The sequence below is a fragment of the Bradyrhizobium sp. Ses1 genome (assembly GCF_059512365.1).
The window spans coordinates 1-49,781 of record NZ_JCAMOQ010000061.1 but is presented as its reverse complement, the minus strand read 5'-3'; the positions used below and the strand labels follow the sequence as shown (position 1 = coordinate 49,781).

40 protein-coding genes and 6 pseudogenes are annotated in these 49,781 nt (G+C 58.7%); 26 read left to right on the top strand and 20 right to left on the bottom strand.

The features are described 5' to 3' along the window. Positions 1 to 2,390 (bottom strand): ATP-binding protein (locus AC5ZG5_RS39955; RefSeq protein ID WP_496165515.1); only part of this gene is annotated, 2,390 nt, incomplete at its 3' end. A 380-nt stretch (positions 2,391 to 2,770) separates the two neighbouring features. On the opposite strand from AC5ZG5_RS39955, the pseudogene AC5ZG5_RS39950 reads away from it, so the two are divergent. From AC5ZG5_RS39950 to AC5ZG5_RS39940, 3 genes and pseudogenes are all read left to right on the top strand, one after another. Further along, positions 2,771 to 3,322: pseudogene (locus AC5ZG5_RS39950) on the top strand (L,D-transpeptidase); the annotation flags it as partial. 376 nt (positions 3,323 to 3,698) lie between these two features. Continuing rightward, on the top strand, positions 3,699 to 5,516 hold the full coding sequence (locus AC5ZG5_RS39945; protein WP_456647103.1) for a hypothetical protein: 1,818 nt from the start codon (positions 3,699 to 3,701) through the stop codon (positions 5,514 to 5,516). Between the two features lie 424 nt (positions 5,517 to 5,940). Continuing rightward, complete coding sequence (locus AC5ZG5_RS39940) at positions 5,941 to 8,313, top strand: hybrid sensor histidine kinase/response regulator (protein ID WP_456647104.1); 2,373 nt, start codon at positions 5,941 to 5,943, stop codon at positions 8,311 to 8,313. Positions 8,314 to 8,622: 309 nt separating this feature from the next. Here the strand turns inward: AC5ZG5_RS39940 and AC5ZG5_RS39935 are convergent, their stop codons facing one another. The 5 genes from AC5ZG5_RS39935 to AC5ZG5_RS39915 form a co-directional block, all read right to left on the bottom strand. Next, positions 8,623 to 9,435 carry a Crp/Fnr family transcriptional regulator gene (locus AC5ZG5_RS39935; protein WP_028166632.1) on the bottom strand — a complete coding sequence of 271 codons (813 nt, stop codon included), beginning with the start codon at positions 9,433 to 9,435 and terminating at the stop codon, positions 8,623 to 8,625. 1,315 nt (positions 9,436 to 10,750) lie between these two features. Continuing rightward, complete coding sequence (locus AC5ZG5_RS39930) at positions 10,751 to 11,671, bottom strand: OmpA family protein (RefSeq protein ID WP_456646346.1); 921 nt, start codon at positions 11,669 to 11,671, stop codon at positions 10,751 to 10,753. 34 nt (positions 11,672 to 11,705) lie between these two features. After that, a complete protein-coding gene (locus AC5ZG5_RS39925; protein WP_130226105.1) occupies positions 11,706 to 12,305 on the bottom strand; it encodes a DUF4384 domain-containing protein in 600 nt (199 codons plus the stop codon). 20 nt (positions 12,306 to 12,325) lie between these two features. Then, the gene (locus tag AC5ZG5_RS39920) at positions 12,326 to 13,807 is read right to left on the bottom strand and encodes a trypsin-like serine protease (protein ID WP_456646347.1); all 1,482 of its coding nucleotides are present in this window, start codon (positions 13,805 to 13,807) and stop codon (positions 12,326 to 12,328) included. A 77-nt stretch (positions 13,808 to 13,884) separates the two neighbouring features. Continuing rightward, positions 13,885 to 14,376, bottom strand: a complete 492-nt coding sequence (locus tag AC5ZG5_RS39915; protein ID WP_456646348.1) for a hypothetical protein — start codon at positions 14,374 to 14,376, stop codon at positions 13,885 to 13,887. A gap of 134 nt (positions 14,377 to 14,510) precedes the next feature. On the opposite strand from AC5ZG5_RS39915, the gene AC5ZG5_RS39910 reads away from it, so the two are divergent. From AC5ZG5_RS39910 to AC5ZG5_RS39875, 8 genes are all read left to right on the top strand, one after another. After that, positions 14,511 to 15,137 (top strand): hypothetical protein, encoded by a 627-nt coding sequence (locus AC5ZG5_RS39910; protein ID WP_130226108.1) that lies wholly within the window; start codon positions 14,511 to 14,513, stop codon positions 15,135 to 15,137. Beyond that, positions 15,134 to 15,487, top strand: coding sequence for a hypothetical protein (locus AC5ZG5_RS39905; RefSeq protein ID WP_130226109.1), 354 nt, complete (start codon positions 15,134 to 15,136; stop codon positions 15,485 to 15,487). The genes AC5ZG5_RS39910 and AC5ZG5_RS39905 overlap by 4 nt, the downstream gene beginning before the upstream one ends. A 13-nt stretch (positions 15,488 to 15,500) precedes the next feature. Next, positions 15,501 to 16,559, top strand: a complete 1,059-nt coding sequence (locus AC5ZG5_RS39900) for a caspase family protein (protein WP_130226110.1) — start codon at positions 15,501 to 15,503, stop codon at positions 16,557 to 16,559. Positions 16,560 to 17,047: 488 nt separating this feature from the next. After that, positions 17,048 to 17,461: a hypothetical protein gene (locus AC5ZG5_RS39895; RefSeq protein ID WP_456646349.1), complete on the top strand. Its 414-nt coding sequence runs from the start codon at positions 17,048 to 17,050 to the stop codon at positions 17,459 to 17,461. 1,253 nt (positions 17,462 to 18,714) lie between these two features. Beyond that, positions 18,715 to 19,206, top strand: coding sequence for a hypothetical protein (locus AC5ZG5_RS39890; protein ID WP_456646350.1), 492 nt, complete (start codon positions 18,715 to 18,717; stop codon positions 19,204 to 19,206). A 342-nt stretch (positions 19,207 to 19,548) separates the two neighbouring features. After that, positions 19,549 to 19,749: a hypothetical protein gene (locus AC5ZG5_RS39885; protein ID WP_349645078.1), complete on the top strand. Its 201-nt coding sequence runs from the start codon at positions 19,549 to 19,551 to the stop codon at positions 19,747 to 19,749. A 187-nt stretch (positions 19,750 to 19,936) separates the two neighbouring features. Continuing rightward, entirely contained in the window at positions 19,937 to 20,923 is a 987-nt protein-coding gene (locus AC5ZG5_RS39880; RefSeq protein ID WP_456646351.1) for a helix-turn-helix domain-containing protein, read from the top strand. A gap of 165 nt (positions 20,924 to 21,088) precedes the next feature. Continuing rightward, complete coding sequence (locus AC5ZG5_RS39875; RefSeq protein ID WP_456646352.1) at positions 21,089 to 21,388, top strand: arylamine N-acetyltransferase; 300 nt, start codon at positions 21,089 to 21,091, stop codon at positions 21,386 to 21,388. A 49-nt stretch (positions 21,389 to 21,437) separates the two neighbouring features. On the opposite strand, the gene AC5ZG5_RS39870 is transcribed toward AC5ZG5_RS39875, so the two are convergent. Continuing rightward, positions 21,438 to 21,671, bottom strand: coding sequence for a hypothetical protein (locus tag AC5ZG5_RS39870; RefSeq protein ID WP_130226117.1), 234 nt, complete (start codon positions 21,669 to 21,671; stop codon positions 21,438 to 21,440). An 870-nt stretch (positions 21,672 to 22,541) separates the two neighbouring features. On the opposite strand from AC5ZG5_RS39870, the gene AC5ZG5_RS39865 reads away from it, so the two are divergent. After that, the gene (locus tag AC5ZG5_RS39865) at positions 22,542 to 23,954 is read left to right on the top strand and encodes an amidase (RefSeq protein ID WP_456646353.1); all 1,413 of its coding nucleotides are present in this window, start codon (positions 22,542 to 22,544) and stop codon (positions 23,952 to 23,954) included. A 67-nt stretch (positions 23,955 to 24,021) separates the two neighbouring features. Then, positions 24,022 to 24,159: pseudogene (locus tag AC5ZG5_RS39860) on the top strand (cytochrome P450); the annotation flags it as partial. A 365-nt stretch (positions 24,160 to 24,524) separates the two neighbouring features. Here the strand turns inward: AC5ZG5_RS39860 and AC5ZG5_RS39855 are convergent. The 3 genes from AC5ZG5_RS39855 to AC5ZG5_RS39845 form a co-directional block, all read right to left on the bottom strand. Continuing rightward, positions 24,525 to 25,958 (bottom strand): sensor histidine kinase, encoded by a 1,434-nt coding sequence (locus AC5ZG5_RS39855; protein WP_456646354.1) that lies wholly within the window; start codon positions 25,956 to 25,958, stop codon positions 24,525 to 24,527. 392 nt (positions 25,959 to 26,350) lie between these two features. After that, the gene (locus tag AC5ZG5_RS39850) at positions 26,351 to 26,908 is read right to left on the bottom strand and encodes a YybH family protein (protein ID WP_080664228.1); all 558 of its coding nucleotides are present in this window, start codon (positions 26,906 to 26,908) and stop codon (positions 26,351 to 26,353) included. Between the two features lie 568 nt (positions 26,909 to 27,476). Continuing rightward, positions 27,477 to 27,863 carry a GYD domain-containing protein gene (locus AC5ZG5_RS39845; RefSeq protein WP_456646355.1) on the bottom strand — a complete coding sequence of 129 codons (387 nt, stop codon included), beginning with the start codon at positions 27,861 to 27,863 and terminating at the stop codon, positions 27,477 to 27,479. A gap of 277 nt (positions 27,864 to 28,140) precedes the next feature. Here AC5ZG5_RS39845 and AC5ZG5_RS39840 point away from each other — a divergent pair, with 277 nt between their 5' ends. Beyond that, on the top strand, positions 28,141 to 28,443 hold the full coding sequence (locus AC5ZG5_RS39840; protein WP_130225954.1) for a hypothetical protein: 303 nt from the start codon (positions 28,141 to 28,143) through the stop codon (positions 28,441 to 28,443). Between the two features lie 468 nt (positions 28,444 to 28,911). After that, positions 28,912 to 30,252, top strand: coding sequence for an MFS transporter (locus AC5ZG5_RS39835; protein WP_456646356.1), 1,341 nt, complete (start codon positions 28,912 to 28,914; stop codon positions 30,250 to 30,252). A gap of 893 nt (positions 30,253 to 31,145) precedes the next feature. Here AC5ZG5_RS39835 and AC5ZG5_RS39830 read toward each other — a convergent pair. From AC5ZG5_RS39830 to AC5ZG5_RS39810, 5 genes are all read right to left on the bottom strand, one after another. After that, positions 31,146 to 33,029, bottom strand: a complete 1,884-nt coding sequence (locus tag AC5ZG5_RS39830; protein ID WP_456646368.1) for a TRAP transporter large permease — start codon at positions 33,027 to 33,029, stop codon at positions 31,146 to 31,148. Positions 33,030 to 33,034: 5 nt separating this feature from the next. Further along, entirely contained in the window at positions 33,035 to 34,060 is a 1,026-nt protein-coding gene (locus AC5ZG5_RS39825; RefSeq protein WP_130226744.1) for a TRAP transporter substrate-binding protein, read from the bottom strand. A gap of 169 nt (positions 34,061 to 34,229) precedes the next feature. Then, a complete protein-coding gene (locus AC5ZG5_RS39820; RefSeq protein ID WP_130226743.1) occupies positions 34,230 to 35,240 on the bottom strand; it encodes a transketolase family protein in 1,011 nt (336 codons plus the stop codon). After that, on the bottom strand, positions 35,237 to 36,082 hold the full coding sequence (locus AC5ZG5_RS39815; protein ID WP_456646357.1) for a transketolase: 846 nt from the start codon (positions 36,080 to 36,082) through the stop codon (positions 35,237 to 35,239). Before AC5ZG5_RS39815 ends, AC5ZG5_RS39820 begins: the two co-directional genes overlap by 4 nt. A 20-nt stretch (positions 36,083 to 36,102) precedes the next feature. Continuing rightward, positions 36,103 to 36,852, bottom strand: coding sequence for an SDR family NAD(P)-dependent oxidoreductase (locus AC5ZG5_RS39810; RefSeq protein ID WP_456646358.1), 750 nt, complete (start codon positions 36,850 to 36,852; stop codon positions 36,103 to 36,105). Between the two features lie 139 nt (positions 36,853 to 36,991). On the opposite strand from AC5ZG5_RS39810, the gene AC5ZG5_RS39805 reads away from it, so the two are divergent. Beyond that, entirely contained in the window at positions 36,992 to 37,879 is an 888-nt protein-coding gene (locus AC5ZG5_RS39805; protein ID WP_456646369.1) for a LysR substrate-binding domain-containing protein, read from the top strand. Between the two features lie 606 nt (positions 37,880 to 38,485). Here AC5ZG5_RS39805 and AC5ZG5_RS39800 read toward each other — a convergent pair. Continuing rightward, positions 38,486 to 39,237, bottom strand: a pseudogene (locus AC5ZG5_RS39800) (IS5 family transposase). 181 nt (positions 39,238 to 39,418) lie between these two features. Next, positions 39,419 to 40,309 carry a LysR family transcriptional regulator gene (locus tag AC5ZG5_RS39795; protein WP_456646360.1) on the bottom strand — a complete coding sequence of 297 codons (891 nt, stop codon included), beginning with the start codon at positions 40,307 to 40,309 and terminating at the stop codon, positions 39,419 to 39,421. Between the two features lie 101 nt (positions 40,310 to 40,410). Here AC5ZG5_RS39795 and AC5ZG5_RS39790 point away from each other — a divergent pair, with 101 nt between their 5' ends. From AC5ZG5_RS39790 to phnA, 6 genes and pseudogenes are all read left to right on the top strand, one after another. Then, positions 40,411 to 41,280: an SDR family oxidoreductase gene (locus AC5ZG5_RS39790; RefSeq protein WP_130226739.1), complete on the top strand. Its 870-nt coding sequence runs from the start codon at positions 40,411 to 40,413 to the stop codon at positions 41,278 to 41,280. A 43-nt stretch (positions 41,281 to 41,323) separates the two neighbouring features. After that, a complete protein-coding gene (locus AC5ZG5_RS39785; protein ID WP_456646361.1) occupies positions 41,324 to 41,797 on the top strand; it encodes an SRPBCC family protein in 474 nt (157 codons plus the stop codon). Positions 41,798 to 41,859: 62 nt separating this feature from the next. Beyond that, positions 41,860 to 42,527: pseudogene (locus AC5ZG5_RS39780) on the top strand (NAD(P)-dependent oxidoreductase). Between the two features lie 56 nt (positions 42,528 to 42,583). Continuing rightward, a pseudogene (locus AC5ZG5_RS39775) lies at positions 42,584 to 42,751 on the top strand (DUF4267 domain-containing protein); the annotation flags it as partial. A gap of 127 nt (positions 42,752 to 42,878) precedes the next feature. Further along, positions 42,879 to 43,769 carry a LysR substrate-binding domain-containing protein gene (locus AC5ZG5_RS39770; RefSeq protein WP_456646362.1) on the top strand — a complete coding sequence of 297 codons (891 nt, stop codon included), beginning with the start codon at positions 42,879 to 42,881 and terminating at the stop codon, positions 43,767 to 43,769. Between the two features lie 223 nt (positions 43,770 to 43,992). Further along, a complete protein-coding gene (gene phnA / locus AC5ZG5_RS39765) occupies positions 43,993 to 45,264 on the top strand; it encodes a phosphonoacetate hydrolase (protein WP_456646363.1) in 1,272 nt (423 codons plus the stop codon). A gap of 267 nt (positions 45,265 to 45,531) precedes the next feature. Here phnA and AC5ZG5_RS39760 read toward each other — a convergent pair whose 3' ends face one another. Further along, entirely contained in the window at positions 45,532 to 46,449 is a 918-nt protein-coding gene (locus AC5ZG5_RS39760; RefSeq protein WP_456646364.1) for an NADP-dependent oxidoreductase, read from the bottom strand. Between the two features lie 145 nt (positions 46,450 to 46,594). Here AC5ZG5_RS39760 and AC5ZG5_RS39755 point away from each other — a divergent pair, with 145 nt between their 5' ends. Next, positions 46,595 to 46,855: a GntR family transcriptional regulator gene (locus AC5ZG5_RS39755; RefSeq protein WP_456671279.1), complete on the top strand. Its 261-nt coding sequence runs from the start codon at positions 46,595 to 46,597 to the stop codon at positions 46,853 to 46,855. Positions 46,856 to 47,056: 201 nt separating this feature from the next. Here AC5ZG5_RS39755 and AC5ZG5_RS39750 read toward each other — a convergent pair. Further along, positions 47,057 to 47,193: pseudogene (locus AC5ZG5_RS39750) on the bottom strand (IS5/IS1182 family transposase); the annotation flags it as partial. A 99-nt stretch (positions 47,194 to 47,292) separates the two neighbouring features. Here AC5ZG5_RS39750 and AC5ZG5_RS39745 point away from each other — a divergent pair. From AC5ZG5_RS39745 to AC5ZG5_RS39735, 3 genes are all read left to right on the top strand, one after another. Beyond that, positions 47,293 to 47,496 carry a CsbD family protein gene (locus AC5ZG5_RS39745; RefSeq protein WP_028166602.1) on the top strand — a complete coding sequence of 68 codons (204 nt, stop codon included), beginning with the start codon at positions 47,293 to 47,295 and terminating at the stop codon, positions 47,494 to 47,496. A 125-nt stretch (positions 47,497 to 47,621) separates the two neighbouring features. Then, on the top strand, positions 47,622 to 47,882 hold the full coding sequence (locus tag AC5ZG5_RS39740) for a hypothetical protein (RefSeq protein ID WP_130226734.1): 261 nt from the start codon (positions 47,622 to 47,624) through the stop codon (positions 47,880 to 47,882). Between the two features lie 366 nt (positions 47,883 to 48,248). Next, positions 48,249 to 48,962, top strand: a complete 714-nt coding sequence (locus tag AC5ZG5_RS39735; RefSeq protein WP_456646366.1) for a DNA helicase — start codon at positions 48,249 to 48,251, stop codon at positions 48,960 to 48,962. A 312-nt stretch (positions 48,963 to 49,274) separates the two neighbouring features. Here the strand turns inward: AC5ZG5_RS39735 and AC5ZG5_RS39730 are convergent, their stop codons facing one another. Continuing rightward, positions 49,275 to 49,658 carry a RidA family protein gene (locus AC5ZG5_RS39730; RefSeq protein ID WP_456646367.1) on the bottom strand — a complete coding sequence of 128 codons (384 nt, stop codon included), beginning with the start codon at positions 49,656 to 49,658 and terminating at the stop codon, positions 49,275 to 49,277. Positions 49,659 to 49,781 lie beyond the last annotated feature (123 nt).

Below are 49,781 nucleotides of genomic sequence, written 5' to 3'. Positions count from 1 at the left end.
CGCAATCCAGCGTCTACATCGGCGCGCTGGATGAGCAGCTGGCCTCTAAAACACTTGCCGTAGATAAGCCAAACCTCGACTGCGTGCCGATCGGCGCGGTCGATGAGCATTGTCGTGTACCTTTCCGCGGCCGGCAAATCGCCGGCCAAAAAGGCGACGGGGCACGCGGATTGGGCGAGAGCGTTGCATAGGGAAAGCGTGTGATCGATGGACAATGCGTGTTCGATGCTATCCTTGACCGTACGCATCGCTTGATCGGCGAATCCCTGCAGCCAGAGAACTCGGGCCATCGTGATATTTGCCGTTGTGCTTTGCTCGAACTGAAAGCGGACCACATCTGAGTGGTGATCACGAGTGATGTAGTGAGAGAGCATGGGCTCGATGTGCTGCCGCGCACCTATCTGGTCCCCCAGGAAATGTAACGATGCGCCTACCATTCGATCGCCGACAGGCAGGTCAGCGCGATCGGCCTCCGTCGCGGCAAGGTTACGAAACTTGGTTGCAAGCTCGAGCGCCGCGGGGAAATCGCCGCTGTTTAAGCGTCCGGCCCACAGACCCCAGAGCGAACGCAGTGAATAGTCGGTATCACCGAACCTTTCGGCGAGTTCGAGGGCAATGGTCCACGCGAAGCCAGTATCCTGCACAGATGCTGTTAAAAAAAATCTCGACCAATCCAGCGCGGCGTATAGCTGCATCTTGCGGCGTTCGTCTTCGGTCGATCTAGGCTGGAAAGCGGCGAGCGCCTGTTCGACGCGTCCGCGACACTCGCTTATCAGCGACAATCGAAACCACATAGGCACTGCGGAGACGGTAAGAGCCACGCCGACCGCCGCGTCGCCTTTCGGCGAAAAAGCCCAGTCCAGGGCCGCACGTAGATCGTCGATGTGACGAGCATGCGTGGCCAGCCACTCGTCAGTCCGCTGCGATGTCCATTCTGCCCCCGCTTGCTCGAATAAATCCCTCTGATGCTCGGCATGACGGCGTACATATTGCTCGAGCTCGCCACTTTCGGCGAGCTTCTGTGCCGCGTATACGCGCAGCGTGTCCGACAATCGATATTGCACAACAGCGCCACCAACGTCTGCCGCCACGAGCGACTTCGCGACCAAATTGGCCAGATCATTCGGCACGTCGGAATTTGCAACCGAAGCCACTGCGCTTGCAGACTCCAACGTGAAGGCGCCGCGAAAGACCGATAGGCGGCGCAACAGTGCACGTTCGACTTCGGGCAGAAACTCGTAACTCCAGTCCAGCGCAGAAGTTAGCGTTCGATGTCGTGGCCGCACGGAACGCTTACCGTAGTTCAGGAGGTTAAGTTGACTGCTTAGCAGCAACGACAGTTGTCGAACACCAAAGGCCTCAATACGACTCGCAGCCAGCTCAATAGCGAGCGGCAGCCCTCCGAGCTTTCGACAGATTTCGGCAACGGCAGGCGCCTCAGCCTCTTCCAGCTCGAAACCTTCAAGCATCGCTGCCGCTCGCTCGACGAACAATTGGATCGAAGGAAATGAAAGAGCGTCCGAAGCTGTTATCCTCGATGGATTGGGCGGAACCCCGAGAGGCGGTAAGCGGTGCAATTGCTCGCCTTGCGCACGCAGCGGTTCCCGGCTGGTCGCCAAGATATGCACCTGCGGTGCGGCAGCCAAGATCTGCTCCGCCAATGCAGCTACTGCTCCGACCACGTGATCACATGTATCGAGCACGATCAGCATCCGTCTAATCCGCAGGTGCGCGACAAGCTCTGGGATCGGGTTCTCTGAATGCGTCTCAAGCCCCAGTGCGGAAGCGAGTGCACCTGCAACAAAATGCTCATCGTTAAGCGGTGCGAGATCAACAAACCAAATTCCGTGTTCATACGTCCCGATGACTGCCTCTGCGACGGTGAGGGCAACCGTTGTTTTGCCAACGCCGCCTTCCCCTACAATGGTGATTAACCGTTGTCGCGGAAACCGATCCAGCAGCGCACTGATGGTATCGCCTCGGCCCAGCGCTCGCGTATGTAGACTTGGCAGATTGTGCTTGCGATCAACCGCGGCGCTCGGTGGTGTTATCGGCTTTACTGCAGAGGAAAATTCGACTGGTGCTACGAAGGTATAGCCGCGTCCCTGAACAGTGGCCAAATAGCGCCGTCCTGGCTGTCCGTCACCAAGCGCTCTTCTGAGGGAGCAGATATGAAACTTAAGGCTATTTTCGTCGACCGTCGTGTCAGGCCAGACCCGGTCCATCAATTCATTCTTGCTAACCAGTTCACCGGAGCGCTCGGTAAGCGCGATCAATATTTCCAAGGCCCGGCCGCCGAGACGAACCGGGTTTTCATCCTCCATCAACAGCATCTGCCCCGGAAAGAGGCGAAATGGACCAAATGATGCTATGCGATCAGCGGAGGTCACGAGCTCCCTTCCATTTTCCTAGTCGCGCCTGACCCGCGTTTAGCTGCGATTATTTCTCCTTCGCCTACAGAATCTGCAACTCGATCTCCGTTCCGCACGATCCTAGATTCGAGCTAGTTACGCCGGACCGCGCAGCGAAACAAACGTGTGTAGATTGGCGCTCTGCGGGCGGTGAGCGCCCCGATTCAATCAAATTTTCCGGTGCGTGTCAGCGGGCTAGGTATTCGGAAGTCCCCAATTGTCAGTGGGGGGAACTCGCGCATCCCACCCTACTTCGCACGCAAGGAATCGGAATTAAATACAAAAAAAGCCATTGGCGGTCAGCGCCCTAGCCGAGTTTCCACGACAGCACAGCGAGATCAAACCCTGTTCGAAAACCTAGCCACCAGACGCCGGGCACCGTGATCATCGATACCAAAAACACATTCCTTTATTTCGTTCTGAACGACACGCAAGCAATGCGCTACGGCATCGGTGTTGGCCGCGAAGGTTTCACGTGGTCCGGTGAACAGACTGTGGCCCGTAAAACAGAATGGCCGGATTGGCGTCCACCTGCAGAGATGATTTCGCGTCAGCCTTATCTGCCGCGGTTTATGGCAGCCGGTCCCGGCAACCCGCTCGGCGCTCGGGCGATGTATCTGGGCGAGACCGAGTATAGAATTCACGGCACCAACAAGCCCGATACGATCGGGAAGCGGGTTTCGTCCGGCTGTATCCGGCTGACCAATGAGGACGTCGCGGACCTTTATGAGCGAGTGAAAGTCGGAGCGAAAGTGATCGTGCTTCCGGCAACCGCTGCCCGTCGACCATCCCAGGGCGCGCCGCCCGACGCCGCTTTCCGATCGCCGGACCCGGCATCGCCGTCGAACCGGCCCTCGGCAACCAACGCGCAGATGCTGTCATCTGGACCGAAGATCGCTGAGGCCCAATAACTCAGTCCTCCGCCCTCGGTCTGCAGCTGATGGACAAGGAGGTAATTCAAGTCCTCGCGTCGAGGTCGGCTTCAAGCCCATCGCTGCCGTTGACGCGGTATAGCTAGAAGTCCGTTCACAGGAACAGACCGGAAAGCCTGCGACCGAGAGGCAACAGAGGTTATTGACCCTTCGCGACATATTCCACCGCGACGCATCTTCGGTCGCTGACGGGGCACGGCGGAAATCGACAAGCTGACGTCTATTGCAGAGGGCGACGCCCGTGACCCAAAGGGGACGTGACAAGGCTGCCGTAACTTACGTAATATGACCGCCCAGAGGGTGACATGGGACGGCGGGGCACGAGACGGGTTTTCTATTCGAGAACATTTCAGCGATGACCATCGAAACACTCTCCGCCGAATATGGCTCTTGGCATCCAGGGTTAGAATCGGAAATACCGCGAGAGTACCTTCCTCTGTCGACAATGTTCAGAATCGAAAATGTTTCGACGACCATTTCAAAAGCGTACGAATTAAGCGACTACTGTAGCCTGCCGCCTACTGAATTAGTCGCATTTCGGGCCGAGCGATTGATTATACATGAACTGCTGATACACGTGACTACCACCATTTCTGTCCCCGATGGCGGGGATTACGAGGATTTGGGTCGAAACTTTCGTGAGATAACCTCAACTATTCTCAAACGGTATATTGCCCCTCATCGAGCGGAATTGGCGGAACGTTTCGATCGCTTTAGACACGCGGCGTCTGTCAGCATCGAGCGCGAGATTGCAAAGAGCTTCGCAGAGTCGAGATCGTCGGGTGAACGGCGATCAAGCCATTGGCGCCGCCGCCTATTCGGCACTGACAAACAACAACACCGGATCCCCTTTCCGGAGAATGATCCCGTGGAGCGCGACCGTTCGATAGCTTTTGGATGGCGGAAACAAGCAGAAGCGGCAACCGACCCGTTGGTTGCTGTCTGTTTCGATGCATTACACAGAATTGCAACGGGAATCATGGACCGACATGATCGGCTCGTAGGCGATAGGGCGCTGTTCGCCGAACTTGCTCTCACGTTGGTCTGTAATGGATATGGCAGCGAAGTTATTGGCGATGCAATCACCCCATTCATTGAAGAAGCGATTTCACGGGAGGGCTACAGGCAACTGCCGTGGCAACCACAACCGGTCGTCATGAACGTGAAGGGTGCATCTGCGTCAGGCGAAAGCACGATGCGTCCTTTACAGCGAACGCTTGCACGCAAGTTAAATTTTCGTTGGGAAGAGTTCGCCCTGATCAGTCCGGACATTTGGCGAAAATTTCTTCTGGACTACACGTCGCTCGGTGGCGCTTACAGATACGCGGCAATGCTAACAGGTCACGAGCTTGAGGTCATCGATCAGAAGCTTGACCGTCGAATGAAGGCCAAGGCTGCCAGCGGGGAGATTTCGCACTTACTGATCGACCGGTTTCGCTTTGACAGTTTTGTACCTGAGTACGGGGGAAAAGGGTCCAATAGGCTGCTGACGCGCTTCGGTAATTTAGTTTACATGTTTTTCTTGATTACACCGCCAGAAATGACCGTCGAGCGAGCTTGGAAACGAGGATTGAAGGTCGGTAGATATAAAGCCGTTGAGGACCTCCTAGCGCACAATATCGAAGCGTTTACTGGTATGCCTGAATTGTTCTTCACTTGGGCGCTGGCTGTCGGAAAGCGCGTTCACTACGAGTTTCTCGATAACAGTGTACCCGAGGGCCAGCCTCCGCGAACCGTGGCATTTGGCTGGAATGGCGAAATGACCATCCTCGATGTTAAGAGCATGTTGGATATTGAAAGGTTCAGAAAGATAAACATCCGCGCTAAGGGACCAGAAGAAGTGTACCGCGGAAAGAATTTTGCACCTGAATGTAACACCGATTTTTTGAGGCGGTGTGTTCGCTGGATTCCAGTTATCAATTTCGCCAGTTACAAGACGGGTGCAGTCTACGCGCGAGTAGAACATGGGAGGTGGGTATGGCGCGACGATCAAGCTCTTGCCTGCGCGCTGAATGATCCTGATACGCGAGTCGGACTTGACGTAATCGCTCCAAAGATCAACGACTTGGAGTCTGACGTGAAAGGGTATCCGACAAATCTGGAGCTTGAGAAAGTGCACACCATTGGCTCTTGGGCCGAGGCTATTTACGGCTCAACCGCAGGTGCGGGATAGGCGGCACCCTTGTGGATGCGCGGCGCACCATGGCCCGCGGACCCGGGCGGCAAAGCCCATCGCCGCGCAAAGCGCCAACACTTAAAGTCAGCTTTTGGCCCTTCGCGACAGTTTGCGCAGCGCGGAGACATGTCCGCAGTTGCGGGTAGACCGGAAGTCTCGGGCTGCGGCGCAAACCGGCGCGATTGACCCAAAGGCGAAAATTTAACACGCATAGTAAGCTGGTTTCGGCGGGCATTCTGCAGACCTGGTGGAGCGGGCGATCATTTTGCTGCAGCTGGTTGGAAATCGGCCTAGCGCTAGATGATGTGACCGACCGTTTGGGGCGGTTGGGGGTCGCTCCGTAGTTGCGCAGGGGTTCAACGGAACCGAACCGGTTGGTCTGCGTTCCAGTAGAGTGTGTCCCAACCCATTTGGGGCTGGGATAGGATCGTATGGAAGAAACCTCAAACCGGTCGAAGCCACACAGACCAGCGACGGCCGCTACCGGCTACTCGTCGAGGCCACTGATTACGCGATCTATATGTTGGATCGCGAGGGTCGCGTGACCAGTTGGAACCCCGGCGCCAGGCGCTTCAAGGGTTATGAGGCGGATGAGATTATCGGCCGGCATTTCTCGACCTTTTACACCGAAGCTGAGCGGTCGCAGAACGTCCCCGCGCTGGCGCTGGCGGAGGCCGAGCGCACCGGCCGATTCGAGCGCGAAGGCTGGCGGGTCCGCAAGGACGGCACGCAGTTCTGGGCCCACGTTGTCATCGACGCGATCCGCTCGCCTGAGGGGAACCTTGTCGGCTTCGCCAAAATTACGCGTGACTTGACCGAGCGAAGGGCCGCCGAGACAAAACTGCGCGAAAGCGAAGAACAGTTTCGACTGCTGGTGCAGAGTGTTACTGACTACGCCATCTTCATGCTGGATGCCAGCGGCCACGTGGCGAGTTGGAACGCGGGTGCGCAGCACATCAAAGGCTATGCTCCTGAAGAGATAATTGGTCGGCACTTCTCCGACTTCTATACGGAAGCCGACCGTGCCGCCGGGCTTCCGGGGATCGGCTTGACGACGGCAACGCAAAACGGGCGCTGGGAGCACGAAGGTCAACGGGTCCGAAAGGATGGCAGTACCTTCTGGGCACACGTCGTGATCGACGCCATTCGGGACGAGGCCGGCAAGCTCCTCGGCTTCGCTAAGGTGACACGGGATATCACCGAACGCCGCGAGGCAGAGGCCGCACTCCAAGCGGCCCAGGCGACAATGTTGCGTTCGCAGAAGCTGGAGGCGATCGGGCAACTTACCGGCGGCGTTGCTCACGACTTCAACAACTTGCTGCAGGTCATCAGTGGAAACCTGCAACTGCTGAGCAAAGACATCGCGGGTAATGCCCGGGCCGAGATGCGGGTCCAAAGCGCCCTCGCAGGTGTTGCCCGCGGTTCGAAACTTGCCTCTCAATTGCTTGCCTTCGCGAGGCGGCAACCGCTGGAACCAAGGGTGGTGAACGCCGGTCGTCTAATCAAGAACATGGATGAGATGCTTCGTCGCGCCCTCGGTGGAGAGATCGAAGTCGAGACGGTGGTCGCGGGTGGGCTGTGGAACAGCCTCGTCGACCCGGATCAATTGGAAAATGCGGTCTTGAACCTCGCAATCAACGCCCGCGACGCCATGAACGGCGAAGGTCGGCTGACGATTGAAGCGAGCAATGCCTTCCTGGACGACGAATATGTCCGTCAGCATGCCGAATTGTCTGCGGGACAATATGTGATGATCGCGGTGACCGATACGGGCACGGGCATTCCGCCCGACATTCTGGAACGGGTCTATGAACCATTCTTCACAACCAAGACGGAGGACAAGGGCACGGGCCTCGGCCTGGCTATGGTTTACGGCTTCCTCAAGCAGTCGGGCGGACACGTTAAAATCTACAGCGAGGTAGGCGCCGGGACTACGGTCAAACTATACTTCCCGCGGGCGGTAGCAAGCGAAGACACTCTGGTCGGGGCTCCGTCCGGCGAGGTTCAAGGCGGACAGGAAACCATCCTCGTGGTTGAGGATGACGATGAGGTTCGCGAGGTCGCGGTCTCGATGCTTACCGAGCTCGGCTACCGCGTGGTCAAGGCGCGAGATGCGGCGAGCGCCCTTGTCGTCGTCGACAGCGGCATTCCGATAGACCTGATATTTACCGACGTCATGATGCCCGGCAGCCTGCGTAGCCCGGACTTGGCGCGAAAGACCAAGGAGCGCTTGCCCAATGTCGCCGTACTATTCACATCCGGCTATACTCAGAACGCCATCGTGCACGGCGGCCGGCTCGATCCCGGGGTGGAACTCCTGGCCAAGCCTTACACACGCGAGGCGCTCGCGCGGAAAATCAGGCACGTGTTGGCGAACCAAGCTCAAAGGCGCGTCGCTCAGGGCTCGCAACACTCGGCGAATGAAAAGTCTGTCAAGGATGCCACGGTGTTGCTCGTCGAAGACGACGACCTCATACGCCTTACAACGATGGAGATGCTGAGGGATATCGGATGCGAGGTAAAAGAGGCCAGCACGGCTCAAGAGGCCTTGAAGATCCTACATGAGCAATCAGTGGACATTTTACTTACGGATGTCGGCCTCCCCGGAGTTTCCGGTCTGCAGCTCGCAAGAGACGCGTACGCGCGCCTGCCCAATCTGCGCGTAGTTCTCGCGACAGGTGACAGCGGAGTGAAATCCGAAGCCGCACGGTTGGGCGCGATATTCATCGTGAAGCCTTATAGCCCGGAATCTCTTCGCCAGGGGTTGGAACATGCGGTGAGGATGCGTCACTGAATGGATGAGGTCTCGCTTGGCTAAGTGGTGAAGGTGCAGTGAATAAGCGCCAAGACTTGACTCTCATCGCCTTCCAACATTCCCCCCACGCGCTGAATTACAGAAAGGCCGGCGCTATGTCGGCTGATGTGCCCGAGCCGACCAACGCTCAAGCCGTTGTTACGTCCGCTGTCGGTGGCAGACCGGACGCCTGTCCATGCTCGGATGCACCGCCGCTTTTGACCCCAAACCGGACGTCGTTGCATCGCGAGACCTGCGCTGCGTCGGGATGTCCTGTTACCAAAAGTGTGGGACATCAAGAGCCAAGGGTTAAGCTATGTCATCCGTGGCTAAAATCTGCCGCGCGGTCTTTTCTTGTGCGATAATTCCTTCCAGCCGCGATATGTTCTCGAGCAAGCGCTGGCTGGTCAGCACAAGAGAGTAATAGCTGAATTGTGGATTCTGAAAAAAAATCTCGAGCAGCTTTTCATAAGTAATAGCCATCACTTGCCCGTCTTCGATGCATTCGACGGTCGCGGTTCTCCGTCGATTGGGCGTAAGGAAACCGAGTTCGCCCATGAGACGTCCCGGCGGAAGCTCGACGCCGATTTCCCTGACCAAAAACGTTCCTGTGACCGTCAGGAACATTTCGGAAGCTGCATCATCCTTCTTGAACAATTTGTCTCCCCGGCGATATCTGCGCTCAGTCATGAACGGTTTGAGCCATTCCAATGAGGTATCGCCCTCCGTCGCGATACGTGCCCTTTTGATCAGATTGAGCATTTGACGGAGGCGGATTGCATTGATCGGCAGCAAGAGCAGATAGAGGATGAAAGCCCCGACATTTCCCGAGAGCGCGCCATAGGCAACGAAGAACATGCAGCCGACCATGTTTGCGACGCGCAGCGGCACTATCGTCTGCATCAGCAGGGTAGCGGCAAGAAAGATGGCGCCAACGAGAGCGAACATGTTGGCGAGCGTGATGTTGGCCAGCACGATTTCCAGCAGCCGGTTGAATAGTGCGTCGTAGGTGATGTTGTTCGGATCGAGACCCATCTGAACCAGAATCTTTGCGATCCTGAGATTGTCTGCCGCCGTATCAAGAATGCGGTCTAGTATCGAAGCTGCACTGTTGGACCCCATCGGATCATCCTCCGCGCAAGGCTGTCGGTATTCGTCGGGTATCCCGGATACTGACAATTAAAGTCGGATAGCAACCGTTTGAGTAAGATTAGTAGCGGTCTCGGTGCATCGATCGATTTTACTTCGGGCGTTGGTTTCGGCAATTGCCCGCTCTCTAGTTAGTTTTGCCGTTGTATCTGCCCCTAAGCTGAAGAGAGGTAACGCCGGTTCCTGGGCGACTTTCGCAAGTGGAGGGCAATAGCGTCGCAAAAATCGGCCACTTCCGAGTCTGCCGGCTTCTCGACCGGCGGCGCCGGTGTCCGGTTCTGAGGTGAGAGCGGACAATAGAGTGCCGGAGTGCGCGGACGTCTCGAATACTCGCCTAGTCAGTCAAAGGGCTAGTTCTTCCATAACAATGGATGGGCGAATCATCTGACGGCAACGCGTCCGCGCCTGCAGACCGGAAGGAAGTCGCCTTGTGCGAACAGTTCGGTGGCTTTGCACTGGCCGCAGCAAACTACCCGCTTTACGTCAGCGTTTTGTGCAAATCCCCGCACGAATAAGCAACTTAGGCCGCGGCCGATCGCGCGGGCCGCGAAGCTCCTTTTCATTCTGGTTTCGAATGAATTCGTCCTGCAGGCGTCAAGTAACACAAGCCTTAGACGTTTTGCCTCCCGCACCGCCTGCAAGACCCTAGGTCGTCCTTCACATCTGTGTCTTGCTCCAGCTTTGCGTCCACGGGGATTAGATAATTGCCGCCGTCAATCTCGATACCATGACCCGCATAGAAAATGAGGCGATATCAGCTTCCGAGGCCCTGTCTTCGAACGCGCCTAGCGCTTGGAGAAAGAGCGATCGGCGTTAGATACGCGACTTACTTCAAAGGCTATTCGCAGAAATGCTTCTTCCAAGTCGGCTGCGCTCGTTTGAAGGATTAGCGAGGGAAGCCACGCGGTGGTCCCGTTGCCAACTATGAGTGCTACGCGTTGTTGGAATTCGGCCTGCGCAGAACTGGGAGCAAGTAGCAAGGTGTGCAAAAATTGCGACAGCCAGCGCTGCGATGCCGAATTGCTTCGATTTCAATAAACCCAACATGCGTGGCCCAACCCAGGTCGGGCGCCATGTGGCAGCCATGATACGTTGCCACCGAAACCGCAAGCTCTGAAACCGAACCGTAGCATTGAAACTGGTCCACTGCGCCACGGTCCAAAATGTTCTTTTAATATATTCGCGTAAAGCACGCCGGCAACTGCTCCGGTTAGTGATCTGCTCGCGCCTCGATCTGGTCGGGTCCTGTGCTTGCGCCTGGGATCTTGCTCGTCGGAACGCCATTGGTTCAACGAACGATCTGTACCTCAACGCGACGTAACAGTTGCTTTATCTGATCGTCGTCAAAGCTCTCAGCGTTTTCTAGTCTGATCGGCTCGTGATAGCCTTTGCCGATGGTCGTTATGCGGTCAGGTCCGTAGCCGCGCGTCATCAAAAAGGACCTCACTGCGTCCGCCCTTCTTCGGGAGAGCGCCAAATTGTAGGAGTCCGAGCCGTCATGGTCGGTATGACCAATGATGAGCAGCTTGGGGAGCTGCTTGGTCCGCAGATACGCGATCAACTCATCGGCGTATTTTGCTCCGAGCGCCGTCATTGTAGCGCTATCGCGAATGAACTGGATGGGGACAATCGTGGATTGAACCTCAATACCGCGAGCAGCGATTCCGAAATTGGAACCCCGTACGAATACCGGCGACAGAAAACGCGATTGCTGTGCAAGATGAAAGATTCTCAGAACGTCCTCATCTGTTGCGAGCGCACCCGCTTGCGCCTTTTGAACGTCCACCAGCGCCTCCTGGAACAGCTGGCTCGCTCCAGAAAAATCCTGCTCTGCATCCTGGCGTTTGGTCTGCAACAACAACCCCATGACCTCGAGAAGCTGCCAGGGCCGCCCGAAGCGGGTGGCGGACTCATAGATGGCTAGCCGCTGATCGAGCGGAAGGTGCGAGGCAATTTCGATATGCGCCAGGACAGCGTCTTGAGCAATCGTCCGCCGCTGTTCCGAAGAGCAGGACGCATTATCAAGAGCCTCGATCACCTTCCGTCGGAAATCCGCAAGCTTGAGGTGAGCACGCGCGCTGTAGAACTCACCCCAATTCTTGTCGCAGTCGTCGGAAGCCTCGCTCCGTGTGACCATGCATGTCAGACATAGGGCGGCAAGGACGAGGACGAGTAAGAACGCTTTTCTACAAACGCGCAGCTTGCTCATAAGGAAGCCAGTCTTACTAGGCGTCCAGCGGCAGTCACTTTTTGTCCGCTGCCACCGTAACAATGACTAATGCTGCCCCCTGGGACTCGGCAGGTGCCGCGGCGAGGTCTCGCAAGAACTCGTCGTCCGATCGATCTAGATTCGCAAAGGCCTTCCCGTTTTGCCAATCCGAGAGCAGAGTTTTGCGATGCTTCTCCGGCAGCGGCGAGGTGGAGGCGTAGATGTAGAGAACATCCTTACCTACTGGCCCTCGGACATCGATCGTCCACTTGTCCGCATCCGCGGGGATCCGACTCTTCCCAGCCTTGACGAAGGCCTCTTTGTGATATGCGTTGGGAAAAAGCCAGGTGGTAGCCTTGCTCGTCCCCTTATTCAGTATGTACAGATAAGCATCCTTGTCGACATTGACGGTGAGCTTCATCTTGTCGCCCACCTTATAAGTGGCATTCGGACGATCGGTTTGCGCAACGACCTTGATCGTCTGCCTTTGCGTCTTGGTTGCCTCGATAAAAATCTTCTGGGACGCGACTAGATCACGCTCAAGATCGCCCGGTTGGTCGTCTGCGAATGCAGAGGAAGCCAAAACAAACGAGGCGCAAAAGGCAATGGCCGAAACTGTGCTGATGTAGCTCATTAAAACCTCCAAAAGGCTACTTATTTAACCAACTCATAGGTCAATTGCGCGATCGCGCGATTGATGGGGGCAACGGGTTCGACTTTGATCCCGCGAGTCTTCACCTCGCGATCCGCAAGCGAATCAAACAACGATTTTGGATCGGCTATCACGCCCAAGTCATCGTTTAGTTTTGTTAGATCGTCGATCGGGGTCTGCGGCGGCAGGACCACAGCGATGAGCGTATTCTTGCCGAGAGGGGGTGTGGCGCGAAGACGGAAGCTGTCTGCCTGGTCGGGCAAGATCAGGGCTGCACCTGCGCGGATTTTGCCGGCTACATCGTTCTTGATGAACTTGTTGGGATAAATTTGATAAGTCTTTCCATCAGGGTCGCGGTTGAAAACCACCAAATTTCCATCGATGGAGCTGATGACACGGAGCTGGATCAAGTCGCCGAGACGCGCGCTTGGGCCAGAGAGAAGTTCGATCGAGAGCTGAGCCAGAGTGCTGGGCTTAGACGCCTGAGTGTTTCCGAGGATCTTTGCAAGAGCCTGGCTAAGGTAGGCGGGAACGGAAGACAAAGCCGTCCCACTCCCGGTGCCTTCGTCCGAGGCTTGAGCGAACTTGGCGGTTGGGACGAGTTCGCGTATCCAGCCCTCCGCATTGGCCACGGAGGCGTAGACCCCATACGATCTCGGCTGGGCGCATCCTGCACCCCAACTTACCACTCCGATCTGGATCGTTTCCGCGAGTGGTCCTCGGTAAAGCAGAGGGCCTCCACTGTCGCCCTGGCAGGCGTCAGACTGGCCGTCCTCGAAGCCCGCGCAGAGATTCGCCGCCGTTATGCGGCTTTCGCCGTAGCGGCTCTGGCATCGCGCCGTCCCAACAATGGGGACGTCAGCCTGAAGCAAGCGGTTTGAGGCCATTCCGGTCTGGCCTTGTCCTGCCTGCGCCGGACGCGCAAGAATCCTTCCAAACCCAACGATGGTGGCTAAATCGCCCTCCCTAGGAATGGTGTCGCGAGCTTGCCCGCGCAGTAGCGTCTGTCGTGGCGAAAGCGCAGCCGTTTTAAGCTTTAACAGCGCAGTATCGTTGGTGGGCGGACCGCCGCGATATCGCGGGTTGATGACAATGTCTGCGATCGATATCCGTCGACCTGTAGTGTTGAGTTCAACCGTACCCTCCTCGATCTCGAACTCGGCGATATCTCGGTTGGCGACGCAGTGAGCCGCTGTAAGAACCCAGTACTTGTCGATGACCGTTGCGCCGCAAATAGGGCGATCGCGAAAGATCAACGCCACCATGCTCGGCCAGGCTCCGGGCCGCGCGGGTTTGCCGCCAACGATTCGATAGATGGGATCGCCTCCCCGCGTCGTCGATTCCGTCTCGGGAAGAAGGTTGCGGTACGTGGTCTCGTAGTCGATGTTGTTTGCTATTCCGGTTGGACGGCCATCACCCAGCGCGGGTGCGAAGCCCATCACGAACAGCGAAGCAATAGTGAAGCAATGAAAACGTTTTAACATGATCATTCTCAAAGCGGAGACCTGCTTAATGAGCAGGTCTCCAGGGTATTGCAACTACCACGGAAAAGGCAACTCGCTTACTTGACGGTCACGACGGTGGCTTCGGCAACCGACCATTCGTTCTTCGCCAGCCGATCGGTCTTCGCCTTGAGCGCCCGGCGAAACGCGGCTTCATCGATATCCAGCGAGTACTGTTTTCGCACGGAGGTTTCACCTGCAAAGCCGTTTATCTTGGACTTTGTGGTTACGAAGATGACCCGATCCTTGCCGAACGAGTGGCTTCCGCTGGAGGGCCCGGTCACATTCCACTCGAGCTCGCCCTTGGGCGCGATCGGCACGTTCTCCCGGACCACGAAAGCTCTGCCCGAAGCCGAGAGCAGGTACAGGTGCCCAAAGCCATTCCGGTCGGCCTTGCCATGGATTCGGATTTGGTTGTCCACGGTAAGCGCGGAGGACTGGACGGTGACCTTCGGATGGGCGACAACGGCAGAGGTACCTAGGTACGCCGCGCCGATCGCGAAGAGGGCGAGGCTGGCGGCGGTGGCGAGGTTCTTCGCGGTGATGTTCATGGCTCTCTCCTGTATGTTTGATGTCGTCGATTGACGATGAGTGGATTATGCTCGGGTTTTTCGCGGTAAAAAGAGACGAGGAATTTGGAGAGCTCCAGTGCAATTTGTAGGCTCCAAATGATTTGGAGGGGGCGATGCCGGTGGTTTCAAAAGCGGGCACCGGAAAGCTGTTAGACTGGACTGCCGAGCGAGAGATCACCGCTGATCTCGAGTTGATCGGGGAGCTTCGCCGCGCGCGCCAAGAATTTCAGCAGGAGCTTTGCGCAGCGAGCGAAAGTCGCGATGAAGAGGTGCTCGAGCTCCTCAGAAGTGATGCGATGTATGAGTTCAGTGAATTCTTCTATTTATTGAAGGCCCGCAAGATTGAAACCAGCGATGACATTAGAAATCTTGCCGAAGCTCACAATGCATATCTGACCGAACTTACTCGTGATGATTCGAAGATGCGGCGAATTGGATTGAAGCGCGACAGGTTGCTTCTCGCCATCTTTACATCCGACACTCTGCCGAGACTGATCCAGAACTGGAAGGATCAGGCCGGAGCAATCGATCAATCGAACCTTGGCCGCTTGCTGGTTACTATTATGTCAGTAGAGACCACTAGAAAGCTGGTTGTGGGTGCGGCCAAGGCTGGCTTTCTACATCGCGAGAAAACCCCGTATGGCACCTTTATAGTTAGATCAAACGGGAAAATGGAAGACGTGTACGGGCGCGTTGTCCGGGATTTGCGCATCAATCTAGTGAGGCTGAAACACCCATGACCAAATCGGCAGCTCTCATATTCCTTGTTGCCCTGCAGGTTGCGCTTCCGTGCAATGCAAGGTCGGCGTCCGATCAATCGTTCTCCAAGGCCGAACTGAGCATCATTGACCGTAATCAAACCCTTCAAACATTGATGAAATCGCACCCACAAGCGGTCCGGCAAGCGCTTGATCTGATGCAGCAGAACCGGGTTGGCTCGCGTTCGACAGGATCTGAGGAGAGTCTGCAGTCGCGAGATGAATCGGTTGTCGATCCCGATTTGGACGAGCTCGAACGTTCAAACCCGGAAGCGGCTCGTGACCTGTTTCTGCTGATCAAGCGAGTAGCAGCGGAGAAAAGCAGAAAGTAGCCAGGACATTTCCATGCCGATCGTTTTTCGTTTTGCCCTTTTCGTATTGTTGGTCGTCTTTCAATTTCCTGAACTTGCGAAAGCCGAGGCTGGCGTTCCGAAGCGGGTAGCGCTGATCGTCGGAAACGGCAGCTACAGATACGTGGCATCACTCTCTAATCCGCCGAATGATGCTTCTGATATCGGAGAGGCGTTCAGGCGCGTTGGTTTCAAGGTGTCGATCGCGATGAATGCGGACCGGTTAGCGTTCCTGCGGGCGCTACGGGCGTTCGAGGATGAGGCTCTCGAAGCAGACATTGCCATCGTATTCTATGCGGGGCACGGCATTGAGATCGATGGCAGCAACTTCCTGGTTCCGATCGACGCAAAGCTCGATCGCGACACCCACGTGGAAGACGAAGCTGTTCCGCTCGCGAGAGTTCTTCAGGCTGTTGCTGGTGCCAAGAGGTTAAGGCTTGTATTTCTGGACGCGTGCCGAGCAAACAACTTTGAAAACACCATGAAGCGAACCGTTGCATCGCGTGCGATCGGGCGGGGACTAAACAACCTGCAGCCCGTGGGCTCGACCGTCGTCGCTTATTCCGCCAAACAGGGAACGCTTGCCGAAGATGGGGCAGGGCGAAATAGCCCATTTGCCAGTTCGTTGCTTGCCCACATCGAACAGCAAAATCTCGAGATCAACTTCTTACTGCGAACAATTCGCGACGATGTTTTGAAAGCAACCAATCATCGTCAGGAGCCTTACACCTATGGATCGCTCGGCGCCGAGCGCATCTATCTGAATGGCCAGGCTGAACCAGCCAATACCGCGGATGAGGCGGCCTGGAATTTTCTCGATAAATCTAGCGTCAAAGATCTACTTAAATTCATTCGTCAGTTTCCCACCAGCCAATATCGATCCGAGGCCGAAGCTATAATCAAAACACTCGATGGGGAGCGGTGTCAGGATGGCAGCCTGCGTGCCGGCACGGGCGGGTGCAAGCCGTCCTCATCCTCGAGATTGCCGGTTGCCCCGGGGAGCGTCGCAATCCCGGACAAGTGCTTTGAGCTGAAAGGCAAACGTTACTGCTGATGTTGAGGGGGCGCACAGTGATTAAGGTTTGCAGACCCAAGGCGCTTCGAGCTTTCTTGATGATCGCGGCGGCAACATTATGTTGTCAGGAAGCTGGTGCCGCAAACCGCGAAGAGGCTATAGCAAATTGTCGAATGAGCCTGGGGCGGCCGATAGTTCAAGCTTGCATGCAGAGGCTTGGGGGAGGTCCAGAAAATCTGGAAAGGTGTCGCTCAACTGCCTCGCCTGTGGTGCGAAGATGCGTCATGAAGGCAATGGGTGCAGATTCTGACGCAGAACGTTCGCCTCCATCGAATCGAGCAGTGCCCAATCCAGCTTCGAAGTCGCCTAAGCCTAGTTCAGAAAGAGTTGCCCGCGGCCCAATTTCCGACATTGCTCCTCTGCCTCCGGACGAAAGTCGCATCCCCATCGAATTTCGAGAGCTGGAAGCATCGGTTGTCTCGACGAAAACTTCATATGAGAACGCAGTCAGACTGAAGGATGGATCAGTGTTCGTTGCGCATGTCACCGAGGCCTTGAAGATCAAGGTTCTCTCCAACGACTCGATTGAGGTCGAGCGTGAGCAGAAGCGTTTCGATAAGAACGACAATCCGATTGGCTCACCGATCGCGGGTAGTCTTACCTTCGAATTGGGTGAGGAGAAAAAGAACGCTCGTGGCGGTGAGGTTGTCTGGAAATTTGAAGGCAGTACGTTATTCTACCAAGTGAGCCTGGTTCAAGGCGCCTTTCGCACGGTCATTCCGATCTACAGGCAGGGCGACGCGCTGAAGTGCCTCGTCATGTCTGGTTTTGCGCGCGAGAACGGCACGAGCCCGGTTAGAACGATCGGTGCCGATGGCTCGGTCGTCGAAATCTTGAGTTCGAAGAAACTCAATTCTAGCTGCGACGTCTCTCAGCGCTAGGCACTCCGTCTCGACAGTAAAGCTATCGCATAAGCTCTGTCTTGACCCTCTCGGGTGAGCGTGACTCCAATGCGTTTGGAGGCGCGCAAATCGATGGGGGCTTTGCGCCATCGTCAACTCCCCAAAAACGCAGTTGGATCGGACCATTGAATGGTTCGGCGGACGCCTTTCCCGCCCGCCCATCGTCTTTTTGGGGAGTAAACAATGTTCAATCGGTATAGAGTAATCCTTATTCGCTTCTACCTCGTGGTCACCCACGTCGGATTTGCGCTGGCGACATCATCTGCTCCCATGACCGGAATCGCCGCGCTGGCGCTTCTCACAGTGGCTAGGTTGCTTTCGCGACACTCAAGGATCAAAACCCTTGTTAGCTCCGCGCGGTGCGAACGCGGTGATCTCAACAAACTTGCAGCAAGCGCGAAGGTCGCGGATACAGCAGCCACCTTTTGATCCCGGAGGAATAGAATCGATCCGAGTGAATCCGGATCGTCGCCGGCGGGCCTCTAAGTAAGATCCGAATTGTCGAAGTTCCAATAGCGAAGGAAAGCCTTGTGGTCATTCACTGGCCCAGTTTTTCCATAACAACGCATATCCGAATGACGTCCGATGTTGGGGAGAAACCAGACGTGCTGCCGGTTCGAACCGTCGTCCGTTAGTGACCCTGGCTGTGTAAAAACGCGAAAGATCGAAACGCGGTGAGAATTACATTCTTCAGTTCGCTCTTATGGCCATTTGCGCTCCCGTGTCTTCACCTTGATCGTATCGATGTGCAGATCGGGGATTCGTACATCGAGAAATCTACAATCCAGCAGAATTCGAACACATCCTTTGTCAGCAGGCCGAGCTTTTGCCCCAGTCGCGTGCGCACAACGCCAGCGAGCTTGGCGGCCTTTTTCTCGATGTCGCAGGCGAAGAAGAAAGCGCCAGCAATTCTCGCTCGAAGCAATCATGCCGTCAACGAGCTTGTCTTTGATCTTGATACGCCACCAGAGAACTTGATGACGGATAGGGGACAATGCGAAGGCGAGTTGACTACAAGGAGGAATGGCTCAGATCGTCGGAGACATGCGCGAAGCCGGCGCTGCGAAACGTACCTACTGGATGGTCGCCGACATCAGAATACGGCGTGGCCGTCGTCGTGCGCCTACGGCGCACGATTAGCAGTACTGAGGTGCACTAACCTTCATTGATCGATTGATGAGTATGATTTGGGGGCGCCCTATGCAGATTTATTGCTTCGTTCGAGTCGGGCGATGCGGGCTGGACGCAACCGCAAGGCAGCATTCTCGTCGGCGGCCTTGCGGCAGTCCGCTCGAAATGGCGTGCGCTATTTTCCCGCCGGGATTCGTCAGATATCGTTTGCGAGCGATTCAGATCCGAATTCCTACGGCGCACCGCACGATCGTCGCGTGCGCGATCTCCGCGAAAAGAAGAGCGATCGCGAGGGCACCAGCTCCGATGAGACTGAGGAGGTGCCGGTCGACAAACAGAAGTATGATGCCGCCGAACAATCCCGAGCAGGCCATGCCGCCATACGTCGCCGTGTTGTTCAAGGCCAGCAGCAGAGGAGCAACTTGCGGCGCAGTCTTCACGGAGCCGATGTTGCTGAGGCACCATCAGGCCCCAGCCGCAAAGGCCCCACTGTTGGCGAATTCATGAAGCTCTTCGGGTACGGCAACCTGGCACCGGAAGCAAGCCTTCCGGCTCGATTGCCTCCCGGATCGCCCGATAAATCTGATCGATGAGCGGTATTTTCTTGGCGCGGTCGATTGCGACGGAAGGAGAAGCCATTGGTCCATGGTGCAGCCAGAATCGCTGATCTCGGTACTGTTTTCTGCCCAAGACCAGAACATATTTCGCTGCAACAACCGCACGAGCGGCAGGCTTCAGTTCCAACTCCGTAAATCAGGAGCTTGGAAGGCGATCATTGATTCATAGGTGAGATCGCTGGATCACCCGACTTGAGAGATGTCAGATGACGCAACAAATGCGTATCGCAATGAACGGATGTGCCCACTGCACGGACGCGCCGTCGCGCGTGCACGCGACGCAAGCCCATGCAGACACCAGTTCATGTCCATCTTTCAGTGAAGGAGAAAGCCATTGACCAGCAACTCAAAAATCTCGTGGCCAGGGACGACAAGATGATCCCGCAGTCAGCGCAATGGCAGATGTCGAAGCGCGCGGGCTCGACGGCCGGCGAGGTCCCGGGAAGTCACGCGATTTACGTCTCCAATCCCCGCACCGTGGCGGTGCTGATTGAGCAGGCGGCGGACGCCAGCTCATGATAGTCTGCGGCGGCCCGGGGCGTTATTGGTGCGTGTTCTCAGTTGGCGAACGCGCTTTCGCCAAACGATATCGGTGGGTGGGCGAGGGGGTGCTAATCATCTCAACAATCCGGAGAGGCTTCCGGAGCAACGGTGTCGAAGGGGCAGGCTCCCGATAATAAGCGCAGTAGCGCACGGAAAAGATCCGATGCAGTCGAACGTTCATCGCCTCAGCGAGGCGGACTTGGACTATGAAAGCTGGCGCAGCGCCGCACACGCTGTTGCCTGCTGCCGCCATACACCGCGGATTGCCCAATCCAAGTCTTTTGTCGGCCAAGCCAATCCCGGGAGCCTCTATGGGCTTCGGACGGTGGATATTGGCTTAAACGTGGATCGCGTCGATCGGACGCCGCGCGACATCCGCCTCGACGACGCCGATTACTATTATGCGGTCATTCAGACCGACGGCGAATCGAGCGTCACTCAAAATGATCGGACTGTCGATCTTACCCCGGGCACGGTGGCGTTGATCGATGTGGCGCGGCCCCTGACATACGCCATTGAGAATGCCAGTGGACGGTGGCGGACTTTGCACTTGCCGCGCCAGGCTGTGGTCACTCATCTTGGTTTCGAGCCGCGGGGTGGCGTGAGTGGGCGCAAGGACACTCACGCGGGACGTATCCTGGTCGATCTCCTGACTTGCAACGAGGATGAGGAGTCAATGCCCGAAAGGGCCAAAGCCTCTATGCAGCTGGTGATCTATGATCTGCTCAGCGGACTGTTTGCTCCATCCGATCAGCCGTCCATATCAGCTCACACGGATCGATTGTTCGGCCGGGTTTGCGACATCATCCAGCAGCGGTTCTCCGACCCCGGCTTCGGTCTCTGGGATATAGCCGTAGAATTGAAGATCTCGCCGCGCTATCTTCAGAAGCTGTTCGCGGCACGCGGCCTGGCCTGCAATCGCTTCGTCCAATCAGTTCGATTGGATCACGCCGCGCACCTTCTCCATCGCCGGACGACGCTGAACACACGACAGCCTCTCAGCGAAATCGCGTACGCTTGTGGCTTCAATGATTATCGGTATTTCTCTCGCCGATTCCGCCAACGCTTTGGCCATTCGCCGAGCCTTGATGGAACTGATCGCTATATCGCGGACGCCGCTGAACGCGACGCGCATGCTTCCGAAGATTGAGCAGCCATCCTAGCAGGCCATGACCGTTCTTCGAAAAAGTTCGGTTGGGAGGCAGGTACCTAGCGCAGGCGCGTTTGATCCGGCTGCCGTTCGTTTGGTCTCATCACAACAAGAAGACCTATGCTGTTGCCGCCTTATCCGAGGCGCGATCGTATAGGAGTCGCCATGCCAGAGCATTTTCAGCTGGATCACTATCTTGCGCGCATTGGCTTTGCGGGATCGATTAAACCAGATTGGGCGACCCTCGCGGCCATTCATGCCGCTCACGTAAACGCAATCCCTTTCGAAGGCCTCAACCCGCTACTGAGACGCCCGGTCAGATTGGATCTGGCTTCGTTGCAGCAGAAGCTTGTTTACTCTCGCCTTATCGCAAAAGCGGAATGGATTCATGTCGATTATCGTCACCACGCGATAGGCCGAGAGATTACTGAATCGAGTAGCGTGTTCAGCGCACCCAACCGATAGGATAGCCGCACCTCGGGCTACGCGGCGCTTCGGGCCAATAGGCAACACTCTAACGAGCAGGCGTCCAACTGAGGCGGTCGTAGCCGTCGCTCTCCTCCTGCAAGAGGCGATCCAGATCATCCTCGAAGATGGCCTGTGTTGCCTCGAACAGAGCTAACAGCTTGCGGGCTTCTGCTGTGTTTACACGTCTCTTGCGGACCAGCAGTTGCTGCCTTTCGACGATCTGGCGACCTCTGGCAACATGGCGACGAGCAAGGATGAGACGGTCGGAAATTTGAGACATTGGCGGCTTCCCGTTGCAGGCGGGAGCGCGATCGGTCTCTCAGTCATCGGCGCCTACGGCAACGCCTTAGCCGATGATGATCAAAGCATACTCCGTTTGGCGAACTCGGAAATTGTCCAATTCAACCCAGGTCAGTTAAATACGATGGCATGGACGGCCTGAATGAAGCCGCTTGCGGAGCTTCTTGATGATCTCCGCAGATCGTTCGCGTAATCTTCGATGACTCGCCGCGCCTCCTACAATAAGCGATGACTTGGGCTTCGGCGTCTCGTGACCTGGACATGGCTCGTCAGGCAGGTTCATGGTCCGATGGTTCACGCGCCTCAAAGTAGAGCATTGACCAAAATCAGAGAAGGCGTTTGAACCTTAGCAAGGGATGGAAAAGCGCCAGCGGCCCCGGGCGGCCATGGCCCAAAACGCTCAGGGACAACCAACCAGCTCGCAAAGGCAATTGCCCACATAGCCAGTTGCGAGTCCTGCATCAAAGACGGCCGAACGTCCGTTGAAGGTACGAAGCAAACGTGAACCGAAACAGAGGCCATATGCGCTAGGGGCCACTAGCCCACATCGCAAACGCGCGTTCTGGCGTTGGTGACGGATCATCATTCGATTTCATACCGGTATCCCTGGCCACGATTTATCGTGCGTGCCCGTGATGATCATCGAGCAGCTTCGCTCGGGGTTCCTAGGGTAGGTGTGAGGCTCTGGCGCCGGTAACGCGTTAGCGGATGTGCGCTTACATCCAACTGAAAGGGCATCTGTGTCTCACGACATCAGCAAGCCGGATCATTAGTACTGTGCTCAGAGTAAAGCATGCTGTTTGGACGGGGTACTCGCAGCTTCGCTGCGCATTTCATGTTGGAGTAGGCGATGAGCGAAATCTGGCAACTCTCGGCCACTGAACTGGCGCAGGGCATTGCGTGCCGGCAACTGAGTTCGGCGGAGGTAATAGATGCCCATCTGGCGCGTATCGATGCGGTGAACCCGGCGCTGAATGCGGTGGTGCGCGTGCTGGCCGACGAGGCCCGCGCGGCTGCGGCCCTCGCCGACAAAAAGCTCGCCGGCGGCGAGACCGTTGGCCCGCTGCATGGCGTGCCTTTTACCGTGAAAGAAAACATCGACATGGCCGGCCTGCCCACGACCTGGGGCGTGCCTGCGCTGGCCCAGGCGGTGGTGCCAGTTGATGCGCCGGTCGTCGAACGCATGCGCGCCGCCGGCGCCATCCCGATCGCCCGCACCAATCTGCCTGACATGGCGCTGCGCTTGCACACCGACAGTTCGCTGCACGGCCTGACGCGAAATCCCTGGCATCCCGGCCGCACCGCAGGCGGCACGAGCGGCGGCGAGGCCGCGGCGCTGGCCAGCGGCATGAGCCCGATCGGCCTTGGCAACGACCTCGGCGGCTCGCTGCGAATTCCCGCGACCGCCTGCGGCATCGCCTCCATCCGTCCAGCCGCCGGCCGGGTGCCCGACGCGGGCTTTGTGCCGGTCGAAGACCGCTTGCTGGCGGTGCAGCTGATGAACGTGCAGGGGCCGATGGCCCGCCGCGTGGCGGATGTGCGCCTCGGCCTGCGTGTCCTGATGGGCGCGCATCCGCGCGACCCCTGGTCGATCGATGCCCCGTTCGAGGGGCCGGGCTTGGCGCGGCCGGTTCGCGTGGCCGTGCTGCCCGAGCCGCCCGGCGGCGGCACCGATCCAAAGGTGGCGGCTGTGGTGCGGCGTGCCGCTCACGCACTGACTGACGCCGGCTATGTCGTGGAAGAAGCCTGCCCGCCGCGCTACGACGATGCGATCGGCTGCTGGCGCCGCCTGATCATGGGCGATTTCGGCTCGGTGCTGAATTTGCTGTCCCCGATGATGGGCACTGACGCGTTGGCCTTCCTGAACAACTTCAATGAGGGCATACCGCCTTTGGCCGACACCGCGTCATGGTCGCAATTGATGGCCGAACGCGACGGTATTGCGCGCGCATGGTCGACCTTCATGGCGGACCGGCCGTTGCTGCTGTCGCCGACCTGGACGCAATTGCCGTTCGAGCATGGTTTTGATTCGGCAACCCCCGCCGGCGCGGCCGCGACCAAGGAGATGATGCGCCCGGTCGTTCCGGCCAATCTGCTCGGGCTGCCTTCGGCCTGCGTGCCGGCCGGACGTGACGAGGCGACGGGGTTGCCGATCGGCGTGCTGATCACGGGCCAGCGGTTGCGCGAGGATTTGTGCCTTGAAGCGGCCGAAGCCATCGAGGCCCGCCTGGGCGTCGCGACGCCGATTGACCCGGTGCGCTGAAGGCCGGGGCAAGCAGAGTAACACATACTCGCTGTCGTTCCTGCGAAAGCAGGAACCCCGAGTGTGAGCGCAATTTCGGCTGAAGATCATCTGGGAAGAGATCCTGAAGCGCCTCGACACAATTGAAGTCCTCGACGAGCCGAACCGGGTATATTCGAACTTGATCAAGGGGTATGAGACCATGCCGGTCCGCATTGAAGGCTGAGCCGGGAGCATAACGCGATAGATCGGTGCCGCCTCCTGCGGCGGCACCCTCTGATTCGAAGGATTTTTGGCTTGGGTCCGAGACTCCAGCCGGCCCAAACAGCGCATTCCGAGCCGCTTGGACGACCCTCTATAAACATTCAAACTTCCCCAGACCGCTTTTTCTGAGACGTGGTTTCTCGTTCCTCAGCGCAACGTCCGGTCCTGGCCCATTGCGACAGATTTGATCTGTCGCGATGTGGTCCGCTCTCAGAGGCAAACCGGACTCGATTCGCTCGCCGCAAGTATTACGGCTTTTGACCCGTATCGGGCCTTCGCGTCGGCCCGCGCTCTGCGCGGATGGTAATCAGAGACGGCGCACGCGGATCACAACCGATTGTCCGGGCGCACAGGCAACGTGAAGGCAAAAACGGCCTCTTTGGGCTCGGCCCCGGTTGCCCACAATCGTCCCTCGTGCGCCTCAATGATTGAGCGGCAGATCGAGAGACCCATTCCCAAACCGCTCGACTTGGTCGTGTAGAAGGGATCAAAGAGGCGATCGATGCTCTCGGGCGCCATGCCGGGGCCCGAATCCTGCACCGCGATTCGTATTTCTTTCTGGTCGACTCTGTCCGTGTTGATTAGCAGCTGTCGCGTCCCTTCGTCTGAGCCGCTCATCGCTTCGATCGCATTGATAATCAGGTTGAGGACGACTTGCTGCAGTTGGATTCGATCCCTTTGAACAGGCGGCAGCCCCTCGGTGAGCTGCGTCTGAACGGAAACACGGTTCTTGGCCGCTTCGTGTCGGGTCAGTGCAACGACCTCGAGGATCGTTTCGTTAATAGCCAATGCGTCCCTTCGCGGAGGGGCCTTCTTGACCAGCGCGCGTGTCCGGTCGATGACGTCGCTGGTCCCGACGCCCGCCTGTACGATAGCATCGAACGCGTGCCGGCCCTCGTCCAGATTTGGCGGTTGGGCACGGAGCCAATTCAAGCCGGCGTTGGCGCAAGCGACGACCGCTGCGAGCGGCTGCTTGATTTCGTGGGCAATTGATGCCGTCAGGTGGCTCATCGTTGCGACGCGGTTCGCGTGCGCGAGTTCCATCTGTGCCTGAGTGTATGCCCGTTCGGCTCTCTTCTGAGCGGTCAGGTCGAGCACGAAGGCAACACCTTCCTCTGACGCTTCTTCGAACATCGCCATTCCGACCAGTACCGGCACGCGGCCACCGTTCCTTTGGACGTATTCTGTCTCGTAGGGATGGATCACTCTGGTCGCCTTTAGCTCGGCCAAGCGTTGCTCGTCGACACTGCGCGTTTCGGCGGGAGTCAATTCCGTCCAACGCAGGCGCTTGGAGACGAGATCGTCGCGGCTGTATCCAGTAATGCGGAGAAAGGCTTCATTCGCGTCAACGAGCCGACCGTTAGGACCCCAGATGAAGATACCGACGATGTTGGCGTCGATCAGGCGACGCACTCTCGCCTCCCGTCTTTGAAGTTCGACGAGAAGTTCGATGAAGCCGATAGACATGGAAATCATCGCGAACAGAATGACCAGCCAGTTGAGGTCGCGATGAAGAGCCTCCATGGCCTTCCTTGCTTCATCCATCCCAGTGACCATCGGAAGAACGTACATGGTCGCTAGGTCGGCCGCATAAAACAAAGCAACAGCCAGCAGTCCCAAGTTGATGAGCAGCAGGCTGATTCGCGGCCGTTCGAAGCGCTTTCCATGACTGATCAGTCGGCAACGCCATATGCCATAGACGGTAACTGCTATGATCAGGAGATCGATAGCCGTCATCAGAGGCACGGACTCCGAGATCATGGCTTCGTCCGGAACTCGCGGCCGAATGAACTTAGCCGATCGTGTCGCACGCGCAGAACGTTAATCTAGTCTCAATTATTCGAAACAGCTAGCGGGTGCTCGCACTCTGTGACCGACGAAATGTCCGGTCATGGCCCATCGCGTCATTTCGCTGCAAAGCAGCGCGTTCGTCACTTTCAGATCAAAGCAGACATCAGATGCCAGACTGGACCGGCTGGCTTTGTCGAGAATGACCCATTGCGGACCTTCGCGAATGTTTGCTCTTCCGCCGCTTCCGAGGGTACACCGGACATCAACCGTCGTAACCCCCGCCGCCGGAATTTATGAGTACACGGCCTCGTCAATCGTTCAGTGGCTCCTCCGTTACGAATGACTATGCTCCGGAATTCTGTTTACTTCATCGCGCCATCGCTGTTGGAGATGTCGGCGGCTACTTTCCACTCGCCGCCGACCTTCGTCCAAACGGTAACGTATTTGCCGACGTCTTTCACCATTCCTTTATTGTCGTCGAAGCTCAGCTCATAAGTACCGACGTCATAAGCCATGTCGCCATCGTTCGAGACAATGAGCTGAGTGGAGGCGAAGGTCAGGTTGACATTCCTCATGCTGAGCAGTCTCTGCCAGGCGGCGGTGATGGCCACAGTGCCCCGCGCGAGTGGCGCATTGGCGTTGAGCATCGCACCGTCGGACGCATAGAATCCCGCGCAGGCGACCGCGTCTTTAGCCCGCACCGCCGCATCCCATTTCTGGCCCAACTCGCGAATCTTTTGCTCGTCAGCGGACAGGTCAGCACGCACCGGGAGCGCCGCTGCCTTGTCGGCGCAGACCGCGATGCCGATCAGGAGCAGCAGCGTCAAAATCGACAGCGTTCTCCAGGATAGCATCTTCACCTCCATCATCAATATGGGGGGCGGGACGACTGAAGCCTGACCGCTTCGTCGCTCCGGCATTCATCGAGATATCCACCACCCGACAAGAATGAGCTTGCAACGCCGGCGAGGGAAATCACCTCTCGCCATAGAGTCGATAGACGATCGTTATTGCCGCCGCGTGATACCGTAGCGACGAATGCCACCAGCCGCCTCTACAGAGACTTCTAAACCCGTTGCCGCCGTTGGACCAATCGAGGTTGCGCGTCCCGACGCGCCGCCGTCCTTGACCATGACCCCGGCATTACGGTGGATTTGTCGTGCGCCACGTCGCCGACGGGACGCCGGACCGAGGTAAGAGAGGGAAAGACATCGCCATTTGCAGATGGGGGCAGGATGCCTGCAATAGAAATTTCGGAAATCCGGAGTTGCGTTCAGGTGTGGTGGTGGCGGGAAGCCAAGTCTGCCGACCCGCCATTCGATCCGAGCTGAACCCGAACGCGCTAGGTCGCCTCTTGGCCCTTCTGAGACCTGCCGACGGACACCAAGAATGTCCGCTCATCGGGCAAGACCGGAAGCGACTGGCCGCTCGCTTTACGAACGCCCGTCGGCATAGTCTCTGCCATCCACGTGGCGTATGGAGGTTCTACTACTTTGGGTCCGTCGCAATTTCGCGAGCCGACTCGACCGGCACCCCGTAGTAGTCGGCTCCGGCCGATCTGAACTTCTTCGCAAGCTCACCCGCCTGACCGAAAGCCTTTACTGTATCGTCGGCCGAGAGTGCCACCGTCGTGGTTATGTCGGACAGGCTTCCGCCAGCTGCCGCCGCAAGCACGGCCGACACCAGTGTACGCTCGTCGGGTGCTTCGGCTACTATCAGCCAGTCGTACCGTCCCAAGGTGAGGTACCAACTGATTAGACGACCGCCGGCGGGGGCGAGCATCTCAGCGATCGCCTCAGAACGGTTCTCCGGCTTCGCGGTCATTGCGCGGATCGCCGCCGGGGTGTACCGCCCTTGCGAAATGTAGATTGTCATATTGTTCTCCTGTCTAACGTGCTCCGTCGTCGCTCATTTTAGGTCGCCGACCGCTCGCGCGGATCGGCCTTGAACCTTAGCCGTAGCCCGCAGATCTTAGCCACCGGTCGCAATACGGAAATCCTGCCGGCCTCCGCTTTCTGATCGCTCCTGATTTTTCTGCATCATGTTCTCGCGGAGCTTCAGCCCGTTAAGCGCGCTGACCTCTACAAACCGGCGGCATTTTCAGTGAAGTACAAGGTCACGCCTTCCAGTCGCCGACGCAGAGCATCGCGATTTGCTGATACTCGACCACCACGTGCCTTCAGGAACTTATCTTAACTCACTCCACGCGGCATCTCCTGAGCGTGCAGATGAGGACATCATCGCACTGGGATTTCCAGACTACGGTCCGCACGACGAGCTCAGCAAACGCCTAGGAAAGATCATTGCAAGGCCGACCAAACACGGAGTGAAATTGATGGAAGTGTCCGCGATGCTGCCTGGCGGCATTGGCGGCGGCCCAATCGTAAATGATCGCTATCAGGTTGTTGGGGTCGCGCAGCGGGGCGGTCATTCAGAACCCGGCAAATCGCGGTAGATCCATACGGCGGAGGTACCGTTATAGGTTAGTAATATTGCCAATCTGCGATCTGCGGCGGGTCGTCCATGGTGTTTGCCATGATGGCCTAACCGGCTTTAACTTTCACGCGGAAGCTGTGGTAAAGGAACCAATTCACGCGAAGGAACTTGGGTTTGCAACCGAGGTCGTGTTCAGCTTGCATCGTAAGTGTTCAGCTTGCATTGTAATCTAGCATCGGAAAGCCTGTCCCTAAGTCAGATCCAGCGCCGACGGCAGCCGTGATGTCTGTACTGCGGTGCAGCGGTGTCTTGTCTGTAGGAGCTGGTTTTGAAGGGTTGACCTTGCCGCTCAGAAAATGCGGTCACACGGCGCGACCCGCAATTGACTCCCATCGGATCAGAGCCAACCGATTGGCAGCAAAATGAGTGCCCCCAAAGTGATCCGGGCAGGCCGCCCAAGCTCCACCGACACGGAGGTAACGGTGTCATGGACGAGATCGAAGCAAGGACGATCCGCAAGATAATGTGGCGTTTGCTGCCCTTCCTCTTCATCTGCTACTTCGTCGCGTACCTCGACCGGGTGAACGTCGGTTTCGCCAAATTACAGATGAATTCGGCGCTCGGCCTGTCGGAGGCTGCATACGGCTTCGGTGCGGGCCTGTTCTTCATCTCCTATTTCCTGTTTGAAGTACCATCCAACCTTGCGCTCGATAGGTTCGGCGCTCGGCTCTGGATCGCCCGCATCATGCTGAGCTGGGGTGTCATCTCTGGATTGTTCGCCTTCATCCCCTCGATCTCAGCGGCTACCGGGATCTCGACCGAGTGGGTGTTCTACATCCTCCGTTTTCTGCTCGGTCTCGCCGAGGCGGGCTTCTTTCCCGGGATCATTTTTTACCTGACGCTGTGGTTCCCCTCGATCTACCGCGCCCGGGTCGTCTCGCTGTTTATGCTGGCAATACCGTTCTCGTCGATTGTGGGCGGCCCGATTTCCGGGGCTCTGCTGAACATCGTCGGCGCTGGATTGGATGGCTGGCAATGGCTCTTCATCCTCGAAGCCTTGCCGTCGATACTAATGGGCTTCGGGGTCGTCTTCTACCTGACCGATCGACCGGCGCTTGCCACGTGGCTGGCCAACGACGAGAGGGGCTGGCTCGAACAACGGCTAGAATCCGAACGGCAGCATAAGGTGGCCGTCGAGCACCTGGGCATCGTCAGGGCGCTCACCGACCTCCGTGTCCTTGCTTGCGCGTTCGTCTACTTTTGTCTGAACGCGGCGAGCTATGGTGTGGCGTTCTTCTTGCCGACGATCATCAAGGACTTCGGCGTGAGCAACTTCCAGACCGGTCTGCTGTCCGCTGTGCCGTTCTTGTTTGGCGCCGTCGGAATGGTCCTCCTGGGCCGCAACTCCGACCGCACATTGAGGCGTCGGGAGCACGTTTGCTTCGCCATGCTTCTCGCCTCGATCGGTCTGGCCGGCGCGGGTCTCGTCTCCGCCCCGGCGCTGGTGCTTGGCTTCCTCTGCCTGAGCCAGATCGGCGTTTCCGCGACGCCCCCTCTGCTATGGCCGATACCCAGCGCGTTCCTGACGGGAGCTTCGGCTGCAGCCGGGATCGCGGGGATCAATGCGCTCGGCAACCTGTCCGGGTTCGCCGGGCCTTTCCTTATGGGCTACCTCAAAGATGCGACCGGCAGCTTCACCGCCGGGCTGCTGGCCTTGGCCGGTTGCGCCTTGGTCGGTGGCCTCGTCGTCCTGACGCTTAAAGTTAGTCCGCGACTAGAGATGGCCGGCGCTGCGCCGGGCGGGCCCGCACCGGCGGCGGCCCGTTGAGAGGACCAGGCGATGAGAGTCGATGAGTTTGGGATGTGGACCGATTCCAGGTGAAGCCGTTCCCGGTCGCCAAGGCATCTGCGTGAGAGAGCGCTCCACGCCGCCGCGAAACGAGATAGCCGCTGTGGTAACGCGCAGCCATCCCATCAGACCGGCAGGTGAGGGTTCTCCTTCAGGAGCCAGACTCCGGTTCAGCCTGGATAGAACCGCGGGGGCAACGATCACTCCCATATTTCGCATGCGACCGAAGGATTCTTTGCACAAAGCCGAGGCCGGCAGGTTTCACGCAGCGCTACGCTCTACACGAGCTGTCGCCGCCCAGAGTTCCGAAGCGGCGTAAATTTGAGAGCGGCAGCATCCGCCGCTTCGTACGGCCGGGCGGCGGCTCAAAGGCGGGGATCGGGCCGTGCTGGTCTTGGCCTCTGCGTCCTTTACAGAGGCCGGGATTCAGTCTGATAGGGTCGCGGAGCCCTGTCTGGACCGCCGCTCATCGCTGAGCTGGGCCTCGCGCGGCATCCGGCCGCGTAACCCGTTCTAAGGGATCAAGATGGCGCCTGAAGGTCGGCTTCAGGCCCTCTAAGGCTGGCGGCTCTGCACGGGAGAAGTCCCGAAAGGTGGGTTTCTCTCGCCTACCGAGAACACCTGAGCCGTAGCGATTGAGCAAGTTTCTTTACAGGTTCTCTCCCTCCGCCATTTATGCGAGTTTGTACGCCGGACTACGATTTGGACGGTGTTGCACGCGATATCACGCCGTTGCACACGCAGGGCATTCTAGAGCTTTGCTTAGCGGGTGGTTCAAGGCAACGGTCTCGAAGTGCATAATGCAGACATCTAAAACTGTCTAAGCGGTGAACGAGAGGTGCGAACGATCTCCGCACCTCCCACCAACGGGCTTACAAAAACCCGATAGAAATCCACGGCACTACAGCCACTAGAAGTGTGCCGAGGAGTAAGGCCAGTATGTACGCGACGATCGGACCCATGCCTTCGTCGGGATGAATTCGACTGATCGCGCAGGCTGCGTAATAGCCAACGCCGAAGGGCGGGGCAAAAAGACCGATTCCCATCGCGAGAACGACGACCATCGCATAGTGGACCTCATGGACGCCCACTTGACGAGCAATGGGGAAGAGCAGTGGTCCAAAGAGCACGATGGCAGGAATACCTTCGAGTACACTCCCGAGGATGACGAACGCGATGATGGTGACGATCAGAAATGCCGGCGCACCACCGGGCAAGGAGGTCATGAACTTCGCAAGCCATGCCGAGAAGCCCGACTGGGTCAAAGCCCAGGCCATTCCCGTCGCCGCACCGATGATGAAGAGGATCGCGCCGGAGAGAGCCGCGGTCTCAACCAGCATCGGATAGAGGCGACGCCAGTCAAACTGGCGATAGATGAGAAGCCCAGCCAATATGGAATAGACGATGCCGATTGTCGAAACCTCGGTCGCAGTCGCGACCCCTTCGATAACCGCGGCGCGGATCACAAAGGGAAGGGCAATAGCGGGAATAGCAATCAGAAACGCACGACCAACTTCTCGGCCCGTCGCTCGCTTGACGTGGGATAAGTCCTGCCGACGGTATCGCCACCACACGACCGCGCACAGCCCGATCGCGAGCACGATGGCTGGCAATAACCCACCGGTGAACAGCGCGGCGATTGACACGCCGGTCACCGATCCGATCGTGATCAGCACCAAGGAGGGAGGGATCGTCTCGGTCTGGGCGCCGGTAGCCGCCAACAGTGCGACGAGGTCGCCGCGCTTTGCGCCGCGCTTGGTCATTTCAGGGAAAAGCACGGGCGCTACCGCCGCCATGTCGGCCGCCTTGGATCCTGAAATGCCTGAGACCAAGTACATCGCACCGACCAACACATACTGGAGGCCGCCCCGGACGTGGCCGAGCAGGCTGGCAAGGAACCCGACCATGGCGCGTGCCATGCCTGTCATTTCGATTAACAGACCGAGAAATACAAACAGGGGTACCGCAAGAAGGATGAGATGGCTCATGCCTTCGTCCATGCGGCCGATGACAACCACGTCGGGCGTGCTGGTGGTCAGCGTGATATAGCCGATGGTTGCCAGGCCGAACGCGAAGGCGATCGGCACCGCCGCAAAAACCATCGCCCCGACGATGAATACAAAGAAGATCAGCAAGTTGAGATTGCCGAGCGGTTTCAGCACCGGCGCTAGTAGCGCCAGAACTGCGACCAGCGATCCCACCGCGACGACGGCCCCAACGAGGTGCTTGAGATTGGCCGTGGCCGCCAGCCTTAGGCTTGCGACGATCAGCATCAGGCCAATTCCGACCGGAAGCGCGGCGGCCCGCCAGGTGTTGACGATGCCCAGTGCAGGAGTGGTGACATAGACTTCGTCGGCCGCGAACTCGTACGCCGGTTGAATGACCAAAAGCAGGAATGCCAACGATGCGGCTGTCGCGAAAACATCGAGGAACAACCTGGCTTCAGGGCGGATCATGCCGATGACCGCCGTCATCCGCATATGTTCGGCTCGTTGGAAAGCGATAACTGATCCCAGCATCGCGAGCCATAGGAACAGAATGCCAGCAAGTTCGTCCGACCAGACAATCGGCGCCTGGAGCACGTAGCGGGAAATGATGCCGACAAAGAGGACGATCACCTCGGCAACGACGAGCAGTGCGGCAGGGACGGCGACGACAGGCTTGAGCGCGCGGTTCACGCTCACGACAATCTTTCGCCATCCGGAGGCCGGTTCGGGAAGGGCAAGAGCCGCCCCTTCTATGTGTCCGTGTTCCATGGCGGTCAACCCAGCTTACCGGCGGCTTTCTCGAGCTGCGCCCATGCTTCTTCACCGAATTTGGCTTTCCAGTCGGCATAGAAGCTCGTCTTCGCCAGCGCCTGGCGGAAGACCGATCGGTCGACCTCGAGGAATTGCATGCCCTTTGCGGTCAAATCGTTGCGTAGGGACTCGCTGAGCTTCGCGATATCCGCCCGTTCATCATTCGCAGAGCGATCGAACTCGCGCGTCACGATCTCTTGCACGTCTTTCGGAAGCTTCTCGAAGGCGCGCTTGTTGCCGAGAATCCAGTAGTTGTCCCAAACATGCCCGGTCAGGCTGCAGGTCTTCTGCACCTCATACAAGCGCGCCGTCGCGATGATCGGAAGCGGATTTTCCTGACCATCAACGACCTTGGTCTGCAGCGCGGAATAGACTTCGTTGAAGTTGATCGGTGCCGGACCCGCGCCAAGAGCTAGAAACAGCGAAGTCAAATTCGGAGCAGCAGGGACCCTCAGCTTGAAGCCCTTGAGATCCTCCGGCTTCTTGATCTCGCGCCCCGAGGACGTAATGTGCCGGAAGCCGTTGTCCCACGGCTTTGACACCGCCATGATCGGCGTCTTTGCAATCTGCGCGCGGATATAGGCGCCGAGTTCGCCATCCATGGCCTTCCACACCGCATCATAGTTGGGAAATAGGAAGCCCAGGTTGACGGTGCCGGCGGCCGGCACGAGCGTGGCCAAGATCAGAGAGGAGAGGTTGAAGAATTCGACACTTCCGTTGCGAACTTGTGTCAAGAGATCGGTATCCGAGCCGAGTTGATTGGCGGGGAAAACGTTGATCTCGAGACGTCCGCCGGTCGCCTCCTTGATGCGATCGGCCGCTTCTTTGGCGCGAACGTTTACGGGATGCGTCGGGTCCTGCCCGGTCGCAAGCTTGTATGTGAATTCTGCCGCCGCAGCGGGTCGTGTGAGGATGGCGCAGAACGGGACGGCCGCGCCGGCCAAGAGTAATTTGCGACGACTGATGGCGATCGGTTTACGTTGGGTCATGGGTTCCTCCTTGTTAGTGCGAAGTGGTCTATTCACCGGTAGCGGGACATGATTGCAGCTTCGACCGGCTCTCGGACGCCGGGTTCGGGTAGCAGCCATCCTTCTGCGCGGTGGGGCCGCGCAGCCGATGTTTTTTCGCAGTCGAACGTGACGAAGGGACGATGCGCGCTTAGCGCAGCCACTCCTTGATCTGCCGCGAGACTTCGGCAGTGGAAATTCCGTAGCGATCGTGCAGCGTGGGGAGCGCCCCTGCGGCAAGAAACTCGTCGGGTAGCGCGACCTGACGGAAGGCAGGATGGACTCCCGAACGCATCAGCAGAGCCGCAACCGCCTCCCCGAGGCCGCCGATGGTGGTATGATTCTCGGCGACGACAACGAGGCGACCGGGCTTGCCGGCCTCGCGCAGGATCGCTTGCTCATCGAGCGGCTTGATGGTCGGAACATGCAGCACGGCAGCATCGACTTTGTCGTCAGCAAGCGCTTTGGCGGCTTCCAGCGCGCGCATGGTCATGATGCCCGAAGAGATGATCAGGACTTCCCGCCCGTCGCGGATTAGCGACGCCTTGCCGAGCTCGAAGCGGTAGTTGTATTCGTCGAGCACAAGCGGCACCTGGCCGCGCAGCAGTCGCATGTACACCGGTCCCCGATGAGCGGCGATGGCCGGAACGATTTGCTCGATCTCATGAGCGTCGCAAGGATCGATCACCGTCATGTTCGGTATCGCGCGGAAGAGGGCGAGGTCTTCCGCCGCCTGGTGGCTTGGGCCGTAACCGGAAGTGAGGCCGGGCAAGGCGCAAGCGATCTTCACGTTGCGGTCCTCTTCCGCAATCGTCTGATGAATAAAGTCGTAGGCGCGTCGCGACGCGAACACCGCATAGGTCGTCGCAAAGGGCATGAAGCCTTCGGCCGCCAATCCAGAGGCGGCGCCGAACAGCAGTTGCTCGGCCATGCCCATCTGATAGTAGCGATCCGGAAACTGCTTCGCGAAGATATGCAGGTCCGTGTACTTGCCGAGATCGGCCGTGAGCCCGACGACCTCCGGCCGGCTCCGTGCCAGTTCGACGAGCGCGTGGCCAAACGGCGCAGGTTTGGTCCGTTGGCCTTCGGCCGCGATCGACGCGATCATTGCAGAGGTAGTGAGCCGCGGTTTCCCGGGGCTAGCTGGGGCTGCCGATTTCATGACCTGTCTCCCGCATCGAGTTCTGCCAGGGCGAGCTGCCATTCGTGCGGCTCAATCCGGATGAAATGGTTCTTTTCGCGCTGCTCCAGGAAAGGAACGCCCTTTCCCATGAGGGTGTCGGCGACGATCACGCGCGGTTGCGGTTCGGGGTGCGAACTCGCTGCGTCAAAGGCCGCTACGACGGCGTCGAGGTCATTGCCGTCGACCCGGCCTACGAACCAGCCAAAGGCTTCGAGCTTGTCGACCAACGGCTCGAATCCCAGCATCTGCTTTGAGGGGCCATCGGCCTGCTGATTGTTAACGTCGATGATCGCGATCAGATTGTCGAGCTTGTGGTGTGCTGCCGACATCATCGCTTCCCACTTCGAACCCTCGTCGAGTTCTCCGTCGGAGAACAGTGTGAAGACGCGACTTTTGGAGCCCTTTCGCTTCAAGCCGAGACCCATGCCGACCGCGATACTTAGTCCGAGGCCCAGTGACCCGCCGGACATTTCCATGCCGGGCGTGTAGGAGGCCATGCCAGACATTGGAAGACGGCTTTCGTCGAAGCCGTACGTCTCCAGTTCGGCTTCCGGGATAATGCCGGCCTCGATCAGTGCGGCATATAGGGCGATGGCGTAGTGGCCGTTGGAAAGAAGGAAACGGTCACGATCTTCCCAGATGGGCTCCTCGGGCCGGTAGCGCATCGCGTGAAAGTATGCGACCGCTAGCACATCGGAGATGTCGAGAGCCTGCGCGATGTAGCCTTGGCCTTGCACTTCGCCCATGAGCAGGGCGTTACGGCGAATGTTGCGCGCACGCTGTGCAAGGGTCGGCGTGTTAACAAACGTATTCGTGGACATCCTTCTCTCCATCGCTTCTCTCAGTGAATGAGCATCCCGCCGTTGACGTCGATCACCGCGCCGGTGACGTAGGCGGAAAGGTCCGAAGCGAGGAATGTGTAGATTCCCGCAACATCCTTCGCTTCCCCGAGCCTTCCCAGCGGAATGCCTTCCAGAATCTTCGCCCTCATTTCGTCAGTGAGCTTGCCGGACGTGATGTCGGTGCCGATCAATCCCGGCGTGACGCAGTTGACGCGAATTCCATCGGCGCCAAATTCCCGCGCCATCGCCTTGGCAAGCCCAAGGACGCCCGCCTTTGCTGCCGAGTAGTGCGGTCCACCGAAAATGCCGCCACCGCGCTGGGCTGATACGGACGACATGCACGCAATGGATCCGGACTTGCGCTTCTGCATGTGCGGAATCACCGCCTGAGACAGGAACAGTATGCCCTTGAGATTGACGTCCTGAATCCGGTCCCAGTCGCCCGGCTTGATGTCGAGGAACTTCACCGGCTGGGTAATACCAGCGTTGTTGATCAAGACGTCGATCTGACCGAAGACGCTGGCGACGGTTTCGACCGCTTTCAGGCAAGCGGCCTGGTCGGCGACGTTGCAAGCCACTCCAATATGAGCGTCGCCCAGATCTTTTGCGGCGGCTTGCGCGGCGGGGCCATCGAGATCGAGGATAGCGACGCGAGCGCCTTCTTCGGCAAACCGTCTGGCGGTCGCGAGGCCAATTCCGCGCGGCGAAGCCGCACCTGTAATAATGGCTGTCTTGCCGCGAAGCAGCATTCGATCCTCCCTGTGTCTATTCTTCCAAGGCGCTGCGGTCGGCAGCCGGTCCTCTTCACCCCATTCCTAGGTCCGAGGCGCTGCAGGGACAAACGCGCTGTTGTCTTGGATATGTGAATCTGGTTCACTCATAGGCATGCTGCTGTCGAGCATCCCGATCTCGGCGATCCGAGCCTTCGAGGCGGCTGCGCGCACCGGCTCCTTCAGCGGCGCGGCCGACGAACTGCATTTGACTCCGAGCGCAGTCAGTCACGCCATCCGCAAGCTCGAAAGCACGATGAGCACCACTCTGTTCGAAAGGAGTGCACGTTCCGTCCGTCTGACGCCGGCGGGCGAAAACCTGATGCGTCACGCCGGCGCGGCTTTTGACAATCTGCGACGTGGCATCGAAGAGGTTGCCGGTCGCGGGCCGCAGCTCTTGAGGGTGCATTGTGCGCCAAGTTTCGCCGCGCAATGGCTGGCCCCGCGATTGACAAAATTCCTCGCTGCCGAACCGCGGCTCGAAGTGAGGCTTGCCGCCAACACCGACTATGCTCGGTTCACCAATGACGACTTCGATCTTGACATTGTTTATGGTCAGCCGCGCGGCGAAGGCGTCGATGTGATACCTCTTGGGGAAGAAACTGTTACCCCGCTTTGCACGCCTGAAGTCGCGAAAAAGATTCGCAAGCCAAAGGATCTTTTGGGCGCGGTGCTCATCCGTTCAGACGTTAAGCAAGTGCAGTGGCATCAATGGTTCACTGCGAACGGACTTGAGCCGCCGGCCATCCACGGAATGCGTTTTGATCGCAGCTTCCTCGCGATAGCCATGGCATGCGGCGGTGTCGGCGTTGCTTTGGAATCGACTCGTCTGGCCGAGCGTGAAATGGCATCTCGCAGATTGGTGGCGCCGTTGGTCGGTCGTTCTGTCGACATTCGATACGTCGGCCATCATCTGGCATTTCCGCGTGCAAGTCGGCAACGCCGCGCCCTGCGAACGTTCGTGGATTGGATCACGTCGGAACTCGCGCTGGCCGATAAGGGTTAGTTCGAGTTGAGTTAGGAAAACCCGCTGGCCATCTGCCAGCCGGTGGCGCAGTGCGCTCTCGCCGCTGTGCATCAATTCCGATCATCGCGCGGCGGCTGCCTTCGGAGGGCAAATGGTCGCCCGACATGCAAGGGACAACGCATCCGACCAGTCCCAAGGATCGTGTTTTGCAGCATCTGTGACCTCGCCGCCACGCTCATTCATACGCCGCACCACGCTGCGTCGCGAAACTGGCATAAGGTACTGTTGTCGATGAAAAGATCTATCAGCGGAAAGAGATTCTGTCGGAGACAAAATACTATCTTCCAGCGTAGCTTAGAGTGTGGGTTTTGGTCAAGGAAAGACAGAAACGCTTTATCTTTCAATGGGGATTGACTGACACTCTCTCCGCCATTTACACGATTTTGTACCCCAAACTACGATTTCGCGCGCTGGGGTTCGTTAGTTGTGCCGAATGCACGCCAGTGGCTTGCATGAGGGACTCCAAGTGATCGTCCCATCAACAAGGATGTGGACGCGCCGATCTTCCAGGTGCCGTTGGGGCGAAGCATCAGCGGCAAATCTTCGGGCGCGATACCGAGCCGTTCGACTAGGTCGTGTGGACAGTTACCTTATCCAGAGCAGAGTAGCGGCGATGGTGACAACGGCGAAGTAGTTTCGCGGGGTCTTTTCGTAGCGCGTGGCGACACGCCTGAACTGCTTCAATTTTGAGAAACAGCATTCGACGAGGTGACGCTCGGCGTAAAGGGGCTTGTTGAGCGGATATTTCTTGGTCCGCGAAGGATTATTTGGAATGACGGCCTGTGCGCCCTTTGCGGCGATGGCGGTTCTGTACGCGTCGGAATCGTAGGCCGCATCCGCCATGACGAACTCGGCTGCAAAACCCTCGACGAGGGGCTGGGCTTGTGGGGCATCGCCGGCTTGGCCTGCCGTCAGGAAGAAACGGACCGGACAGCCCAAGCCGCGGACGGCCATATGGATCTTAGTCGTCAGGCCGCCGCGCGATCGACCGATGGCCTGATTTTGAGCCCCCCTTTTGCGCCGCTGGCGTGCTGGTGGGCGCGGACGATGGTGGAATCGACGATCAGGTATTCAAAGTCCGGATCATCCGCCAGCGCCTCGAACATGCGCAGCCAGACCCCTTTGGCGCTCCATCGGCTGAAGCGCCGGAACACGCTATTCCAGTCGCCGAACGGTTCAGGCAGATCGCGCCACGGCGAGCCGGTGCGCACAATCCACAAAACGCCCTCAACGAACATCCGGTTATCGCGCCCCGTCGAACCGCGCTGGTCCGGCCGGCCGATGATCAAGCCGGATATTCGATCCCATTGCACATCGCTCAGAACCAGCCGATCCATGACACCCAAGACTTCCTCCTAAAAGAAAGCCTTGAATCACGTTCAATCTGATTTGAGAATCCCAAGAGTCCACACGACCTAGCTCGCGACCATCGGGCCGCCCGGGTTTGCCGCGCGTTCGTCTCTTCATCGACTCGGTTGCCGCTGTTCTCGGCCCCGGACGGCGTCTTTGGCGGTTGTGCTAATCGATGAAGGCCGCAAGCTCGTCCGGTGTCCCTGAGGGGAAGGCTTCCTTGAGAAAGTCGAGGAACGCGGATACGCGAGCGCTCAGCAATCGGCGCGATGGATAGAGTGCCCAGAGGACGATCTCCGGTCCGTCGACATCACCCCAGTGGACAAGCTTGCCGGCGGCCAGATCGTGACTCACGAGCGACACAGGAAGGCGTGCGGCGCCCACGCCTGCGCGGACCGCATCGCGGACCATGACGATCGACGACAGGCGAAGCACCGGGGCGGTCGTGATCCGAGAGTTTCCGCTTGACGACTTCACATCCCATGCGGATGTCAGATCGCTCACCCCGCGCACCACGGTCGGAACGGCAAGATCGCGCGTAGGACGACTTAGGTCGGGGCTCGCCACCACCACCAGTCGATCGCGCATCAGGATTCGTCCGACAAGGGTTTCGTCCGGATCCGGATTGACCCTGATCACCAGGTCATAGCCTTCCTCGATCATGTCGACGGCGCGGTCTTCCGTCGTGACCTCGAGCCGAACCTCCGGGTATCTCAGCGCGAACGCGGCAGCCAGCTTTCCCATCGCGGTCTGCGAAAAAAGCAGAGGCGCGCTGACCCGTAACCGGCCTCGCGGCTTGTCCCCGCCCGAAGCGATCGCCGCCGCCGTCTCGTCGAGCTCGGCGAGCAATGCTCCTGTCCGCTCAAAAAGCGCTCGACCTTCCTGAGTAAGCTTCAGTGTGCGCGTTCCGCGCTCGAACAACCGCAGATCGAGGCTGCTCTCCAGTTCCGAGACTCGGCGGGAGAGCGTCGCTTTCGGGCGGCCGGCGGCCCGGGCGGCCCGTCCAAAGCCTCCATGGCGGGCGACGAGGTTGAAATCGGCGAGGGCCAGCAAATCCATTCGTTCCACCAGTGAGACGATCTGTCTAAATATAGCGTCTATCTGGCTGAATTTGGATCACTAATTTGCGGGGGTGTCGCAACCCACCCGGAGTGATCCCCATGACCATCCTCGTTACCGGCGCCACCGGCAATGTCGGCCGCCACGTCGTCCAACAACTCGTCGAGCGCGGCGCCGATGTCCGTGCCCTCGTGCGCGATCCTGCAAAGGCCAACTTCCCGGCAAGCGTTAACGCCGTGAAAGGCGACCTGCTGGACGTCGACTCGCTGCGCAGCGCGTTCTCGGGCGTCTCGACCCTGTTCCTGCTCAACGCAGTGGTGGCGGACGAATTCACCCAGGCGCTGATCGCGCTCAACCTGGCGCGAGAGGCCGGCATCGAGCGCATCGTGTACCTGTCGGTGATCCACAGCGACGTCTACGTGAACGTGCCCCACTTCGCCGGCAAGTTCGGAGTCGAGCGGATGATCGAGCAGATGGGCTTTAGGGCCACCATCCTGCGCCCCGCTTACTTCATGAACAACGATCTCACGATCAAAGACGTCATGACTGGCTACGGCATCTACCCGATGCCGATCGGCAGCAAGGGCCTCGCCATGATCGACGCGCGCGACATCGGCGAGATCGCTGCTATCGAGCTCGTCCGCCGCGAGACGTCCGTCGCGTCGCTTCCGCTCGACCGGATCAATCTCGTCGGTCCGGATGTGCTGACCGGCGCGAAAGCTGCCGCCATCTGGTCGGAGGTGCTGGGTCGCACGATCGCATATCCGGGCGACGATACCGCCGGCTTCGAGAAGAACCTGAGGCAGTTCATGCCGAGCTGGATGGCCTTCGACATGCGGCTGATGAGCGAGCGCTTCCTCACTGACGGAATGATCCCCGAGGCCGGCGACGTCGAGCGTCTGACCGCTCTCCTGGGCCGTCCGCTGCGCTCCTATCGCGACTTCGTCGCCGAGATCACGGCCGCTGCCTGATGGCAGCGGCTTCACCCAAACGCGACAACCAAGGAATACGACCATGATCCATTCGACCGCCACCGTTCCGGTGAATCCGAAAGGCGAGATTCCGCTGACCCGCGCGCAGGTGTGGAAGGGCCTTGTTCTCAAGGCCCGCGACGCCCGGCTGTTTCTTCCGCCCAATCTCTGCACGCGTTGCGAGGTGGTAGAAGAAAGCAAGACGCACATCGTGCGTGAAGCCACGATCGCCGGCGACGATCTGCGCGAGATCATCGCCTTCGAGCCGGAGAAGAAGGTGACCTTCTTCCAAGCCACCGGCCCGCGCGAAGGCGCGATCGTCAACGAACTCTTCGAGGACGAGGTCGGCGCCCTGCAACTGCGGTTCTATTGCTACACGGGGCTGCGCGGCAAGAAGCCGAATGGCCCCGAAGAGCAGGCCGAGCAGGCGCAGTTTGACAGCGACAAGGGCTACAAGGCCGCCCTGCTGTCCACGCTAAAGCGGACCCGCGAATTGCTCGCGGAAACCAAGCTCTGATCATCACCCCGAAACCGCGGCACGACCTCCTGAGAGGCGTCCCGCCATTCAAGGAGGCATCCATGAGCAATCCCACGAACGACAGCACCAGGACTTCCCCATCGAAACTGTTGGTTCTTGGCGCGACCGGCGGCACCGGACGTCTGATCGTCAGCCAGGCGTTGGCGCGCGGACATCAGGTCACCGCGCTGGTGCGTTCAACCCAGAAGGCAAGCGATCTGAAAGGCGCCAAGCTCGTCGTCGGAGACGTCCGCGACGAACAAGCGTTGCGCGAAGCCCTCGAGGGACAGGACGCCGTCGTGAGTGCGCTCGGCACGCCGGCAAGCCCCTTCAGCGAGGTGACGCTGCTCTCGACGGCAACGCGCGCACTGGTGAGCGCGATGAGGCCGAGCACGTGTCCCGCCTGGTTTGCATTACGGGGATCGGCGCCGGCGACAGCGCCGGACACGGCGGCTTTCTCTTCGACAACTTGATCTTTCCGCTTCTCCTGAAGAAGGTGTACGCCGACAAGAACCGCCAGGAAGCCGTCGTCAGAGACAGCGGGCTCGACTGGATTCTCGTTCGGCCCTCCGTCCTGAATGATCAGCCCAGCCGCGGCTCGGTCCGGGCCCTGACGGATCTCTCCGACTTCCATGGCGGAAGCATATCGCGACAAGACGTTGCGGCGTTCGTCCTGGATCAATTGCGCGCCGATGTCTGGCTGCATCGTGCTCCGTTGATCACCTGGTGAACGCGATTCCGCGCACCGTCTGGTCCGTAACGCGTACGAGTGCGCGGAATGTGAGCTTGACTGTGCTGGCGTTCACGATGTGGGGCGCGCCAAGCGGGGTCGGCATCATTCTGCGCGTGGAAGCCATCATCCGCGTAGGCGACATGCTGCTCATTCTTGCAGAAGGCCCCACGAAAAGCGCCTTCGGTATGCACGGTCTCACGGCCGTGATTATGGTCGAAGTGCTAGAGTTGGAGGCAATGCATCGCCGCGTGCAACGTGGCGCTTTTCTCGGCTGGAGCGGTTTGCTGTCAGACAGAAAGTCGATAATATAGCGATAATACGTGAGTTTTGGTATCGGGGAAGGGCTCAGTGACCAAGGAACGAGAGTTGCCTCTCATCGCCCTTCGGGCGTTCGCCGTCGCCGCACGTGCGCACAGTCTGAGTTCCGCGGCGAAAGAACTCGGGGTGACTCACGGAGCGGTTAGCAAGCAAATTCGGTCCCTCGAGAGTTGGCTGGGTCAACACGTATTCACGCGTGAGGGAAGGGGCCTTACGCTGACCCCCTATGGCAAGATACTCGCAGAACAGTTGGGGCAATCCTTCAAGGATATCGGAGCCGCTTGCGAGTACGTGAGACGCCAGCGAAGCAAGACGGTTCTTGCCATAGAGGCACCCTCCACATTCGCAATGTACTTTCTGATGCCCCGATTGAGACGTTTCGAGGTGCGCAATGCCAACGTGTCGGTTTGGATTTCAACGCGCATGACCGGCGAGACCCCCGACATATCGGCCAATGATTTAGTGATAACGAGAGGCACAGCGGAGCGAATTGGATCGTACCTCAAGGATACCACGGCACTTTTCACCGAGAACCTTACCCCTGTCAGCGCGGAGGTCCTCTTGCAACGTCGCCCCGTTAAGAAGCCGGCTGATATCCTCAAGCATTCTCTGATCACATCGGCAACGCGTCCGGGGCACTGGGAAGCGTGGCTGCAGGAGGCCGGGGTCTGCGATTATCTGCTTGAAGGCGGCCACCGATTTGATCACATGTTCGTCGCGATGCATGCGGTGCGCGAAGGATTGGGGTCGATTGTAGCACCCAAAGAGTTCTTCGCTGGCCCGAGCAGATGGAAGCTGCGCTGTCCGCTCCCAGGCATCGCTGTGAAAGGCGAGCAGTACTTCGCGCATTCTACTTCGAGAGCTGATCCGCGACATGTCAATCGCGTCGTGGATTGGCTGAAAGAAGAGATCGGGAAGTAGCGCACCCACGAAACGTGCCGGTCAATTTTGTCCGGCGCCGGCGGATTTCTGCGTGCCAGAATACTGAGTTCGGACGTCTCTCCGCAAAACGATTTCGCGGATGTCCTCTGCTGGCTGGGACACTTACTACAACTCACATATAGGTGCATTTAATTCGATTGAAACTCTCGCTCGCGAGCGGGAATGTGCCGCCATGCACGATTTGCCCACCCGAGCCTTATCCATGAACCAACGCCTCGCGCCCTCGCAGAATCCCGCTACGGGAGTCGACGTGAACGGAAGATTTTATGCTGCGCCCAAACGTCCCACCGTCGTGGTGTGTGTCGACGGTTTCGACCCCGCTTATCTGGAGCATGGCATTGCGAACGGCACGTTGCCCACGATGAAGTCCTTCAAAGAACATGGCTTTGTTGCAATCGCGGATTGCTCGATGCCGAGCACGACGAACACCAATAATACGTCAATCGTCACCGGCGTGCCGCCGGTCGTGCATGGGATCAACGGAAACTATTATCTCGATGCGGAAACCGGCAAGGAGATCATGGTTACCGACGCCAAACGCCTTAGGTGCGGCACCATCCTCGGTGCATTGAGTCGGGCTGGCGTAAAGACGGCTGTTGTGACCGCGAAAGACAAGTTGCTGAAGGTACTCGCTTACGAGATGAAGGGGATCAACTTTTCCTCGGAGTACGCCGGCAAAGCCAATCTGAAGGAAAACGGTATCGATAACGTCGAAGAATTGGTGGGGCGCACTACGCCGGACCAATACTCGGCAGATCTCTCGCAGTTCGTCTTCGACGCCGGTGTCAAGCTCCTGGCGACTGAGCATCCAATGCTCATGTACCTGTCGACCTCCGACTACGTCCAACACAAACATGCGCCGGGCGAGCCCGAAGCTGACGCGTATCATCAGGCTGTCGACGAGGCGATCGCGTCCCTCATCTCGCTTGGAGCAACTGTTGCGATTACTGCAGATCACGGGATGAACGACAAGTCTGCCAAGGATGGCACTCCCAATGTCGTGTACCTCGAGGACGAATTGAACTCACGGTTCGGCGACGGCTCGGTGCGCGTGATTTGTCCGATTGCGGATCCATTCGTTCGTCATCACGGGGCGCTCGGTTCCTTTGTTCGGGTGCACCTGCGAAAGCCTGGCGATGTCCACGCGATGATTGCCTTTGCCAAGACGTTGCCGGGAATCGAACTCGTTTTGGATAAGCAGCAGGTATGTAGGCAGTTCGAACTGCCCATCGACCGTGAGGGAGATTTTGCGGTCTTCAGCGATCGGCCCACCGTGGTGGGCGCTCGACGGGAGGATCATAATCTCAGCCAGTTGGCCGGCCATCGGCTGCGCTCGCACGGTGGCCTCGGCGAGCAGAAGGTGCCGTTCCTGATTTCGCGTCCGATCAGCGAGCAATACAAGGAAAAGGCAAAAGCCGGACCGCTGCACAACTACGACATTTTCGATTTCGCGCTGAACGGAGTTGTCGACTAGACAGCAAAGCGCCAATCGAGAGCGGCGGTCCGTAGCTGCGCGAACCGCTGATCGTTCCGTCCGTCAATGTCTATCCCTACAAGCACGCGATAGGCTTCCCAAAGGTTTTGCAAGGCCGTCCGGCGCAACACTATGCCGAATGCTACAGCATCACGTCCGGGGTTACACTGGTGAGGCATCCGCCGGCCTCAATTCCGGCAGGCCTCGACTCCCAAGGGACGCTCTTCGGCCTACAGGTCGTTGGCCCGCGCAATGGGCGTGCGTCGCTTAGGGACGAACGCGGATGATCGTCTTCCCCTTGCGTCGCTCGGTCGGGTTTAAGGCGATGACGGCATCCTCGAGGGTCGAGACGTTGCCGATGTTCGTCCGCAGTCGTCCGTCCCGCACCCGCTGGACGATCTCACTCAGTTGGGCACGATCGGACTCGACGACGAAGTCGACCGCGAGGCCGTCGGCGGGCCGTGCCTCGGCCGGCCCGACGATAGACACCAGCGTTCCTCCGGCTCGAATCCGGCCTGCGGACCGCTTCCCGATGTCGCCGCCGATGACATCGAACACGAGATCGACTCCGCCGACGTCTTCCAGGGCGTCGTTGTCGAGGTCGACGAACTCCTTCGCGCCGAAGTCGAGCACCGTCTGACGGTCGGCGGCGCGTCCGGTACCGATGACGTAGGCGCCGGCCTCTCGTGCGAGTTGCGTCACCATCGACCCGACTGCGCCGGCCGCACCGTGCACGAGGACGCTCTGCCCCGCCTGAAAGCGGCCGTGCTCGAACAGTCCCTGCCACGCGGTCAGGCCCGAGATCGGCAGGCTCGCGCCGACCGTGAAGTCGACATCGCCCGGCAGCGGCGCGAGGTTGCGTGCCTCGATCGCCACATACTCGGCCAGCGTGCCGTCGCGATACCAGTCCGCGAGGCCGACCACCCGCTGTCCCACCGACAGACCGGTCGTGCCATATCCGAGAGCGGTGACCACTCCGGCCAGCTCGTGCCCCAGGATCGACGGTGTTCGATCACGGTCGAGGCGATCGGTCCAGGTCGAGGGCCACGCCAGCTCAGTCGGGACGAATCCCGACGCATGAACCTGAACGACGACGTCGTTTATCGCTGCCTGCGGCTCGGGCCGCTCCACCAGCGTCATCCCGGCCGTTCCCGCCGCTTGGTCCGTCACAACGATCGCTTTCATGATAATTTTCTCCTCGGTCATTTGTCTCTTTGGCTCGGGAGCGTGGACGCGCCGGCTATCCACAAAATGTCAGCCATTGTCGAAGTCCGGTCTCCATCCCTGCGATCTGCGCTGTCTGCATTGACCGGGGTTCCCACCAAGCCTGATGCATCGGGATCGCTCCGGTCGCCGGTGTTGGCGCATAGATGCGCTGCGGCTGGTCATAAAACAGTACCAAGATTGCCAATTTTGGCTGTACCATCGCGCAATGGCTGGCCTCCGCATCCGACTTGATCGTGCCAGAAGGACCCCGCTGGCTGCCCAGATCTATTGCGCGGTCAGAGAGGGTATCGAGAACGGGCGGCTCACCTCGGGCGCGCGGTTACCCTCTTGGCGCGATCTGGCCGCTCAGCTCGGAAGGACTTGATGTCGCCGCTGGCGTCCAGACCGCCGGTGGAGCGACATTGCCAGTTGTAACGCGAGGCCAGCAGGCACCGCTCGGAATGACGATGTCGCTGCCGCGGCGGCTTGCACTGATCGCCTGGGCTCGGCGGAACGACGCCTGGATCATCGAGGACGATTACCTGAGCGAACTGCAGCTGAAAGGACGGGCGGCTCCGGCTCTCTCTCGACGGCCGGGAGCGAATAATATTTCGACCTTCTTGCGCTGTCGTCGTGATGCTCGACCCTTCCAGGATTTGGCAAGCGCCCGCGCCATGTCGCGGGCTCTTCATGAAGCGAGCGAGGTACCTTTCGAGCAGGCGGGCAGCAATGTCGATTGTTCAGACAAGAAGCCGCCGCGCAGGCTATTGGAACAAAAGCATGCAATGTCGGTTGGCCACCAGTTGTCCAAGGAGGAGAGCAATGGATTGGAATCGCGTTGAGGGCAATTGGAAGGAAATGAAAGGTAAGGTCAAGGAGCAGTGGGGAAAGCTCACCGATGATGACCTCGACGTCATCGCGGGAAAGCAGGACCAACTCGAAGGACGTTTGCAGCAACGTTACGGCTATGCGAAGGACCAGGCCAGAAAAGAGATCGATGACTGGTACGGTCGTCAGAAGTGGTAACTTCAAGAAGCCCCGCTTTTGCGGGGCTTTTTTGATCGGAGGTCCAGGGTTTCGACGTCCTTCAGGACAGGAACAAAATGTCGCACCGGCACGTTCTTCATCTGTAATCGGAATGGAGGAATGAGATGAGGAGCTACCTTCTTGCCGCCGCCTTGATGGTGTCGTTTGCCGCCCCCGCTTTGGCTGAAGACGTTGGCGTTGGGGTTCAAACCGGACCGGTTGGCGGAGGTGTCACTATCGGTGAGCCTCGCGATCATCGCGACCGCGATCGGACCACCGTCATCAAAGAACGTGAGCCTCGCGAGACCGACAGGACCACGGTCATCAAGAAAGAAAATGAGGACGGATCTCGCGAGAAAACCGTCATTCATCATGACAACGACTGACCGGACGACTGGTGACGGCCGGCAACAGCCGGAGAAAATTGGAAAAGGCGATCGGGCCATCAAGCGGGCATTCTTGGATCCGCAAGATACTGCCTGGCCCTTCAACTTCTGAAAGAGCCTCCGCTCCCTAGCGGGGGCTTTCTCATACGAGGCGGCATGGTCGTACAAGCGCTTGGTCGGAGGTGGGACCCGTGCGATTCCCGTCTACGACGAAGTGCGCTATCATCCGATTCGAGCGCGGCCCGCGCCTCCCCCCTCCGATCGGGAAAGTATTGTTCATACCGGGCTACCTGATCATCGAACCGACTGTTCGAGCGCCAAGCATAAGGAGGGATTGCGAAGATTGCTCGCAATAGGAGGTTGCCGATGAAGCTGTCTGCGCCGCTCTACCATTTGAAGCGCAAAGCCAAACGACTATCCCGCGAGGAAGGTATTCCACTCCATGTCGCGCTGAATCGCATCGCCCTTCAGGAAGGCTATCGCGATTGGAGCCTGCTTGCGGCGAAGCTGTCCGCGTCCAGGCCCGCCGGCAAGCTGCTTGCTCGGTTGAAGCCTGGTGACCTGGTGCTGGTGGGCGCGCGCCCGGGCCAGGGCAAGACGCTGATGAGTCTCGAGCTCGCCATTGAGGCCATGAAATCCGGCAATCGCGCCGTGTTCTTCACGCTGGAGTATACCGAAAGGGACGTTCTGGATCGCTTCCAGGCCATCGGCGCGGAGTACGCGCGGTTCGACGGACTGTTCGAACTCGACTGCTCCGACGCGATAAGTGCCGATTACATCACGAGGGTGTTGGCGACGGCAGCTCGCGGCACCCTGGTGGTGGTGGACTATCTGCAATTGCTCGATCAGAAACGTGAACACCCCGGATTGGCCGAGCAGGTTCGCGTGCTGAAATCGTTCGCGCGGGAGCGCGGGCTGATCATCGTCTTCATCTCGCAGATCGATCGCTCCTACGATCCGGCGAAGAAGACGTGTCCTGACGTTGGCGATGTCCGGCTGCCTAATCCGCTGGACTTGCGGCTGTTCAACAAGACGTGCTTCTTGAACAAAGGCGAAGTCCAGTTCCGGGCCGTGAGCTAGCGCGGGCCAATCCGGTCCTGCTCCTGTCGTGTGCCAAATCGATCGTGCGCGACAGGCTGCAACGCCCCGTTGCTCCGTTTCTGATATCGCCAGTCGTGTTCACGCCTTCGGCAGGCTCGGCGGAAACCAATCGTTAGGATTCGGTCGGGTCCGCTTTTTCCGGCTTCGATTCGTTCTTTGAGAACGAAATGAAGTCGGATGCAGAACAGTCAAAGACAGGTGCATCGCCCGCAAAACAGCGCGCCCCGCCGCGGGCGTGCTAGTCGCCTCTCTTGCATTCACTCTCGCGCGCAACCACTGTCCGGCAACGCGCTAAGGGGCGGCCGCGATGGCTTCGATCTCAATAACGAATTCCGGCCGCACCAAGCCGGCCACCATTATCAGCGTCGTCGCCGGCGGCGTTCCCGGAAACTGCCGGTCGCGCGATCGCCTGTAGCCCTCCATGTGCTCACGGGCCGTCACATAGACGCTGAGGCGGACGACGTTCGCCAGCGCCATCCCGTCCTCGGCAAGGATCGCCGCCATGTTTGCGAAGCAGAGATCGGCCTGCGCTTCGCTGTCCGCGGGAATCCTCTCATCTGGAGCGATGCCGAGTTGCCCCGCAGTGATCACCAGGCGGTGGCCCGCCGGCACGGCGATCCCGTGGCTGTATCGCGCCAAGGGCGGTCGAATCGACGAGGGAGATAGTGCACGCATGGCGACCATCCTGAATGGAGACAAAGGGCAGATGACGCAGTCGATGCTAGGGTTCAGACTCAATTGATCCAATAGGCGACGACTGCGGCGATGTGGACGGCAGCCAAGAAGTTTCTGGCGAGT

Excerpts from the sequence above, each read along its gene's own strand:
- AC5ZG5_RS39945 (WP_456647103.1), top strand. The coding sequence starts at position 3,699 with ATGACCATCGAAACACTCTCCGCCGAATATGGCTCTTGGCATCCAGGG.
- AC5ZG5_RS39935 (WP_028166632.1), bottom strand. The coding sequence starts at position 9,435 with ATGGGGTCCAACAGTGCAGCTTCGATACTAGACCGCATTCTTGATACG.
- AC5ZG5_RS39930 (WP_456646346.1), bottom strand. The coding sequence starts at position 11,671 with ATGAGCAAGCTGCGCGTTTGTAGAAAAGCGTTCTTACTCGTCCTCGTC.
- AC5ZG5_RS39925 (WP_130226105.1), bottom strand. The coding sequence starts at position 12,305 with ATGAGCTACATCAGCACAGTTTCGGCCATTGCCTTTTGCGCCTCGTTT.
- AC5ZG5_RS39920 (WP_456646347.1), bottom strand. The coding sequence starts at position 13,807 with ATGTTAAAACGTTTTCATTGCTTCACTATTGCTTCGCTGTTCGTGATG.
- AC5ZG5_RS39915 (WP_456646348.1), bottom strand. The coding sequence starts at position 14,376 with ATGAACATCACCGCGAAGAACCTCGCCACCGCCGCCAGCCTCGCCCTC.
- AC5ZG5_RS39910 (WP_130226108.1), top strand. The coding sequence starts at position 14,511 with ATGCCGGTGGTTTCAAAAGCGGGCACCGGAAAGCTGTTAGACTGGACT.
- AC5ZG5_RS39905 (WP_130226109.1), top strand. The coding sequence starts at position 15,134 with ATGACCAAATCGGCAGCTCTCATATTCCTTGTTGCCCTGCAGGTTGCG.
- AC5ZG5_RS39900 (WP_130226110.1), top strand. The coding sequence starts at position 15,501 with ATGCCGATCGTTTTTCGTTTTGCCCTTTTCGTATTGTTGGTCGTCTTT.
- AC5ZG5_RS39890 (WP_456646350.1), top strand. The coding sequence starts at position 18,715 with ATGCGGGCTGGACGCAACCGCAAGGCAGCATTCTCGTCGGCGGCCTTG.
- AC5ZG5_RS39880 (WP_456646351.1), top strand. The coding sequence starts at position 19,937 with ATGCAGTCGAACGTTCATCGCCTCAGCGAGGCGGACTTGGACTATGAA.
- AC5ZG5_RS39875 (WP_456646352.1), top strand. The coding sequence starts at position 21,089 with ATGCCAGAGCATTTTCAGCTGGATCACTATCTTGCGCGCATTGGCTTT.
- AC5ZG5_RS39870 (WP_130226117.1), bottom strand. The coding sequence starts at position 21,671 with ATGTCTCAAATTTCCGACCGTCTCATCCTTGCTCGTCGCCATGTTGCC.
- AC5ZG5_RS39865 (WP_456646353.1), top strand. The coding sequence starts at position 22,542 with ATGAGCGAAATCTGGCAACTCTCGGCCACTGAACTGGCGCAGGGCATT.
- AC5ZG5_RS39855 (WP_456646354.1), bottom strand. The coding sequence starts at position 25,958 with ATGATCTCGGAGTCCGTGCCTCTGATGACGGCTATCGATCTCCTGATC.
- AC5ZG5_RS39850 (WP_080664228.1), bottom strand. The coding sequence starts at position 26,908 with ATGCCGGAGCGACGAAGCGGTCAGGCTTCAGTCGTCCCGCCCCCCATA.
- AC5ZG5_RS39845 (WP_456646355.1), bottom strand. The coding sequence starts at position 27,863 with ATGACAATCTACATTTCGCAAGGGCGGTACACCCCGGCGGCGATCCGC.
- AC5ZG5_RS39835 (WP_456646356.1), top strand. The coding sequence starts at position 28,912 with ATGGACGAGATCGAAGCAAGGACGATCCGCAAGATAATGTGGCGTTTG.
- AC5ZG5_RS39830 (WP_456646368.1), bottom strand. The coding sequence starts at position 33,029 with ATGGAACACGGACACATAGAAGGGGCGGCTCTTGCCCTTCCCGAACCG.
- AC5ZG5_RS39825 (WP_130226744.1), bottom strand. The coding sequence starts at position 34,060 with ATGACCCAACGTAAACCGATCGCCATCAGTCGTCGCAAATTACTCTTG.
- AC5ZG5_RS39820 (WP_130226743.1), bottom strand. The coding sequence starts at position 35,240 with ATGAAATCGGCAGCCCCAGCTAGCCCCGGGAAACCGCGGCTCACTACC.
- AC5ZG5_RS39815 (WP_456646357.1), bottom strand. The coding sequence starts at position 36,082 with ATGTCCACGAATACGTTTGTTAACACGCCGACCCTTGCACAGCGTGCG.
- AC5ZG5_RS39810 (WP_456646358.1), bottom strand. The coding sequence starts at position 36,852 with ATGCTGCTTCGCGGCAAGACAGCCATTATTACAGGTGCGGCTTCGCCG.
- AC5ZG5_RS39795 (WP_456646360.1), bottom strand. The coding sequence starts at position 40,309 with ATGGATTTGCTGGCCCTCGCCGATTTCAACCTCGTCGCCCGCCATGGA.
- AC5ZG5_RS39790 (WP_130226739.1), top strand. The coding sequence starts at position 40,411 with ATGACCATCCTCGTTACCGGCGCCACCGGCAATGTCGGCCGCCACGTC.
- AC5ZG5_RS39785 (WP_456646361.1), top strand. The coding sequence starts at position 41,324 with ATGATCCATTCGACCGCCACCGTTCCGGTGAATCCGAAAGGCGAGATT.
- phnA (WP_456646363.1), top strand. The coding sequence starts at position 43,993 with ATGAACCAACGCCTCGCGCCCTCGCAGAATCCCGCTACGGGAGTCGAC.
- AC5ZG5_RS39760 (WP_456646364.1), bottom strand. The coding sequence starts at position 46,449 with ATGAAAGCGATCGTTGTGACGGACCAAGCGGCGGGAACGGCCGGGATG.
- AC5ZG5_RS39755 (WP_456671279.1), top strand. The coding sequence starts at position 46,595 with ATGCATCGGGATCGCTCCGGTCGCCGGTGTTGGCGCATAGATGCGCTG.
- AC5ZG5_RS39745 (WP_028166602.1), top strand. The coding sequence starts at position 47,293 with ATGGATTGGAATCGCGTTGAGGGCAATTGGAAGGAAATGAAAGGTAAG.
- AC5ZG5_RS39740 (WP_130226734.1), top strand. The coding sequence starts at position 47,622 with ATGAGGAGCTACCTTCTTGCCGCCGCCTTGATGGTGTCGTTTGCCGCC.
- AC5ZG5_RS39735 (WP_456646366.1), top strand. The coding sequence starts at position 48,249 with ATGAAGCTGTCTGCGCCGCTCTACCATTTGAAGCGCAAAGCCAAACGA.
- AC5ZG5_RS39730 (WP_456646367.1), bottom strand. The coding sequence starts at position 49,658 with ATGCGTGCACTATCTCCCTCGTCGATTCGACCGCCCTTGGCGCGATAC.